Raw genomic sequence first — 57,671 nt, forward strand, 5'->3', positions numbered from 1 at the left:
TTTTGGGGGAGCCGGTAGCGGCGGTCACGCCAGGCCAATCCGCCGTGTTTTATCTCGGTGAAGTGTGCCTCGGCGGCGGCATTATCGAACAACGCCTGCCTCTGGCAGAAGCCTAAGGTCGGCGCTGCCCGACGCGATGACAGGAGTTAAGCGTGGCTAAGAACTATTATGAGATTACGCTGGCGCTGGCGGGTGTCTGCCAGGCAGCCCATGTGGTGCAGCAACTCGCGCAGCAGGGCCAGTGCAATAATGCTGCCCTGAATGTGTCGCTGCGCAGCTTGATCGATCTCAACCCCGGTTCGACGCTGGCGGTGTATGGCAACGACGAAGCCAACCTGCAGCCAGGATTAGAGACCTTGATGGCGGTGCTCAACAGCAGTAATCGTCAAGGCGCCAGCGCAGAACTGACGCGCTATACCCTGAGTATGATGGTGCTGGAGCGTAAGCTGCACGGTAATAAAACCGCGATGAATACGCTGGCACAACGCATTAGCCAGCTTGATCGCCAACTGGCGCATTACGAGCTGGAATCGGACACTATCACCAGCGCCATGGCCGGGATTTACGTGGATGTGATCAGCCCATTAGGCCCACGCATTCAGGTCACCGGTTCGCCGCAGGTATTACAGAATTCACAAGTGCAGAGTAAAGTGCGCGCCGCCCTGCTGGCCGGCATTCGCTCTGCGGTGTTATGGCAGCAGGTTGGCGGTGGCCGTCTGCAGCTGATGTTTTCGCGCCAGCGTCTGCTGAGCGAAGCCAAAACCATTTTATCCCGCCTGGGCCCGGCGTATTAAGCGCCGCCCCGGCATCATTGTTAAACGATTCAGGAGTTGCACTGATGGAATTATCCTCTCTGACCGCCGTTTCACCTGTCGATGGTCGTTACGGCGATAAAGTCAGCCCACTGCGCGCCATTTTCAGCGAATTCGGTCTGCTGAAATTTCGCGTTGAGGTTGAGGTTCGCTGGTTACAAAAACTGGCTACGACTGTAGAGATCAAGGAAGTTCCTGCATTTGATGCCGACGCAAACGCTTTCCTTGATGCGATTGTCGCCAATTTCAGCGAAGAAGACGCTGCACGTATCAAAACCATCGAGCGCACCACCAACCACGACGTAAAAGCCGTGGAGTATTTCCTCAAAGAGAAAGTGGCCGATGTTCCGGCGCTGCATGCGGTGTCTGAGTTTATCCACTTCGCCTGCACCTCTGAAGATATCAATAACCTTTCTCACGCGCTGATGCTGGAAACCGCACGTCGCGAGGTGATCGTGCCGTTCTGGAACCAGCTCATCGATGCCGTAAAAGGGTTGGCGCACGAGTATCGTGACATTCCGCTGCTGTCGCGTACCCACGGCCAGCCGGCCACGCCGTCAACCATGGGCAAAGAGATGGCAAACGTGGCGTACCGTCTGGAGCGCCAGCTGCGTCAGCTCAGCAAGATTGAAGTCCTCGGCAAAATTAACGGCGCGGTTGGCAACTACAATGCCCACATCTCCGCTTATCCGGAAGTGGACTGGCACCAGCTGAGCGAGCAGTTTGTCACCTCACTGGGCATCACCTGGAACCCGTACACCACGCAGATCGAGCCGCACGACTACATCGCCGAGCTGTTTGATTGCATCGCACGTTTCAACACCATTCTGATCGACTTTGATCGTGATATCTGGGGCTATGTAGCGCTCAATCACTTCAAACAGAAAACCATCGCCGGTGAAATTGGTTCTTCAACCATGCCGCATAAAGTGAACCCGATTGACTTCGAAAACTCCGAAGGCAACCTCGGTCTGGCTAACGCGATGATGCAGCATCTGGCCAGCAAACTGCCGGTTTCACGCTGGCAGCGTGACCTCACTGACTCTACCGTGCTGCGTAACCTCGGTGTCGGCATCGGCTATGCGCTGATCGCTTATCAGGCGACGCTGAAAGGCATCTCTAAGCTGGAAGTGAACCGCGATCGTCTGCTGGATGAACTGGATCACAACTGGGAAGTACTGGCCGAGCCAATTCAAACCGTGATGCGCCGTTACGGCATCGAGAAGCCGTACGAGAAGCTGAAAGAGCTGACGCGCGGTAAACGTGTTGATGCAGCTGGCATGCAAGCGTTCATCGATAGCCTTGCGTTGCCGGAAGAGGAAAAAGTGCGTCTGAAGCAGATGACGCCAGCCAACTACCTTGGCCGTGCAATTCAGATGGTTGATGATTTGCAGTAAATCTCAACAACAGGCGTGTTCAATGTTGGGCACGCCTCTATTAACAAACGTTGATCTCTTGTTTAGCTGGCTTCGCATATACTTTTCTCCATCATTATTGAGTCGGAAGCTAAGGAAATACTATGCGTGTTCTGGTTGTGGAAGATAACGCGCTGTTGCGCCATCACCTCGCCGTGCAGCTGCGTGAAATGGGCCATCAGGTCGATGCCGCAGAAGATGCCAAAGAAGCAGATTATTTCCTGCAGGAGCACATGCCCGATATCGCTCTTGTCGATCTGGGATTGCCCGACGAAGATGGCATGTCGTTGATCCGTCGCTGGCGCACCGATGCCGTACGTCAACCGATTCTGGTATTGACCGCCCGCGAAGGCTGGCAGGCAAAAGTCGAAGCGCTGGAAGCCGGTGCCGACGACTACGTCACTAAACCTTTCCATATTGAAGAAGTCGCGGCGCGTCTGCAGGCGCTAATGCGTCGTAACAGCGGCCACGCGTCACAGATTATTTCCATGCCGCCGTTCCAGGTCGATCTGTCACGCCGTGAGCTAACGGTGCAGGATCAACCGGTAAAACTTACCGCTTTCGAGTACACCATCGTTGAAACGCTGATTCGCAACGCGGGTAAAGTGGTGAGCAAAGATTCACTGATGCTGCAGCTCTATCCGGATGCGGAACTGCGCGAGAGTCACACCATTGATGTGTTGATGGGTCGCCTGCGTAAAAAAATTCTCTCGCTCTATCCGACCGAAGTGATTAACACCGTGCGCGGCCAGGGTTATCGCTTTGATCTCTGATTTATGACGTGGTTAAAACGCTTCCGCCCCTTCTCGTTACGCGCCCGTTTCCTGCTGGCAACGGCGGCGATCGTCCTGTTTTTATCGCTCTCCTACGGCATGGTTGCCGTCGTGGGTTACGTAGTTAGCTTCGATAAAAATACCTACCGCGTGATGCGCGGCGAAAGCAATCTGTTCTTCACGCTGGCGCAGTGGCAAGACGACAAGCTCACCATCGCCCAGCCGGAGCGCATGACGCTCAACTTCCCCACGCTGGTGTTTATCTACGATGAACACGGCAAACTGCTGTGGCAGCAGCGTGACGTGCCGGACATCCGCAAAAAGATTCGCCGCGAATGGCTGCTCAAGCCCGATTTTTACGAAATCGACACCAGCAATCGCACCAGCATGGCGGCGATGGGCAACAATCCACAGGCAAAAGAGCGGCTGCATGCGCTGGATAGTGACAGCAACGATACCTTTACTCACTCGGTAGCGGTCAATCGTTACGATGCCACCACTAACCTGCCGGCGCTGACCATCGTGGTTGTCGACTCAATTCCGCAGGAGTTGCAGCATTCCGATGTGGTGTGGTCGTGGTTTAGCTATGTGCTGGCCGCCAACCTGCTGCTGGTGATCCCGCTGTTGTGGCTGGCGGCGCACTGGAGTCTACGACCAATTGGCGATCTCACCGCGCATGTGCGCGAGCTGGAAACCGGCCAACGCGAGAATCTCGATGATAATCCGCCGCAGGAGTTGCGCAGCCTGGTACGCAATCTCAACCTGCTGCTGACCAACGAACGCCAGCGCTATACGCGCTATCGCACCACCCTGTCGGACGTGACGCACAGCCTGAAAACCCCGCTGGCGGTGCTGCAGAGTACGCTACGCTCGTTACGCAGCGGCAAAGAGTTAACCGTGGAACAGGCGGAACCGGTGATGCTGGAGCAGATTAGCCGTATCTCCCAGCAGATTGGCTATTATCTGCATCGCGCCAGCATGCAGGCCGATCACAATCCGCTGCAGCGCGATTTACATTCGGTTTCGGCGCTGCTCGACAGCCTGTGTTCGGCTCTCAACAAGGTTTATCAGCGTAAAGGCGTGGCGATCACCCTGGATATCTCTCCCGAGCTGACCTTTATCGGCGATAAAAATGACTTTATGGAAGTGCTCGGCAACGTGCTGGATAACGCCTGCAAATACTGCCTGGAGTTTATTGAAGTCACCGCACGCCAAACCGACAAAACTCTGCATCTGTTTATTGATGATGATGGCCCGGGCATTCCAGAAAGCAAACGCGATCTGATCTTCGTGCGCGGTCAGCGCGCCGATACGCTACGTCCCGGCCAGGGATTAGGTTTGGCCGTGGTGCGCGATATCCTCGAACAGTACGCCGGTCAGGTCATCGCCACCACCAGCCCGCTCGGCGGCGCGCGGATGGAAGTGATTTTCCAGCGCCAGGAAGTCGAGCATCACCGCGAGTAGAAAGGGACGCGGGCTGTTATACTTGCCATCATTCTTTGCAGCAAACGGACTCCGCATATGGACTATCAGCTCGACATCAACTGGCCCGACTTTATTCAACGCTACTGGCAGAAACGCCCGGTGGTGCTTAAACGGGGTTTTAAAAACTTCGTCGATCCTATTTCTCCTGACGAGCTGGCCGGTCTGGCAATGGAAAATGAGGTGGATAGCCGTCTGGTTAGCCATAACGAAGGCAAATGGCAAGTTAGCCACGGCCCGTTTGAAAGCTACGATCATCTCGGTGAGAGCAACTGGTCGCTGCTGGTGCAGGCGGTCAACCATTGGCATGAGCCTTCGGCTGCACTGATGCGCCCGTTCCGTTTCCTGCCCGACTGGCGCGTTGACGATCTGATGATCTCCTTCGCCGTGCCGGGCGGCGGCGTGGGCCCACATTTCGACCAATATGATGTGTTTATCATTCAGGGCACCGGCCGTCGTCGCTGGCGCGTGGGTGAAAAAGTGCCGTTGAAACAGCACTGCCCGCATCCAGATCTGCTGCAGGTTGAACCGTTTGACGCCATCATTGATGAGGAGATGGAGCCGGGCGATATTCTCTATATTCCGCCTGGATTCCCGCATGAAGGCTATTCGCTTGAAAACGCCATCAACTATTCGGTGGGCTTCCGTGCACCGAACGGTCGCGAGCTGATCAGCGGCTTTGCCGATCACATGCTGGCTAACGAATTGGGCAGCTATCGCTACAGCGATCCGGACGTGCCGTCACGTGATTGCCCATCGCAAATTTTGCCGTCGGAGCTGGAAGGCATCCGCAAAGTGATGATGGATGTGATCAACCAGCCGGAGCAGTTTAACCAATGGTTTGGCGAGTTTATTTCTCAGTCGCGTCATGAGTTGGATGTCGCTCCGCCGGAGCCACCTTATCAGCCGGATGAAATTTACGATGCATTGCAGCAAGGCGATGCGCTGACGCGTCTTGGCGGCCTGCGCGTGTTGACCATCGGTGATGCGGTGTTTGTGAACGGTGAATCAATCAGCTGCAACCATCCGCAGGTGCTGGCGGCATTGGCGCACAATCATGTGCTGACGCTGGAAGATTTTGGCGATGCGCTGGACGATCCGTCAATGCTGGCGCAGCTGGCGGCGCTGGTTAATAGCGGATATTGGTTCTTCGGCGAGTAAATTGGTGTTCCGGTCGCCATGAAAGGCGACCCTACAATGTTATAAGGTGCGCATTCATGCGCACCTGGTTACTGTCACTTTTTCTGCCCTGCCAACTCAGCCAGACGCACAATCACCTCTACTGACTGCGCCATCACGTTGAGTGAGGCGAACTCGTGCTTGCCGTGATAGTTGTAGCCGCCGGTGAACAGGTTCGGACATGGCAACCCTTTCCATGACAGCGCAGATCCATCGGTACCGCCGCGAATCGGTTTAACGTTCGGTTCAATGCCACAATCGCGCATCGCCTGCAGCGCCAGCTCAATAATGTGCGGATGCGGTTCGACTTTCTCACGCATGTTGCGATAGCTATCGCTGATCTCCACCTTCACTGAACATTCGCTTTGCAGCCCCTGGCTCACACGCTGGCCAATCTCTTCCAGCAGCTGCTTGCGCTGGGCATAGCTATCCGCGTCGAAATCACGAATCAGATACATCAGTTCGGCATGCTCAACCGTGCCTTTGATGGTGTGCAGATGGAAAAAACCTTCGTAGCCATCGGTATACTGCGGCTTCTCTTTTGCTGGCAGCTCCGCGTGGAAGCGCATCGCCAGATCCAGCGCATTGACCATCACATTTTTAGCGCTGCCCGGATGGACGTTATTGCCAGTGATCTTGACCATCGCGGTGGCGGCGTTGAAGTTCTCGAATTCGAACTCGCCGAGATCGCTGCCATCCACGGTGTAGGCCCAATCGGCGGCAAAACCTTCCACGTCAAAGTGCGACGCGCCACGGCCAATCTCTTCATCGGGGGTAAATGCCACCCGAATTGCACCGTGCGGAATATCACTGTTCGCCAGACGCGCCATCGCCGTCATGATCTCGGCGATGCCGGCTTTGTCATCGGCGCCGAGCAGGGTTTTACCGTCGGTGGTAATCAGCGTATGGCCAATCAGCTTATGCAGGATTGGGAACATCACCGGCGACAGAACTTCATCGCCGTTGCCCAGCGCAATGTCACCCCCGCGATAGTTTTCAATAATCTGCGGATTAACGTTTTTGGCGGTAAAATCCGGTGACGTGTCCATATGCGAAATAAAGCCGATTACCGGCGTGGCCCAGTCGACATTCGCCGGTAAGGTGCCCATTACGCAGCAATGGTCGCTTAAAGAGACATCAACAAAGCCCAGCGCAATAAGTTCTTCCTGTAACTGACGCGCCAGTGCCCACTGCCCTTCACTGCTTGGCACCTGTCGCGCCTGAGGTTTTGACTGAGTTTCTACTGCGACATAACTGAGAAAACGCTCAAGTAATTGATCCATCTGTCATCCCTCTTAAGAACCTGCGTCATTATCATGGTGGCCTGGAGCCCCCATGTTGCGTCAAATCATTATCCTTCAGGTTAGCTCTCTCAGCGTGAAATGCGCTGAAAATTCACTCACCGTCGCCTGTACGACTTGCCCGTTACGCATACTCCGGCATTTTTCAGAGTTTTCAAGGTAAATCCGTGGCAAAACATGGCATTGACGCTTTTTTGCGGTATCATCGCGCCCTTCATCACAGCAAGCTGGCACCAGCGGCTATGCTGTAACCTGATTCACCATCAGACTGAGTGACTAAAATGACGCAAACACGCGATCTCGCGCTGGTTACGCTTTCTGGCATCAGTAAAGCTTTCGATGGCAAAACCATCATCTCTGACTTCGATCTGACCATCCGTCACGGCGAATTCATCACGCTGCTCGGTCCGTCCGGCTGCGGTAAAACCACCATTTTACGCCTGATTGCCGGACTGGAAGATGCCGATTCCGGACATATCATTCTTGATGATAATGACATCACCGATCTGCCAGCCGAACATCGCCACATCAATACGGTATTTCAGAGTTATGCGCTGTTTCCGCACATGTCGGTATTTGAAAACGTCGCCTTTGGCCTGCGCATGCAGAAAACCCCAGCCGCCGAGATCACGACACGTGTCAACGACGCGCTGGCGATGGTGCAGCTAGAGAGCTTTGCCGATCGGCGTCCGCATCAGCTCTCCGGCGGGCAGCAACAGCGTGTAGCGATTGCGCGTGCGGTGGTGAATCGCCCGAAAGTGTTGCTGCTGGATGAGTCGCTTTCGGCGCTGGATTATAAGCTGCGTCGCCAGATGCAAAACGAGCTGAAAGCGTTGCAGCGCAAGCTTGGCATCACCTTTGTGTTTGTCACCCACGATCAGGAAGAAGCGCTGACCATGTCCGATCGCATCGTCGTGATGCGCGATGGCCGCATCGAGCAGGACGGCACGCCGCGTGAGATTTATGAAGAGCCGGCTAACCTGTTTGTGGCGCGCTTTATTGGCGAGATCAACGTGTTCGATGCCGAAGTGCTGAATAGCGAAAAGGCGCCCACTATCCTTGCGCGCGTTGAAGGGCGTGAATGTGAGCTGCAGTGTGATTTTCCGGTTAACGCCGGCGATAAGCTGCATGTGCTGCTGCGTCCGGAAGATCTGCGCGTGGAAGAGATCGATCATGACAGCCGCAGCGATAACCTGATCGGCTACGTCCGTGAGCGCAACTACAAAGGCATGACGCTGGAATCCACCGTTGAACTGGAGAACGGCAAGCTACTGACGGTGAGCGAGTTCTTTAATGAAGACGATCCCGATTTTGACCACTCGCTGAACCAGAAAATGGCCGTCAGCTGGGTAGCGAACTGGGAGGTGGTGCTGCCGTATGAAACGGATGCGTAACCGTCTACAGAAAGTGATTGTGCTGCTTATCGTCAGTTGGTTGACGCTGTTTGTGCTGCTGCCCAACCTGATGATCTTCGCCACCAGCTTCCTGACGCGCGACGATGCGCATTTTGTCAGCATGGCCTTCACCCTGAATAACTATACGCGACTGCTCGATCCGCTGTACGCCGATGTGCTGCTGCACTCGCTGAACATGGCGTTTATCGCCACGCTCTGCTGCCTGCTGCTCGGTTACCCGTTTGCCTGGTGTCTGACTAAACTGCCGGCGCGCCTGCGTCCGCTGATGCTGTTCCTGCTGATTGTGCCGTTCTGGACCAACTCCTTGATCCGCATCTACGGGCTGAAGATCTTTCTCAGCACGCGCGGCTGGCTCAATGAGTTTTTGCTGTGGCTCGGGGTGATCGATAAACCCTTTCGCATTATGTACACCTCGGAAGCGGTGATATTGGGACTGATCTACATTTTGCTGCCGTTTATGGTGCTGCCGCTCTACTCCAGCCTGGAAAAACTGGATAAATCCTGCCTCGAAGCGGCACGCGATCTCGGTGCCAATAAAGTGAAAACCTTTCTGCGCATTATTTTACCGCTCACCATGCCGGGCATTGTTGCGGGTTGTCTGCTGGTGTTTATTCCGGCGATGGGCCTGTTCTTTGTTGCCGATTTGCTGGGCGGCGCGAAAAACCTGTTGATTGGCAACGTGATCAAAAGTCAGTTCCTGAATATCCGCGACTGGCCGTTTGGCGCGGCCACCAGTATTGTGATGACGCTGCTGATGGGCTTGATGCTGCTGGCCTACTGGCGCGCGGCGCGTATGCTGAACAGCAAGGTGGAGCTGCAATGATGGCGCGCTGGTTACGCGGCGGCTTTATGGCCGTGATTTACGCCTGGTTTTATATCCCGATCATCATTCTGATCGTCAACTCCTTCAACAGCTCGCGCTTTGGCATCAACTGGCAGGGTTTCAGCACCCAGTGGTATCGCCTGTTGATGAATAACGACAGCCTGATTCAGGCGGCGCAGCATTCGCTGATCATGGGCGTGCTGTCGGCCAGTTGTGCCACAATTATCGGCTCGCTGACCGCGGTTGCACTCTATCGCTATCGTTTTCGCGGTAAACCCTTCGTCAGCGGCATGCTGTTTGTGGTGATGATGTCGCCCGATATCGTGATGGCCATTTCGCTGCTGGTGCTGTTTATGCTGTTGGGCATTTCGCTTGGTTTCTGGTCGCTGCTGTTCTCACACATCACCTTTTGTCTACCGTTTGTGGTGATCACCGTCTATTCGCGCCTGAAAGGTTTTGATGTGCGCATGCTGGAAGCCGCTAAAGATCTTGGCGCCAGCGAAGTCACCATTTTGCGCAAAATTCTGCTGCCGCTGGCGCTGCCCGCTGTCGCGGCGGGCTGGTTGCTGAGCTTTACCCTGTCGATGGACGACGTGGTGGTTTCGTCATTTGTCACTGGCCCGAGTTTTGAAATCTTACCGTTAAAAATTTATTCGATGGTCAAAGTTGGCGTGTCACCCGAAGTGAATGCGCTGGCGACGATTTTGCTGCTGCTGTCGCTGCTGTTGGTGGCGCTCAGTCAGCTGTTGCTCCGAGATAAAACTAAATAGAGGATAATCGATGAAAAAGTGGTCTCACTGGCTGGCGGCTGGGGCGCTGGCACTGGGCATGCAGAGCGCGCAGGCGGATGACGGCAAAACGCTCTATTTCTATAACTGGACAGAATACGTGCCGCCGGGGCTGCTGGAGCAGTTCACTAAAGAGACCGGCATCAAGGTGATTTATTCCACTTACGAGTCCAATGAGAGCATGTATGCCAAGCTAAAGACCTGGAAAGATGGCGCCTACGATTTGGTGGTGCCTTCGACTTACTTCGTTGCCAAAATGCGTAATGAAGGCATGTTGCAGAAGATTGATAAATCCCAGCTCAGCAACTTTAAGAATCTCGATCCTAACCTGCTGAACAAACCGTTCGATCCCAACAATGACTATTCGATCCCCTATATCTGGGGCGCGACCGCAATTGGGGTCAACACCGATGAAGTGGATGCCAAAAGCATCACCCGCTGGGCTGATTTATGGCAGCCGCAGTACAAGCAGAGCCTGCTGCTGACCGACGACGCGCGCGAAGTGTTCCAGATGGCGCTGCGTAAGCTCGGCTATTCGGGCAACACCCGCGATCCAAAGCAGATCGAAGCCGCTTATGAAGAGTTAAAAAAGCTGATGCCGAACGTGCTGGCGTTTAACTCAGACAATCCAGGCAATCCGTTTATGGAAGGCGAAGTGAACGTTGGCATGATCTGGAACGGCTCGGCGTACGTGGCGCGCCAGGCCGGCACGCCGCTGCAGATTATCTGGCCGCAGGAAGGCGGAATTTTCTGGATGGATAATCTGGCGATTCCGGCTAACGCGAAAAACCGCGCAGGTGCGCTGAAACTGATTAACTTCCTGTTGCGTCCGGAAGTGGCAGCGCAGGTGGCGGAAACCATTGGTTATCCAACGCCAAACCTGGCGGCGAAGAAGCTACTGCCGCAGGCAGTGGCGAATGATCCTTCGCTTTATCCTTCTGAGGCGGTGATCAAAAACGGCGAGTGGCAGAACGATGTCGGTGATGCCAGCGTGCAGTATGAGACGCTGTTTCAGAAGTTGAAGGCGGGACGTTAGTCCTCTGCGCGTTTTCCCTCACCCTGCCCTCTCCCGCAAGCGGGAGAGGGTTCTAAAAAGTTCCATGTCCGCAAGCGGGAGAGGGTTGTTTTTAGCTCCTTCTCCCGCTTGCGGGAGAAGGTTGGGATGAGGGAAAGCGCGCACAAACTATTTATACAGCCCACGCAAGAACGTGTGCACAAACTCCGGAACCACTTCACTGGCTAAACCGTAATGACGCTCGGCAAACTCATTGCCCACCTGGCTCGGCTCCAGGTTCAGCTCCACGGTATGCGCGCCCTGCAGTTTCGCTTCATGAACAAAACCGGCGGCCGGATAAACATGACCCGAGGTGCCGATGGCAATAAACAGGTTTGCCTGCTCAATCGCCTGGTAAATCTCCTCCATCCCCAGCGGCATTTCGCCAAACCACACGATGTGCGGACGCAACATTGCCGGGAACTGGCAGCAGGTGCAGCGATCGTCCGGGGTTAAATCTTCTGTCCAGTCCAGCACTTGTCCACTGTTCACACAGCGCACTTTCAGCAATTCACCGTGCATATGCAGCACGCGCTGGCTGCCGGCGCGTTCATGCAGATTGTCGATGTTCTGTGTTACCAGCAGGAAGTTATCGCCCAGCACCTGCTCCAGTTCCGCCAGCGCTTTGTGCGCGGCATTAGGCTGAATCTCTGGCTGCTGCAGCTGTTGACGGCGCGCGTTGTAGAACGCCTGCACCAGCGCCGGATCGCGCTGAAAACCTTCCGGCGTAGCCACATCTTCCACCCGGTGCTCTTCCCACAAACCATCGGCGGCACGGAAGGTGCGAATGCCGGACTCGGCGGAGATACCCGCACCGGTGAGTACCACCACGCGCGGTTGCGGATGCGCAGCCAGTTCAGCTTTGCGATCGCGCTCGAAGATGCGCTGGCGAAAGCGCTGATGCACTTTGCGGCGGTTTTTTTTGTCGCGGGCGAGTCGTAGGCGGCGGCGCGGTATGCGCATAAAAGCTCCTTAATCTGCGGCGTTTAACGCCGCGCTTCGGGTATTTTTCAGGCTAATCTGCCCGATAATAGCGGCTGCGTATGACGGCTGCATGCGGCAGACGCTGAAAATGTGCGCAGCCGCTAAAGCGGCTGCGCGGTCAATCTTACTGCCCGCTCAGCACGCGGGCCGGATCGATACGGCTGGCGCGCCGTGCCGGATACCAGCTGGCAATCAGGCTCAGCACAATCGCGGTGCCCAATACCGAAATCACATCAATCCAGTGCAGCTCGGACGGCAGGAAATCAATAAAGTAGATATCACCCGCCAATAGCTGATGCCCGGTAAGATGCTCAAACACCCGCATCACCAGCGTGAGATTGAGCGCCACCAGCACGCCGACCACCACGCCGCTGACACTGCCGAGCAGACCCGCCAGCAAGCCATACCAGATAAAAATGGCGCGAATCAGGCCATCTTTGGCGCCCAACGTGCGCAGCACGGCGATATCGCTGCTCTTGTCTTTCACCGCCATCACCAGCGTTGAGACGATGTTAAAGCAGGCCACGCCAATCACCAGCACCATGGCTAAATACATAATGGCGCGAATCATCTGGATGTCACGGTACATGTAGCCGTACGTACCAATCCAGCTCTTGATGTAGACATATGAATGCGTCACTTCACCGGCGTCGCGCACCAGCTTTTGCGCCTGGAACGGGTCATTCATCTTCAACGCAATGCCGCTGACGCTGTCGCCCATATCCAGATATTTCTGCGCATCGGCCAGCGGCACCAGCGCCAGGCTGTGATCCAGCATACCGCTGAGCTGCAGCACACCGCTGACCTGCAGACGAATGCGTTTCGGCTGCAGCAGCTTATTATCGCCATCGTTATTGGGGATCATGATGGTGATCCAATCGCCCTGTTTGACGTTAAGCGATTTGGCGATACCGCCACCGAGTATGATCTGTTGCTTACCGGCCGCGAACTGTGACCAGGCGTTACCGGCGACGAAGCTCGGCAAGGCGCTCAGCCGTGACTCCTGCTGCGGATCGACGCCTTTCACCTGCAGCGCCTGCAGCTTCGCGCCGCTCTCAATCAGCCCGGTAAAGTTAATATAGGGCGCCGCAGCGGCAATGCCCGAAACCTTTTCAATTGGCGCGATCATCGGCTGCCAGTGACGGAACGGCTGATTAACCGGTTCGATTTCACCGTGCGGCACCACCGCCAGAATGCGGTTGTTCAGCTCACGCTCGAAACCGTTCATGGCGCTTAGTCCGATGATCAGCACCGCCACGCCCAGCGCAATGCCAACGGTGGAGATGATGGAGATCAGCGAGACCATGCCACCACGCCGCCTACCGCGACTAAAACGCAGCCCGAGCAGCAGGGATAAGGATGAACCCATCAGATCACTCCCAGCGTCAGTTGGTCGCTCAGCTCGCCATCGCGCATCTCCATCTGGCGACTCAGGCGTTTCGCCAATTGCAGATCGTGCGTCACCACCAGGAAGGCGGTGCCCTGCTTGACGTTCAACTCGCCCAGCAGTTCAAAAATCGCATCCGCGTTGCGCGCATCAAGATTACCGGTGGGCTCGTCGGCCATCACCAAACGCGGACGATTCACCAGCGCGCGGGCAATCGCCACGCGCTGACGTTCACCGCCCGATAGCTCAGAAGGCCGGTGCGCAGCACGTTTATCCAGCCCCACCGCCGCCAGCATTTCACGCGCGCGGGATTCCGCTTCTGCCTTGCCGATTTTGCCAATCAGCAGCGGCATCGCCACGTTCTCCAGCGCGCTAAAATCCGGCAGCAAATGGTGGAACTGATAGATAAAGCCCAGCTCGCGGTTGCGCAGTTCCGCCTTCGCGGCGGATGACATCGCATTCAGCGATTTGCCATCAAAAATCACATCGCCCGAGGTCGGCGCATCCAAACCACCCAGCAGGTGCAATAAGGTACTTTTGCCTGAACCGGAGCTGCCGACAATCGCCGTCAGTTCACCCGGCTGCAGGCTGAAAGCCACATTGCGCAGCACATCGGTCTGCACGCTGCCTTCCTGATAGCGTTTACACAGGTCACGACACTGCAACAAAGGAGTATTACTCATAACGTAAAGCCTCAGCGGGTTGGACGGCGGCAGCGCGCCACGACGGATAAAGGGTAGAAAGCAGCGCAACGGCCATCGAAACCAGCGCAATGGTGATCACCTGCAACACGTTGATGTCGACCGGCAGCGCCGCGCCATCCAGGAACAGGCCGATCACCGGCATTAAATTATTCAGCTGGCTGGCCAGCAGTACGCCGAGCACGGTGCCAAGCAGCGCGCCAATGATCCCGGCGCTGGCGCCCTGCACCATAAATACCGCCACGATCTGGCGCCGGGTGAGGCCCAGCGTTTGCAGAATCGCCACTTCGCCCTGCTTCTCCATGATCAGCAGGCCCAGCGACGTAATGATATTGAAAGCCGCTACCGCGATGATCAGGCTCAGCAGCAGCCCCATCATGTTTTTCTCCATGCGCACCGCCTGGAACAGATCGCCTTTGCGCTCGCGCCAGTCTTTCCACGTCAAACCTTGCGGCAACGTTTGCTGGCTGAGCGCATCTACGCTCAGCGGTTTATCCAGCCACAGACGCCAGCCGGTAACGTTGCCGAGCGGATAGCGCATCACGCGTGACGCATCCTGCTGATTGACCAGAATCTGGTAGCCGTCAACTTCGCTGTTCGCCGCGTAGGTCCCTGCCACGGTGAAAATACGCTGACTAGGCAAGCGCCCGACCGGCGTGAACTGGCTGACCGACGGCACCATCAAACGCAGCTGATCGCCACGCTTGACACCCAGCTGTGCAGCCAGCTGTTCACCGAGGATGACGTTATATTGCCCCGCTTGCAGCACGCTTTGTTGGGTATTAACGAGGAACGGTGTCAGCGGATCCTGTTCATCGGGATTGATGCCCAGCATCACGCCAACCGAGACGTTGCGTGCGCTCTGCAGCACCACATCAGCGGTGGTGAGCGGCGCCATGCGGGTGACGCCTTGCAGCTTGAGATCCTGCGCCGGAAGTTGTTGCGGATTGATACTGCCTTTCTCGCTGGTAACCAGCGCCTGCGGCATCAGGCCAAGGATATTGCCTTCCAGCTCGCGCTCAAAGCCGTTCATCACCGATAACACGGTGACCAGCGCCAGCACGCCGAGCGTGATACCGATGGTAGAGAGCCAGGAGACGAAGCGACCAAAGCGGTCTGAGGCACGTCCACGCATGTAGCGCAAACCGATGAATAACGCGACTGGTTGATACATGAGATCCGTCTTGGCAGTTGCCTAAAAATAAGTAGTGGGATGATAAAGGAGGTGCCTGCTTTATGAAACCTCTAACCCTCTGAGTCTGCGGCAAAGTTGTGTCAAAAACCGTCCCAGCGGAGGCTTATGCATAAAATTGCGACAAAATAATGATGTTATTTGTACGTTTATTGGTCATAGGCTGGCGTAAACTCAATGATGTAGCACCAGATCAAGCACCGATTGTACCGAAGTAAGCGCCAGGCGCGGGAGTACAGACTATGTTGAAATTTCCTAAAGGCAGCATCGTTAAACATAAATCGGGCGAGATCAGAGGGGAGATTGTGAACGTTTTCGAACAGGGCGATTCGCCCACCGGTTATTACGTGAAGTGGGACGACGGCAACCACAGCTATCATCTGGAAAAAGAGCTGTCATGGGCCAATGTCGATCGACCCCGCATGCACTATACACAGCAATCCACCAAGTAGCAGAACCGACAGAGTGTGAGAAATCGCACCACGACAGATGATCCTCAGGGCGGATTATGGAATGATGACGCCCTGTAATCCAAGGAGAGAATGTCGAGATCCCATGTCGGAACAGAGTCGTTATACCCTGCCAGTCAAAGCCGGCGATCATCGCCAGCTCGGCCAGCTAGTCGGCGCTGCACAAGCGCTTGAATGTGCCAGCATCACCGAACGCCACAGCGGTCCGGTGTTGATGATTACCCCGGATATGCAATCTGCCCTGCGTCTGCAGGAGGAGATTCGCCAGTTCACCGATCTGCCGGTCACCAATCTCGCTGACTGGGAAACGCTGCCCTACGACAGCTTCTCACCGCATCAGGACATTATCTCCGCTCGTCTCTCCACGCTGTATCAACTGCCGAACTTAACGCGCGGCATGCTGATTATGCCGGTCAACACGCTGATGCAGCGCGTCTGTCCGCACAGCTTCCTGCACGGTCATGCGCTGGTGATGCAGCAGGGGCAAAAACTGTCGCGCGATGCGCTGCGCGATCAGCTGGAGCAGGCCGGCTATCGCCATGTCGATCAGGTGATGGAGCATGGCGAATACGCCACGCGCGGCGCGCTGCTCGATCTCTTCCCGATGGGCAGCGATCAGCCCTATCGCATCGACTTCTTTGATGACGAAATTGATAGCCTGCGCCTGTTTGATGTCGATACCCAGCGCACGCTGGAAGCGGTCAACGCCATCAACCTGCTGCCCGCACATGAGTTCCCGACCGATAAAGCCGCCATCGAGCTGTTCCGCAGCCGCTGGCGTGAAACCTTTGACGTGCGCCGCGAGCCGGAACACGTCTATCAGCAGGTGAGCAAAGGCACGCTGCCCGCCGGTATCGAATACTGGCAGCCGCTATTTTTCGAGCAGGAGCTGCCGACGCTGTTCAGCTATCTGCCGGGCAACACGCTGCTGCTCAACAGCGGCGATTTACTGGCGAGCGCCGAGCGCTTCTGGCTTGACGCCAATGCGCGCTTCGAGAATCGCCGCATCGACCCGATGCGCCCGCTGCTGGAGCCGGTCACGCTGTGGCTGCGCCCCGATGCGCTGCTCAGCGAACTGAAAGCCTGGCCGCGCATGCAGTTGAGCAGCGAGACGCTGCCGGAGAAAGCCGCAAACACCAACCTCGGTTATCAACCGCTGCCGGAATTAACCGTGCAGGCGCAGGCCAAGGCACCGCTTGATCTGCTGCGTCAGTTCCTGGAGCAGTTCAGCGGGCAGGTGATTTTTTCGGTTGAGAGCGAAGGCCGCCGTGAAAGCCTGCAAGAGCTGCTGACGCGCATCAAACTACGTCCGCACGCTATCGATCACTTCGATCAAGCCGTCGATCAGCCGTACAGCCTGATGATCGGCGCCAGCGAGCGTGGCTTTATCGATACCCAGCGCCAGCTGGCGTTGATCTGCGAAAGCGACCTGCTCGGCGAGCGCGTCAGTCGCCGCCGCCAGGATAATCGCCGCACCATCAATCCAGACGTATTGATCCGCAACCTCGCCGAACTGCATCCCGGCCAGCCGGTGGTGCATCTGGAGCACGGCGTTGGGCGCTATATCGGCCTGACCACGCTGGAAGCCGGCGGCATTGTGGCGGAATACTTGATGCTCTCCTATGCCGGCGATGCCAAATTGTACGTGCCGGTTTCGTCGCTGCATTTAATCAGTCGCTATGCCGGTGGCGCGGATGAGAATGCGCCGCTGCATAAACTCGGCAGTGATGCCTGGTCACGCGCGCGCCAGAAAGCCGCCGAGAAAGTGCGCGACGTGGCGGCAGAGCTGCTGGATATCTACGCCCAGCGCGCCGCCAAGACCGGCTTCGCCTTTAAGCACGATCGCGATCAGTATCAGCTGTTCTGTGAAGGCTTCCCGTTTGAAACTACGCCGGATCAGGGCCAGGCGATCAATGCCGTACTGAGCGATATGTGCCAGCCGCTGGCGATGGATCGCCTGGTGTGCGGCGACGTAGGCTTTGGTAAAACCGAAGTGGCGATGCGTGCCGCGTTCCTCGCGGTCGAAAATGCTAAACAGGTTGCCGTGCTGGTGCCGACCACGTTGCTGGCGCAGCAACATTACGACAACTTCCGCGATCGTTTCGCCAACTGGCCGGTGCGTATTGAGATGCTGTCGCGTTTCCGTACCGCGAAAGAGCAAAGTCAGGTGCTGGAACAGGCACGCGAAGGCAAAGTCGATATTCTGATAGGTACGCACAAGCTGCTGTCGAACGATCTGAAATGGCACGATCTCGGCCTGCTGATCGTCGATGAAGAGCACCGCTTTGGCGTGCGTCACAAAGAGCGTATCAAGGCGATGCGCGCCGATGTGGATATCCTGACGCTCACCGCTACGCCAATCCCGCGTACGCTGAATATGGCGATGAGCGGCATGCGCGATCTGTCGATTATTGCCACGCCACCGGCACGACGTATGGCGGTGAAAACCTTTGTGCGCGAGTACGACAGCCTGGTGGTGCGCGAGGCGATCCTGCGTGAAGTGCTGCGCGGTGGCCAGGTTTACTATCTCTACAATGACGTGGAGAACATCGAGAAAGCGGCGCAGCGGCTGGCAGAACTGGTGCCGGAAGCGCGTATCGCCATTGGTCACGGCCAGATGCGCGAGCGCGATCTGGAGCGGGTGATGAACGATTTCCACCATCAGCGCTTTAACGTACTGGTGTGTACCACCATCATCGAAACCGGTATCGATGTGCCCAGCGCGAATACCATCATCATTGAGCGCGCCGATCACTTTGGTTTGGCGCAGCTGCATCAGCTGCGCGGCCGCGTGGGCCGTTCGCATCATCAGGCGTATGCGTGGCTGCTGACGCCGCATCCGAAAGCGATGACTACCGATGCACAGAAACGCCTCGAGGCCATCGCTTCGCTGGAAGATTTAGGTGCCGGTTTCGCGCTGGCAACGCACGATCTGGAGATTCGCGGTGCCGGTGAACTGCTTGGCGAAGATCAGAGCGGACAGATGGAAACCATCGGTTTCACGCTGTATATGGAGCTGCTGGAGAACGCGGTTGATGCGTTGAAAGCGGGTCGCGAGCCGTCACTGGAAGATCTCACCAGCAATCAAACTGAAATCGAACTGCGCATGCCCGCCCTGCTGCCGGATGATTTTATCCCCGATGTGAATACCCGTTTGTCGCTGTACAAACGCGTAGCCAGCGCTGCGGATGAGCAGGATTTGGCTGAGTTGAAGGTGGAGATGATCGATCGCTTTGGCAAACTGCCGGATGCGGCGCGTAATTTGCTGGACATCGCCGGGCTGCGTTTAGTGGCGCGCGAGTTGGGGATTCGTAAGATTGAAGCCAGCGATAAAGGCGGCTTCTTCGAGTTCGCGCCGCAGAACCACGTCGATCCAGGCTGGCTGATTGGCCTGCTGCAGAAAGATCCGCAGCAGTGGAAACTGGATGGGCCAACCCGTCTGAAATTCACCCGTGAAATGGCGGACCGGAAAATCCGTATGGAGTGGGTGCAGAGTTTTGTTAGCGAGCTGGCGAAGAACCGGGTTTGATGTTGTGGGGGCGCCCTTTAAGGTGCTCCCCGGCAAACCGCATTGAATCCAATAAAAAAGCGCCTTACGGCGCTTTTTTCGTTACTGCTGCTGTGATGTAGCTTTGCCCAATTAGGCCTGATTCGAATTCAGGATCAGCTGACCGTTGCGGTCGAGCGGAATGCGGGTGCCAGGGTCATTCTCCATGCGGATCTTGCCCTGCTGGTCGCCTATTTTATAGGTCACGTCATAACCCAGCATTTTTTCCTGTTTATCGTATACCGTTTTGCAACGTTGCTCGTTGGTGGTGTAAGTATCACGATCCTGCAGCGCACCCTGCACCTGATTACCGCCGTAACCTCCGGCCAGCGCGCCAGCTACCGTCGCCACATCGCGACCGCGTCCGCCACCAAACTGGTGGCCCAACACGCCACCCGCTACCGCACCCAATACTGAACCGGCGATACGATTCTCATCCTGTACCGCTCGGCGATGGGTTAAGGTCACGTTGCGACACTCCTGTCGCGGCTGTTTGATGCTCTCTTTGATCGGCGTCGCCGACAGAACTTGTGCAAACTGCGGGCCGCGATCGAAAACATCCATGCTGGCGACTGCGGCAACACCTAACGCTGCTGCTACGCCGATACCGATACCCGCTAACATTGATTTATTCACAGGAATGTCCTCCTGAAGGTTGTTACCGCGCATTCCTGCCGCTACGAAATCCTGGTAGCCGAGGCATAACCGGCGTGCGCGCCGCGCCGTGTTTGTTGGTAATAAGTTTTACAGATGGACCGTAATTGCAACATCAGATTAATGGAGGAAACGCAGCGGAAACCCATCAGGGCCAGCTTTTAGGAGAGTTCTGAGAGCGGGTGTAATAGCGCCGCAACCTTAAGCTGAACGGGTGTTTTTCAGCAGGTTACGGCAGCGGGTGTGGCTTGGGGCGGGATTGCACCGCCCGAAAATCATTAGTGCAGCTTGAGGCGCGGACGCAGTACGCGGTTAAGACTGCCAACCAACATCATCAGCCCAGTCTTGAAATATCCGTGGAGCGCAATCTGGTGCATACGATATAGAGAGATGTAGACAAAACGTGCAATACGCCCTTCTACCATCATTGAACCGCGCATCAGGTTACCCATCAAACTTCCCACGGTGCTGAAGCGCGACAGCGATACCAGGGAACCATGATCTTTATACACGTAGGCTTTCAGCGGCTTGTCTTTACGCTGCGCGAGAATGTTTTCCAGCGCGCGGGAAGCCATCTGATGCGCTGACTGCGCGCGCGGCGGTACAAATCCGCCACCCGGCAGCGCGCAGGATGCACAGTCGCCAATGGCGTAGATATCATCATCCAGCGTGGTTTGCAGCGTCTCTTTCACCACCAGCTGATTAATGCGGTTGGTTTCCAGCCCGCCAATCTCCTTCAGGAAATCTGGCGCTTTAATCCCCGCCGCCCACACCATCAGATCGGCATCAATAAATTCGCCGCCTTTGGTATTCAAGCCGTTTTCCGTGGCGCTGGTGACCATGGTTTGCGTCAACACGCGCACGCCAAGCTTGGTCAGCTCCTGATGCGCCGCAGCAGAGATACGCGGTGGCAGCGCAGGCAAAATACGTTCACCGGCTTCCACCAGCGTGACGTTCAACGAAGAGCTGTCCAGACCTTTGTAGCCGTAGCTGTGAAGCTGTTTCACCGCGTTATACAGCTCAGCGGAGAGTTCCACGCCGGTAGCGCCGCCGCCGACGATGGCAATGTTCACTTTTTCCAGGCTGCCTTCGCTGGCCGAGAAACGCAGGAACAAGTTAAGCATTTCGTTGTGGAAACGGCGCGCCTGATGCGGGTTATCGAGGAAGATGCAGTGATCTTTTACGCCCGGCGTACCGAAGTCGTTTGAAGTGCTGCCGAGCGCAATGACCAGGCGATCGTAAGCCAGCTCACGCTGCGGCACTAACAGCGCACCTTCGGCATCGCGGATTTCGGCCAGCTCAAGGGTTTTATTCTCACGGTTGATTTGCGTCAGCGATCCCAGCTGGAACTGGAAGCCGTGATTGCGCGCGTGCGCCAGATAGCTCAGCGCATCAATACCTTCGTCCATCGAACCGGTCGCCACTTCATGCAGCAACGGTTTCCACAGGTGGCTGTGGTTACGATCGACCAGAATGATCTCGGCTTTTTTCTTGCGTCCCAGCTTGTGACCCAGCTGCGTGGCCAGTTCTAAGCCTCCAGCACCACCGCCGATGATAACGATTTTTTCCATAGATGTAGTCAACAAAGACCCCCTCAAAGTTGTAAACCAATAGTTAATTAATGGTTAATAAAAACCTTAATAAACATAGGGTTGGCGACGTTAAATCGCGAGCTAGGGGCAGAATATCACGGCGTCGGAGACATAACATAAGAAAATTGATGTGGATCAATCTTTCAACAGCATTATCAGAATGTTACACATTTTATGCGCCGCATCACACGGCGCACGGGAGGTCAGGCGAGGAGTTTAAAGGCTTTGATGCGCTGTAAATGCGGCGCAATATTTTTAAATTTATGGCTGGCCTCGTCATCCCAGATGATTTCATAGAACGGCTGCAGCTGTGCCGCGCTGCGCTGATTATCCAGCGCTTCATCATTGCGCGACAAAATGGTCAGACAGCGGTTGCGATTCGTTGCGCGGAAATCGCTGACGCATTTGGTGGCAATATCGAGATACTCTTCCGGCCGATCTATTTTGCCTTCCATGTTTTCGAAGGGAAAAAGATTGGGATTGAAAATCGCCTGACGCATGCCGCAAAGAAAACCAATACGCTCGGCCCAATAACCGCCGAGGCCAACCCCGCAAATCAACGGATGCGCATCGTCGCCCTGTTGCAGCAACTTATCGCACTCTTTCAGCAGAAACTGCATATCATGTTTGGGATGACGGGTGCTGTAACTGACTAATCTGACGTCCGGGTCAATGAACTGCAGCTGCAGCACCTTTTCATGGTTGCCCGGACTGTTGGAATCAAAACCGTGCAAATAGATGATCATGATTTTCCTCAGCGTGAAGTGAGATCCGGGCAGCGACGCTTAGCTGACCGAAGCTTTATGCGCCAGCCAGCGCTGTTGCAACGCGCTGAGTTGACGCTGATTCTGCCGCCAGCGCTCGCTTGCCAGCAGGCTTTGACGGGTCATACGGCCCTGATGGTATAACTGCGTCACGCGCTCTGCCCCGATCGGCGTCAAGTTATCCAACACGCTTACTGCGCCTGCTCGCTGATTGCACACCAGGATCATATCGCAACCGGCATTCAGCGACTGCTGCGCGCGTTCAGCATAGCTGCCCATCACCGCCGCGCCTTCCATCGACAAATCATCGGAGAAGATCACGCCGTTGAAGCTGAGCTCTTTACGCAGCACGGTTTGCAGCCAGTATGGCGAACCGCTGGCAGGAAGCGGATCCACCTCAGTATAGATAACGTGCGCCGGCATCACCGCATCGAGGAGCTGTTCGTCAATCAACTGCTTAAAGATTGCCATGTCATGCTGGCGCAGCGTGGCGGCATCGCGCGGATCGCGCGGCGTCTCTTTATGTGAGTCCGCGCTGACCGCGCCGTGACCGGGGAAGTGTTTGCCGGTGGTTTTCATGCCGGCTTCATGCATGCCGTTGATAAAGCGACGCGCGATCTGCAGCGCAATCGCCGGATCTGCATGGAATGAACGATCGCCGATTGCCGCGCTGATGTGGCCAATATCCAGCACCGGGGCGAAGCTGATGTCGATGTCCATGGCGATCATCTCCGCCGCCATCTGCCAGCCAGCCTGCTGCGCCAGTTCACCGGCACTGTTGAGATCGTGCAGCGCAGCAAAAGATTGCATCGCTGGCAATTGGGTAAAGCCGTCGCGGAAGCGCTGCACGCGGCCCCCTTCCTGATCCACGGCGACCACCAGCCGATTACGCGAAGCGGCGCGAATCTGGCGCACCAGCTCTGCCAGTTGCGCAACATCATGGAAGTTACGGGCAAACAGAATCAGCCCGCCCACCAACGGATGCTGCAGAATGTCGCGCTCTTCGGCATCAAGCTCAAAGCTCTCGACGTCAAGCATCAGCGGTCCAGGCGTGTTCATGGTCATGATTAAAATCCTAGGTTAAAGGTCGTGCCAGCTGGCCTGCGCCAGCTGTTGTAATGTTTCATCCTGACTCTGCTCGGCCCGCAGCTGGTACCAGCTGGCCATCAGCAGTTGCAGCCACGGCTGCCAGCGCTGCATCTGACGCGCCAGTGCCCGCTCATCAAGCTGCGCGTGCGCGGCGTAACCGGCAATCCACGCCGGGCGCATATCACCATCAACCGCGCAAACCGCCGCCAGTTCCAGCGCCACATCGCCGTCGGCGGCATATTCCCAGTCGATCAGGCGTAAACCCGTGGGTGTGGCGACCAGGTTGCCGGCATGCACGTCCATATGTAGAGGCGCAAGGCGCAGCGGCTGCGGCTCGCCCTGCTGTAATAAGCGTTGCAGCCGACGCTGCCAGCGCCAGTGACGCTGACGACAGAGCTGCCAGTAACGCTGCAGCAGCGGCGCTAAACGTAAACGGTAGCCGGTGAGCGGCTGTTGATGCAGACGCTGCAGCAGCGCCAGAATGGCCTCGCGCTGCGTATTAAATTGCGCGGGCGTGAGCACCTCGCCCGGTAACCAGCTCTGTAGCAGCCACGGATCGCGCCACGCCAACGGCTGCGGCCCCAGTTGCGCATGACGCAGCTGGCGCAGCACACGGTATTCGCGTTGGCGATCGACAAACGGAATCGGCTGCGGCGGCGCACGACGCGCCAGCAGCTCGCCCTGCTCGGTTTGCACGCGCACGCTTTGTCCGCTCAGTCCCGGCTGCGCGAAAAAATGACCGGCAGCTTGCGCCGTCGGCCATTGTTGCTGAATCATGTTTTGCAGCTGAGGATCAGGGTTGAGCAACACCGTTTCCTGACCAGATGATTTCACCGGTCTGCACCAACATCAGCTGCATTTGCAGCGTGGGTGCTTTCACATCGCCCTGCGCATTGCTGTACAGCACATACTGCGCGTTGACGTTACGTGCCAGGCCAATCGCTTTGCTGCGCGAGTTCAGACTGTCATCCGGCGACAAGCCCAGGGTCTGCTTAGCCTGCGCCAACTGTTCTGGGGTGATCAGGGTGAATTTACCGTTGTTAGCTAAGGCGTTCTGAATCGCGTCGGTGGCCTTGTCGGTCTGCAACGATCCGTTGGTGCTGTTTTTAATGCGGTCCACCAGTAGCACGCTGCCTGGATTCACACCGGATGATTGCACCATCTTGCCGACCAGCGGCTGCACGCTGGCATCCCAGTTAATGGTTTTCAGCTTTGGCGGCTGTGGCACGGTTTGCGGCGGCGGCACTGGCTGCGTCGGCGGTTCTACCGGCTGGGTTGGCGGGGTTGGCTGCGTCGGTTCAACCGGTGCCGGCGTCTGTTGTTGCACCACACAACCGGTGAGCATTAGCGCAAACAACAGCGCGCCCGAACGTTTTACACTGCGAATCACAGCTTACTCCTCAAAGATAAAGATAGAGACGCACCTTACTGGCGGTCGGATTGCCCATTTGCGAGGCCACTTCTACGCTGCCATGCGCCGGTACGATTTGGCTCTGTGCCGGCTCTTCTGGCGTAATTTCCAATCCTTTGTCGTCGTACCAATAGAAACGATAGTGCACTTTTACCGGCGTTTCACGCTGGTTGTACAACACGCTCATGGCACGCTGCTGACCATCTTGTTCAGTCAACGTTGGATCATCGGTAATGATGCCTGCTGACAGCACCGCCGACTCCATCACCAGCGACTGCGAAGTATTAATCATCGGCTTATCGCTGCTGCAACCCGCAAGGGTCAGCAACAGCAAGCCACTCAGCCATTGACGCATCACATTATCCGCCTGAGTTAGATGGCCAACATCGGGCCCAGCGGCTGACCGCCGACCAGGTGCATATGGATGTGATAAACCTCCTGACCGCCATGGCTATTACAGTTCATGATCAGGCGATAGCCATCTTCTGCAATGCCTTCATCACGGGCAATTTTTGCCGCCACGGTGATCATGCGGCCCAGCGCCTGCTCATGTGCAGCCTGCACATCGTTGGCGGTAGGAATCAATACGTTAGGAATGATCAGAATATGGGTAGGCGCTTTGGGCGCGATATCGCGGAAGGCGGTGACCAGTTCGTCCTGATAAACCACGTCGGCGGGAATCTCGCGACGGATGATTTTACTGAAAATGGTTTCTTCAGCCATGGTGCATTTCCTTAAGCCTGAGTTCAGTCAGGCAGTATGCGTGAGGAATTCCATTTCTTTCAACCTCAGGACCACAATTCCTGCATTAAATGGCTGCGTTTACGCCGTTTTGTCATTTTGCCTGCCCTGTGCTGCACCTCGCATTTCTCACATCTGATTAACCACAAAAATGAAACGCTGTTTTATAAATTAGAGATATCACGCCATTTTCTTTGTGATTTTGCCACGACGTTTTAAAGCATTGCGAAATCACGAAGGTTTGCCGGCTTAAGCCGCTCTACTTTCAATCCAATCCGAGCAAGTTGTACGGAGTGATGAGGGATGTGTTTACCGACTAATTCAAGGAGAACCTGCCATGCGCTCTCGTAAGATTGGCCTGGGCCATTATCTGGCCTATGGTTCCGGGGATTTCCTCGGTGCAGGCACCACGGCGCTGACTGCCGCCTGGCTGCTCTACTTCTACACCACCTTTTGCGGGCTCTCGCCGATTCAGGCCACGTTCATTTTTGCCGCCGCCCGCGTGCTGGATGCGGTCGTAAGCCCGCTGATGGGATTCCTGACCGATAACTTCGGTTCAACCTGGCTTGGCAAACGTTTTGGCCGCCGCAAGTTCTTTATCCTGCTCGGCATCCCTTGTGTGTTCAGCTACAGCCTGATGTGGGTTGGCGACATGAGTTTCTGGTGGTATCTGCTGACCTATCTGCTGTTCGATATGGTCTACACCATGATCCTGGTGCCTTATGAAACGCTGGTACCGGAGATGACCGACGATTTCAAACAGAAAACCCGCTTCTCCGGCGCGCGTATTGGCCTGGCGCAACTCTCGGCCATTCTGGCGGCATTCCTGCCGGGCGTATTGATTGGCTGGTTTGGCAAAGAAAATCCTATCTCCTTCTTCTACGCCAGCCTGGTGTTCTCGGTAATTTGTGCGCTGGTGTTAACGCTGGTGTGGCTGTTTACCTGGGAGCGCGATCCAGACGACTTCTCTGCCGAATCACGTCGTGCAGAGCAGGAGAAATCACAGTTGACGCTGATGCAGAGCCTGAAACGCCTCTACACCGAGCTGGCCTCAACGCTGCGCATTCGCATTTTTCGTCAGCATCTTGGGATGTATCTTGGCGGCTATATTGCGCAGGACGTGTTCAACGCGGTATTCACCTGGTATGTGGTGTTTGTGTTGATGCAAAGTGCCCAAATCGCGTCCAATCTGATGGGCACCATGGCGGTGATGCAGTTTATTGCGGTGATGGCGATGATTCCGCTGTGTATCCGCCTTGGACCCGCCCCCGCCTATCGCATGGTGGTCGTACTGTTCGGTCTCAGCGCCCTCTCCTACGCTGGCTTGTGGTACACCGGCATGAACGACAACTTCGCGCTGCTGGTACTGATTTCAGGCCTTGCCGGTCTTGGTCGCGGCGGCATCAATTATGTGCCGTGGAACACCTACACCTATATTGCTGACGTCGATGAAGTGATTACCGGCCAGCGTCGCGAAGGCATTTTCGCCGGCATTATGACGCTGACGCGTAAGGCGTCGCAGGCGGGTGCGGTGATGTTTGTCGGCATCGTATTACAGTTAGCCGGTTTCTCCTCCGGCCAGGCCACCCAAGTGCCTGCCGTCGGCCATACCATTTTGGCGATTCTCAGCGTTGGCACCCTTTGCGTGCTGGCCTGCGGCTTCATTATCTCACTGCGTTTCAAGCTCAACCTGCAAACTCACACCGTGCTGCGTGAAGAGACGCTGAAGATGCGCGCAGCCGGACGCGTGGTGCCTGAACGCATTACGCCACAGGCGCGCGGCATCGTCGAAATGCTGGCGGGCATGCCGTATGAAAATCTGTGGGGCAATAACAACGTCGGTTATCTCAATCGGCATAAAGCGGCTGCGCCGCCGCTGCCGAGCCAGCCGCGATCTTTACCTTCTCTACCTACTACCCTGATTAATGATAGGAATGAACCATGACTGTATTTCCTGTAAAGCACAGCGCATTGCTACGTCAACCTGAGTATCTGTTGCCACGAACCGAACTGGTGCAGTTGATTCATCAGCTCACGCAGAATCTGGTGAATATTACCGACCATAGCGGTGAGTTTTTGCTGCGCCTTGACGATGGGCGGGTGATCGATACCAAAGGCTGGGCCGGTTGGGAGTGGACGCATGGCATCGGTCTATACGGCATGCTGCACTATTATCAACAAACCGGCGATCAGGCGACGTTGAAGATTATTGATGACTGGTTCAGTACGCGGTTGGCGGAAGGTACGCCGACCAAGAACGTCAATACGGTTTGTCCGTTTTTGACGCTGGCCTACCGTTATGAAGAGACGCGAAATGCGGCATGGCGGCCAGTGCTGGAGCGTTGGGCAGAATGGGTAATGTATGAGATGCCACGCACCGAGCAAGACGGCTTGCAGCACATCGTCTATAACAACGAAAATACCCAACAGCTGTGGGACGATACGCTAATGATGAGCGTGATGGCGCTGGCGAAGATTGGTCAGCTGCTCGATCGCCCAGAGTTTGTGGAGGAAGCCAGCTATCAGTTCCTGATTCATACCCAATATTTGATGGATCGCCAAACCGGTTTGTGGTTCCACGGCTGGACGTTTGATGGGCGACACAATTTTGCCAACGCACGTTGGGCGCGCGGCAACAGCTGGCTCACCATCGTGATCCCTGATTTTCTCGAAATGATGAACTGGCCACAACAGCATGCAACGCGCCGTTTCCTGCAGCAGGTGCTGGAGAGTCAGGTGAAGGCACTGAGCAGTTGTCAGCACAGCAGCGGTTTGTGGCATACCTTGCTCGACGATCCCAACAGCTACCCTGAAGCCTCTGCTACCGCCGGTTTCGCCTACGGCATTCTCAAGGCGGTGCGCAAACATTATCTCTCCGCAGAATATCTCCCCATGGCGGAGAAAGCGTTGCGCGGGGTAATCGGCAATATCGACCAGGATGGGGAGTTGAAGCAGGTATCGTTCGGCACGGCAATGGGCAGCGATCTGGAGTATTACCGCCAGATACCGCTTACCTCGATGCCGTATGGCCAGGCAATGGCGCTGCTGTGTTTGACGGAGTATTTGCGGGTCTACTTGTAATAAAAAATGCCCTCATTGGAGGGCATTTTTAGGCACCGAAATTAAAGTGCATTGAAGCGGCGGCAGAGGAGTAAAGCATCCCAAGCCATGGATGGCTTGGGGCGAGCCCCAGGGGATGGTTTATGGCGTCTTTACGATCTGACGCCGCTTCATCGCACCGGCTCTGCCCGCCAACTTAGGTTACATACTGCGGATATAGTCATCCATTTCGGTTTTCAGGTTATCGGACTTAGTACCGAAAATTGCCTGAACGCCTGAACCTGCCACCACGACGCCACGTGCACCCAGCGTTTTCAATTCAGCTTGATCCACTTTACCCACATCCGCCACGCTCACGCGCAGACGGGTAATGCAGGCATCCAGATTAGTGATGTTCTCTTTACCACCAAACGCGGTAACCAGTTTGCCCGCCATTTCGCTGCCGGTTGCGCTGCTCTGCTCCATTGCAGTGTCCTCGCGGCCAGGTGTTTTCAGGTTCAGTTTCACAATCAGGAAACGGAATACGGTGTAGTAAATCAGGCCGTAAATGATGCCGACAATCGGGAACAGCCAGATTTTGCTGCTGTTGCCGCTCAGCACGATAAAGTCGATCAAACCGTGTGAGAAACTGGTGCCGTCACGCATACCGAGCAGAATACAGATTGGGAATGCCAGACCTGCCAGAATCGCGTGGATCACATACAGAATCGGCGCGACGAACATGAAGGCGAACTCGATCGGTTCGGTAATACCGGTCAGGAACGAGGTCAGCGCGGCCGAGATCATGATGCCGCCCACTTTGGCGCGGTTTTCTGGTTTAGCCGAGTGCCAAATCGCGATAGCAGCGGCTGGCAGACCATACATTTTGAACAGGAAGCCGCCAGACAGTTTGCCTGCGGTTGGGTCGCCCGCCATGTAGCGCGGAATATCACCGTGGAATACCTGACCTGCCGCATTGGTGAATTCACCAATCTGCATCTGGAAAGGAACGTTCCAGATGTGATGCAGACCAAACGGCACCAGCGAACGCTCAATCAGACCGTACAGTCCAAAGGCGACCACCGGGTTTTGATAGGCTGCCCACTGCGAGAAGTTCTGAATAGCGGTACCGATTGGTGGCCAGATGAACGACAACACCACACCGGTGAAAATTGCCGCCAGGCCCGAGATGATCGGCACAAAGCGCTTGCCCGCAAAGAAGCCGAGATACTCAGGTAGCTTGATGCGATAGAAGCGATTAAACATATAGGCAGCAATCGAGCCGGCAATAATCCCGCCGAGCACACCGGTATCTGCCAGATGCTTAGCTTCGATTTCCGCAGCCGAGATATGCAGCACCAGTGGCGCGACCACCGCCATGGTTTTCACCATGATGCCGTAAGCAACCACAGCCGCCAGCGCTGAAACGCCGTCGTTATTGGTAAAGCCTAGCGCTACACCAATCGCAAAGATCAGCGGCATATTGGCAAATACCGAACCACCCGCTTCGGCCATTACGTGGGAAACCACTTCCGGCAGCCAGCTAAAGTTTGCAGAACCAACACCTAACAAAATACCGGCAATCGGCAGAACCGATACCGGCAACATCAGCGATTTACCTACTTTCTGCAGGTTCGCAAATGCGTTCTTGAACATAGAAACTCCTGAGTATGAGTGCAATTTTTTTGCGCAGTGCGCATGGCTCAGGGGGAGGATCCTTCGCCGGGGTGACGCTGAGCGTCTTTTGATTTATTACGAAGAGTAAAATAAATCGCTAATTGTTAAATTGACGGCCATCACATTTCGCTAAGGAGAGGGATATCCTTTCAGTCATTTCTTACTGACTTGAGCTAATAAACAGCAATAAAACACTGCCTGCGTCGATGAAGACGCAGTGCAGCTGTATTATTTGTGATTAATTACAGTGTTTGAAATAAAGCCGTTAGCAGCCGAGACGGCTCATTGGGATATGGAACAGGCGGGAGAAATTTTCCGTGGTGGCTGCGGCCAGCGTCTCAATATCGACACCTTTTAACACCGCCATGTAGTCCGCAACATCGCGGGTAAATGCGGGCTGGTTTTCTTTACCACGATGCGGCACCGGCGCCAGATAGGGTGAATCCGTCTCCACCAGCATACGATCCAGCGGCACATAGCGCGCCGCATCGCGGATCTGCTCGGCGTTGCGGAACGTTAAAATGCCGGAGAAAGAGATATAAAAGCCGAGATCCAGCAGCTTGGCCGCGGTTTCCTTATCTTCAGTGAAGCAGTGCAGCACGCCACCACATTTTTCTACCTGCTCTTCACGCAGAATCGCCAGCGTATCCTCACGCGCATCGCGCGTATGCACAATAATCGGTTTATTCAGTGCGATGCCGGTGCGAATGTGCTCGCGGAACGAGGCTTGCTGCTGCGCTTTAGTTTCCTGCTGATAGAAGTAATCCAGCCCGGTTTCACCCAGCGCCACGACGCGATCTTCCGCGGCCAGGCGACGAAACTCTTCAACGTCGTACGGCGCCTCCTGATTCAGAGGATGTACGCCACAGGCCAACGCAATGTTTTCACGGTCGCCAACCAGCTGTTTGATTTTGTAGTAATCCGGCAAGGTGGTGGCGATCGCGAGCATAAACTTCACATCGCGCGCGGCGGCTTTTGCGATGACATCATCCAGATCGCGATGATGTTTTTCGTAATCAAGGCCATCAAGATGGCAGTGTGAATCGACAATAAACATAGAAATCTCTTTTTCGCTTAGCCGACGACTGCTGGTGAGAGTAAACGTCCCCAGGCGAGTAAACGATCGGTGAGAATTAATTCACGGTTGAGCGCGGCTACATGCAGCAGTTGATCGCGGCATTGCATCCACTGCTGCGCGCTGCTGTTCAGCGAGCTGCTATTCATTTGCTGCGCCAGTTGCGTAACCACATCGGGACGATCGCCGTTACTTAGCCAGTGACTCGCGCCCTGCTGCACTTTCATTGCATCAACCAGCAGCGAAATCAACCAACTAAGATGCTCGGCGACATCCTCGCTGTTCAGCGCGGGCAGCAGTTGCAGCACATCGCCGTTAAGCGCTTTGATCAGCGTCTCACACAGCGTTTCACGTGCCTGCCAGCGTTCAGGCTGTAATAGCGTCAACGCGGCCGCAGGTGCGCCATTACTCAGGCGCAAGGCTGCACGCAGTTTAGCTTCCGGCTGCGGCTGCTGTTTTTGCAACCATTGCAAACTCAGAGCCTCTTCCGGCGGCGACAGATGCCACGTCATGCAGCGACTGCGTAGCGTGGCCAGCAATCGCGAAGGCTCGCGCACACTGAGGAAAAACCAACAGTTGACCGGTGGCTCTTCCAGCGTTTTCAATAACGCATTGGCAGCGGCTTCAGTGAGCTGTGACGCGTCGGGCAACCAGACGATCTTCGCGCCGCCCTGCTGGGCGAAATGGTAAAGCTTTTCAGTAACGTCGCGCACCGCGTCAATGCCGAGCGAAGACTTGCCCTTCTCCGCTTCAAGGCGATACCAATCCGGATGCGTGTGCGCCTGCATCAGTTGGCAGCCGTGGCAGTGCCCACAGCTTTTCAGCCCTTCCGGCTGCAAACACATCAACCAACGGCTTACGCCCCATATCAGCGCATCATCGCCCATCCCTTCAATGGCCTGTACCAGCAAGGCGTGATGTGCCTGACCACTTTGATGACGCGCGATGATCTGTCGATAAGGCTGATTCAGCCACGGATACCAGTTCATACCGATTGATCTGCCAGCCAGTGACGTAATGCACCTTTAAGTGACATCGTCACGTCTGCGATGTTTTGTGTGGCGTCAATGGTCAGGATGTTAGGATCCTCAGCCGCCAGTGCTAAATAGCGTTCACGTGTGCGTTCAAAAAAGCGCAGCGACTCTTGCTCGATACGATCCAGCTCACCGCGAGCCCGAGCGCGCTGTAAGCCAATTTCTGGCGTTACGTCGAGATACAGCGTCAGATCGGGACGGAAATCGCCCAGTACCGCATCGCGCAGCGTGGTCATGAGCTGCGCATCCAGGCCGCGTCCGCCGCCCTGATACGCTTGTGATGAGAGATCGTGACGATCGCCGACTACCCAGGCACCGCGTGCCAACGCGGGTTTAATCACGTTTTCGACCAACTGCACGCGGGCTGCGTACAGCATCAGCAGCTCCGCTTTATCGGTAACCTGTTCACCTTCGATGCCCTGCTTCACCAACACCCGCAGCTGTTCCGCCAATGGCGTACCGCCGGGCTCACGCGTGTAGACGACGTCATTAATGCCATGCTCATGCAGCACGGCGACCAACGCATCACGTGCGGTGGTTTTGCCCGCGCCTTCCAGACCTTCGATGACGATAAACTTACTTTTCATTTTTTTCCTTCATGGCCAACCGATAAACCTGCACCGCTTTATTATGGCTGGCCAGATTGGTGGTAAAGGTGTGTCCACCTTTGCCATCTGCGACGAAATAGAGGTAGTTGGTCTTCTCTGGATGCGCCGCCGCTTCGAGTGACGCACGGCCTGGCATCGCAATCGGTCCCGGCGGTAAGCCGCTAATGGTGTAGGTATTGTAATCGGTTGGCGTTTCCAGGTTTTTACGCGTTAGCGTGCCAGCATAGCTATCACCCATGCCATAAATGACAGTGGGATCGGTTTGCAGTTTCATGCCGGTGCGCAGGCGATTGATAAACACTGATGCCACGCGCGCGCGCTCTTCACTTACACCGGTTTCTTTTTCGATGATAGACGCCATGGTGACTAAATCCTGCTCTTTCTTGTAAGGCAGATTATCCATGCGCCCCTGCCAAATCTCATCAACCAGTTTATTCATACGCGCATGCGCACGTTCCAGCAGCGCCACATCGCTGGTATTGGCGGTATAAAGGTAGGTGTCTGGATAGAAGCTGCCTTCCAGTTGGTTAACCTCAAGCTTGAGCGCAGCGGCAACGGTGGTAAATTGATCGTCGGTCAGCGTATGTTTCAAATAGGGTGCTTTACGCAGCTCCGCTAACCACTCGGTTAAGCGTGAACCTTCAATAAAGCGCACCGGGAATTGCGCTTCTTTACCGCTTGCCAGAAGTTGCAGTAGCTGGCGCACCGTCATGCCAGTTTCAAGGCGATAGGTACCCGCTTTAAACTTTGCCAGTTCGGGCTCCAGTTTGAGTAACGGCCCAAACCAGATACTTTGTGGAATAATGTGCTGGCTTTCCAACTGCGCTTCTAACACCACGCGGCCGCTACCGGCGGGCAAGGTGTAAATGGTTTCCTGCTGCAGTGTTAACGGTGTATCGGCTAAGCGTTCAATCTGCCAATAGCTAAAGGCGGCGGCGAGTCCTGCGACAACCACTACGCCTGCGAGAATTTTTTTCATTCGAGTCATGATGCTTCCATCGTCGGGCAACTGGCGCGCAGTTGCTGGTACAGCGAGCGTGCGGTAAACGAAACGTCGTCAATTTGTCGCACGGGTAAAACGGGCATCAGGGCGTTACAAATTACCACTTCATCGGCATTCAACACCTCGTCCCTGCTGCCATCAATCAGCTGACAAGTTTGGCCATTCGCGGCCATCTGTGCCATCAGATAACGACGCATAATGCCATCCACGCCAGCTTGTTCAAGGCGCGGCGTAAAAACGTTGCCGCCTTTGCGCCAGAATAAATTGGCCGCACAGCATTCCACCACCGTCCCTTCAGTGTCAAGCACCAGCGCCTCGTCGCCGCCCGTCTGGTCAAGATGGTGGCGAATCATTACCTGCTCAAGGCGATTCAGATGCTTCACACCGGCCAGCAACGGATTGCGCGCCAGACGTATTGGGCTAGTCTGGAGCACTGCACCCTGCTGTTGCAGGGCGGCGTAGTGCTGCGGCCACGGAGAGAGCGAAACAATACGCGTAGGTGAGGTGCAACCGGTGCGGCTGTAACCGCGGCCACCTGCGCCTGGCGTTAAAATAACTTTGAGTACCGCCTGCATCTCTCCATGAGCAGCCTGGCACATTTCAGCGGAGAGTTGCGGTAGGTCGGGTGCAGCCATGAATAAGCGTTCGCAGCCCTTACGCAGACGTTGCAGATGCGCATCCAGTAAAACAACCTTTCCGTTGATTACGGCGGCGGTGGTAAAACAGCCGTCACCAAATTGCACGCTGCGATCGCGTGCTGAAAGCTCGGTTTGTTGTATGCCGTTGATCCACATGCTGGTCACCTTGAACACCACAATAGCAATATAAAAAAGGCCCGCATTGCGGGCCTCTGTATAGCTCAGGAGCGATTATACCTTACGGAAGATCAGCGAGCCGTTGGTGCCGCCAAACCCGAAGGAGTTACACAACGTGTACTCCAGTCCGCTGATCTGGCGCGCCGTATGTGGCACGAAGTCCAGATCACAACCTTCGTCAGGATTGTCGAGGTTGATGGTCGGTGGAATCGCCTGGTCGCGCAGCGCCAGAATCGAATAAATCGCTTCTACCGCACCAGCAGCGCCCAGCAAATGACCGGTCATCGACTTGGTTGAACTGACCATCACACTGTGAGCTGCAGCACCAAATACCGATTTCACCGCCTGCGCTTCCGCTTTGTCGCCGGCTGGCGTTGAGGTGCCGTGCGCGTTGACATAGCCGATCTGCTCAGCGTTCAGCTGCGCATCACGCAGTGCATTAACCATCGCGGCTGCAGCGCCTGAACCGTCTTCCGGAGGTGACGTCATGTGGTAAGCATCGCTGCTCATGCCGAAACCAATAATTTCAGCATAAATCTTCGCACCACGTTTCTTCGCGTGTTCGTACTCTTCCAGTACGACAATGCCAGCACCGTCACCCAACACGAAACCGTCACGATCTTTATCCCACGGACGGCTTGCCGCCTGCGGATTGTCATTACGGGTAGAGAGCGCACGTGCAGCACCGAAACCACCGACACCTAATGGCGTACTGGCTTTTTCCGCACCACCGGCCAACATCACATCCGCATCGTTATACGCAATAATTCGCGCCGCATGACCAATGTTATGCACGCCGGAGGTACACGCCGTTGCGATTGAGATGCTTGGGCCTTTCAGGCCATACATAATGGTGAGGTGACCTGCCACCATGTTTACGATGGTAGACGGTACAAAGAACGGGCTGATTTTACGCGGACCACCGTTGACCAGCGAGCTGTGGTTATCTTCGATTAAACCCAGTCCGCCAATGCCAGAACCGATTGCCGCACCAATGCGACCCGCATTCTCATCAGTTACGACCAGACCTGAGTCTGCCATAGCCTGAATACCAGCAACGATGCCGTATTGGATGAAGTCATCCATCTTGCGCTGATCTTTGCGCGAGATGAAATCATCGCAATTGAAATCTCTTACTAAGCCTGCAAAACGCGTTGCGTAGGCACTAGTATCAAAATGGTCGATCAGGCTAATGCCGCTCTGACCGGCAAGGAGAGCACTCCAGGTAGACTCTACGGTATTGCCGACAGGAGACAACATGCCAAGACCAGTCACAACTACACGACGCTTAGACACGCACGTCCTCCAGGGAGGGAAAAAATAACGCTATGTGGGGCAAACATAAAACTCAGGCGGTCGAGGTGACCGCCTGAAGATATTCATTAGCCTTGATGGCTATTGATGTAGTCGATCGCTGCCTGAACGGTAGTGATTTTCTCAGCTTCTTCGTCTGGAATTTCAGTATCAAACTCTTCTTCCAGAGCCATTACCAGCTCAACGGTGTCAAGAGAATCTGCACCAAGGTCTTCAACGAAAGAAGCAGTGTTAATCACTTCGTCTTCTTTAACACCCAGCTGCTCAGCTACGATTTTCTTAACGCGTTGTTCGATATCGCTCATACTATTTAATTTCCTATCAAAACTCGCTTTCGCGATGGTTTTCGTAGTGTATAAAATGTTGAAAAAGATGCAACAAAATCCCGGCTGGTCGAACCACGATTTTGCGTTATTCTGCGGTGTTTACCGCAGATAAAGCAAATGTTTTCGTGATTATCAGACCATGTACATGCCGCCGTTGACATGAAGCGTCTCACCCGTGATGTAGGCTGCTTCGTCAGAGGCTAAGAATGCAACAGCATTGGCAATCTCCTGCGGGTCACCTAAACGACCTGCAGGAACTTCTGCCAAAATACCCGAACGTTGATCTTCGTTCAGTGCACGCGTCATGTCCGTCTCAATAAAGCCCGGAGCCACGACGTTTACAGTAATGCCACGTGACGCAATTTCTCGCGCCAGTGATTTGCTAAAGCCAATCAAACCTGCTTTTGCTGCCGCATAGTTTGCCTGACCCGCGTTACCCATGGTCCCAACTACAGAACCGATGGTAATGATACGGCCCACGCGTTTTTTCATCATGGCACGCATAACCGCCTTAGAAAGACGGAAGACCGATGTCAGGTTGGTATCAAGGATATCCGCCCATTCATCGTCTTTCATGCGCATCAACAGATTGTCACGCGTAATGCCTGCATTATTGACTAAAATGTCCACTTCGCCAAATTCGGCGCGAACTTGTTCGAGGACGCTCTCAATTGAGGCTGCATCAGTGACGTTCAGCAGCAGGCCTTTGCCCTTGTCGCCGAGGTAAGCACTGATTGCTTCTGCACCGCTCGCACTGGTGGCGGTTCCCACCACTTTTGCACCGCGCGCAGCCAGCGTTTCCGCAATGGCGCGACCAATACCACGGCTTGCACCGGTAACCAGCGCTACTTTACCTTCAAAGCTCATGTTTTTCCTCTTATTCCTGTGTAAGCGCCGCACTCAGTGAAGCAGAATCGTTCACGGCAGCGGCACTCAGGCTATCCACAATACGTTTGGTCAGACCGGTCAGGACTTTGCCTGGACCGATCTCCAGCAGCTGTTCTACGCCTTGTGTAGCAATAAATTCGACCGCTTCGGTCCAGCGCACTGGGCTATACAGCTGACGTACCAGCGCGCTTCGAATCGCAGCGCCGTCGGTTTCACACTTCACATCAACGTTATTAACCACCGGTACGGCAGGTGCGTTAAAGGTAATAGCTTCCAGCGCAACCGCCAGTTTATCGGCAGCCGGCTTCATCAGCGCGCAATGTGACGGCACGCTCACCGGCAATGGCAGCGCACGTTTGGCGCCAGCAGCTTTACACGCTGCACCTGCACGCTCAACCGCTTCTTTATTACCGGCGATCACGACCTGACCTGGCGAGTTGAAATTGACCGGTGAAACCACCTGGCCTTGCGCACTCTCTTCGCAGGCTTTACGAATGGACGCATCGTCCAGACCAATAATAGCCTGCATTGCGCCCGTGCCTTCTGGCACCGCTTCCTGCATTAATTTGCCACGCAGCTCAACCAGTTTAATGGCATCCGCGAAGTCGAGCACACCAGCACAAACCAGTGCAGAATACTCACCAAGGCTGTGACCAGCCATCAGCGTTGGCTGCGTTGCGTTCTTGCTCTGCAACACACGATAGATAGCAACTGAAGCTGCCAGCAACGCAGGCTGCGTCTGCCAGGTTTTATTCAACTCTTCAGCCGGCCCTTGCTGGACTAACTGCCATAAGTCATAACCCAGCGCGTCAGAAGCTTCACGGAAAGTGGCTTCAACCTGCGGATTTTCGGCAGCCAGCTCGGCTAACATGCCGACAGTCTGCGATCCCTGTCCTGGGAAAACATAAGCAAATTGCGTCATCTTTCGTTCCTGTCAATCAAAAGCGAACCAGTGCAGAACCCCAGGTGAAACCACCACCAAAGGCCTCTAGCAAAATCAGTTGTCCCGGCTTGATACGGCCATCACGCACCGCTTCATCCAGCGCACTTGGCACGGAAGCGGCTGAGGTATTGCCGTGGCGATCCAGCGTGACCACCACTTTCTCCATGCCCATGCCCAGCTTTTTGGCGGTTGCGCTAATTATGCGCAGGTTCGCTTGATGCGGCACCAGCCAGTCGAGCATTTCACGATCGAGATTGTTGGCTTGCAGGGTTTCATCAACAATGTGCGCCAGTTCAGTTACCGCCACTTTGAAGACTTCATTGCCCGCCATTGTTAGATAAGCCGGCTCATCCTGATGGGCACGATCCTGATACGGCAGCGTTAACAGCTTACTGTAACGGCCATCGGCGTGCAGATGAGTGGAAAGGATGCCTGGCTCTTGGCTCTGGCTCAGCACCACAGCGCCCGCACCATCACCGAACAGAATAATGGTGCCGCGATCGTTGGGATCGAGCGTACGTGCTAACACGTCTGCGCCGATCACCAGAGCATGTTTAACGACACCATTTTTGATGTATTGATCGGCAACGCTCAGTGCATAGGTGAAGCCCGCACAGGCAGCGGCCAAATCGAAAGCGGCGCAGTCATTGATCTCCAGCATTTGCTGGATCATGCATGCAGAACTTGGGAAGGCATGGCTGGAAGACGTCGTGGCCACAATGATCAGGCCAACGTCGCTCGCATTCACACCCGCCATTTCCAGCGCGCGTTGTGCTGCGGTGAAGCCCATGGTGGCGACCGTTTCATCCGGTGCTGCAATGCGGCGCTCACGGATGCCGGTACGGGTGACAATCCACTCGTCCGTCGTCTCGACCATTTTTTCCAGATCCGCGTTAGAGCGAATCTGCTCAGGCAAATAGCTGCCCGTACCGATAATTTTGGTAAACATCTACGCTTTGTCACTCCTGGCTAATACAGTGTCAAGGCGCGCCGCAATCCTCTCTGGGACTTGCCTTCGCACCGTCTGCTCTGCCTGCTCTATCGCCACGGCAAATGCACGTTGATTCGCCGCACCGTGGCTTTTGATCACTGTCCCGCGCAATCCTAACAGACAAGCGCCATTGTACTGGTCGGGGTTGAGGTGGCCGAAACGCTTTGCCAGGCGCTTTTGAATCCAGCGCCCCAACAATTTTAGCCACCAGGCCCGTTTTTTTCCTTCCTCTGATGATTTCAGCAGAGAGAGGAACATTCTTACCACGCCTTCCATGGTCTTCAACGTGACGTTACCCACGAAGCCATCACAGACCAGCACATCCGTCTTGCCGGTGAGGAGATCGTTCCCCTCAAGATAACCAATATAGTTGATTTGCGGTGACGCTCGCAGCACCGCAGATGCGGCGCGGATTGCTTCCAATCCTTTAGTCTCTTCCTGACCAATATTCAGCAACGCCACCCGCGGCTGGGCGATCTCCAGCACTTCTTCGGCCATCACTGCGCCCATAATCGCAAACTGCACCAGCATGGCGCTGTCAGATTCGACGTTGGCACCGAGATCCAGCACCACCGTTTTGCCATGTTGCTGATGCGGTAAAACCGTCATCAGCGCCGGACGATCTATGCCATCCAGCGGTTTTAATAACATTTTCGCCAGCCCCATCAACGCGCCGGTATTTCCCGCACTGACACAGGCTTGCGCTTTACCCTCTTTCACCAACTCTAACGCCACACGCATTGAACTGCCGCGGCTGTTACGAATTGCCTGAGAGGGTTTGGCATCACTTGCAATAACCGATTCGGCAGGAATAACCTGCACACGCCTCTGTAACGAGGAATCCGCTTTGGCAAGAAATGACGAGATGATGTCGGGATCACCGACCAGAAGAAGAACCAGCTCCGAATGAGAGGCCAGTGCCTGCAAGGCTGCAGGCACTGTCACGCAGGGACCGAAATCCCCGCCCATGGCATCAACTGCCAGGGTCAAACGTGTCAAGGTATCGCCTTGTGTAATCGCGAGGATTACTTGGTGATAACCTTGCGACCGCGGTAGTAACCATCCGCAGTGATATGGTGACGCAGATGAGTTTCGCCAGAAACTTTATCTACTGACAGAGCAGCAGTGGTCAGAGCATCGTGTGAACGACGCATACCACGCTTAGAACGGGTTGGTTTATTCTGTTGTACGGCCATGGACCTTACTCCTATTACTTACGCTTTAAACTGGCTAATACGGCAAACGGATTTGGTTTTTCTGCCTCTGGAGGCAATTGACCAAATACCATGTCCGCGTCGGACACTTCACAGTGTTCAGAATCATGCACCGGAACCACGGGCAGCGCGAGGATGAGTTCATCTTCGATCACCGCCAGCAAGTCGATCTCACCAAAATCATTGACATCAACTGGCTCGTAGGCTTCCGGTAGTGCTTCGGCCTGTTCATCAGAAGAGACAGGACTGAAGCAATAGCTTACGTGAACATGACGTGGAAACGACTGGTTGCAGCGTTGACATGACAGAGTCACCTGCACTTCGGCTGTTCCTTGCAGAACGGCGAGGCGCTGGTTGTCAACCGCAAACGACATATCGCATTCAACTTCACTGTCCACACTCACGACCGTTTCGGCCAAGCGCGCCACCAATTCAGGTGCATAAACACCATGATAATCAAGGCGTTTTTGCGCGGCGCGGACCGGATCGAGCGTCAGGGGTAATTTTACCTTTTGCATAGGGCGCGCATATTAACTTTGTAACGTCATAGAGTCAAAGAAAAAGGCCGGTTTACGGCATCTTTCACCCGTTAGTCGCATCCAGTGCGGCGCATAGTTTAAAATGACTGTCATCTTTACGCTATCTATTCTGAAAAAAAATGATGACACCTTTGGTATTAGCTTCTACCTCTCCTTTTCGTCAGGCGCTGCTGAACAAATTGGGCCTGCCTTTTATTACCGCTGCGCCCAATTGTGACGAAACACCGCTGATGGATGAATCGGCACCCGAGCTGGTGCAGCGTCTGGCCTTAGCCAAGGCAGAGGCGCTTGCTGGACATCATCCCAATAGCTGGATTGTCGGTTCCGATCAGGTCTGCGTGTTAAATGGCGAGATTACCGGCAAGCCGCATACCGTAGAGAACGCCTGCCGTCAGCTCGCTGCTGCCAGCGGCAATGCCATAACCTTTTATACCGGGCTGGCGCTGATACAACCGCAGAGCGGCAAACGGTGGGTTATTTGCGAACCTTTTACTGTCCATTTCCGTCAGTTAAGTGCAGAAGAGATACGCGGTTATGTGGAGAAGGAGCAGCCGCTGCAATGCGCAGGTAGCTTTAAAAGTGAGGGATTAGGGATTTGTTTGTTCGATAAACTGGAAGGACGCGATCCCAATACCTTAATTGGCTTACCGCTGATTGCTTTGAATGAGATGCTAAGAGCGGCGGGCATCAACGCGCTATGTTGATGCCCGCGTAATCAGGCTTTTTTCTGGCGCAGCTGGGCCAGGCAGTGCTTCAGTGCGCCATCCAGTGGCGCCTCCATCCGCAGCACTTCTCCGGTGTTGGGATGGGTAAAAGTCAAGGCGGCGGCATGCAGGAACAGCCGAGATAAGCCGGTCGAACTAAGCTGCGCGTCAAATTCGCGATCGCCATAACGATCGTCAAAAGCGATGGGATGTCCGCCATGCAGCGTATGGACGCGGATCTGATGCGTACGCCCCGTCACCGGGCTCGCTTTAACCAGGGTCGCAAAGCCGAAGCGCTCTTCAACCTTAAAGCGCGTCTCGGAGGGCTTACCCTCAGCACTCACGCGCACTACGCGCTCACCACTCTGCAAAATATTCTTCAGCAGTGGCGCCTGCACCACTTTCAGATGCGATGGCCAGTCACCGCGCACCAGCGCCAGATAATCTTTCTGCATGCCCTTCTCACGCAGTTGCTCATGCAGCGAACGCAGCGCCGAGCGCTTCTTCGCCACCAGCAAGATGCCAGAAGTATCGCGGTCGAGGCGATGTACTAATTCGAGAAAACGCGCTTCCGGACGCAACGCGCGCAATCCTTCAATCACGCCAAAACTTAATCCGCTGCCGCCGTGCACCGCTGTACCGGAGGGTTTATTCATCACCATCAAATAGTCATCTTCGTACAGAATGGCGTTGGTCAGAGCCGCAACTTTATCCAGCTTCGGTGAAACGGTATTTTCCTCGCGCTCGGCAACCCGAACTGGCGGAATGCGCAGCTCGTCGCCATCCTCCAGCTTATATTCGGGTTTCACGCGTTTTTTGTTCACCCGCACTTCACCTTTACGCAAAATGCGATAAATCATGCTTTTTGGCACGCCCTTGAGCTGGGTGCGCAAAAAGTTATCAATACGTTGTCCGGCATTTTCAGCCGTAATGGCGACATACTGTACGCCGGGATTCTCTGTTTTCATGGCGGCGATTCTAATTAGTGTCCCTGGATAGCGCCACCCCTTTTTCTGTGCTTAACTCTCTCTTTGTCGCGTCACGAAACGTTGAAAATGGCGACATTTTCAACGATGCGATGATTAGCCCTGCAAATGAACAGGTTAAGGATGAATAAACTTCTCAGCTTGGCAAAAGTCGCCTTGCTATATGTTGGTGAGCAATGGAATAATGCAGGTGTTTCTGCCCTGGAAAGATTCAGGCAGGAAAAAGAGCGAAATAAGTCATTTTGCCGGATTGAACGGACACGCAGCAATGGCGTAAGACGTAATGTTAAATCAGGCACTTAGCGGGCTGCGGGTTGCGGCCTGGACGACAGACTAGGATGAGTGGATTTTTGAATACTCTGTAACACTTCCACCTTCAGGCGCTGGATTTCCTTATGAAAAACAGGCCACCGACAAGATTTGCGCCCCTTTAGCCGCCGACAACCGTGAGGTTGACGTCTGTGCATTAAGACACGGGGTCATCGGTTGATTCTCGTCCAGGGTAACGATGCCCGCAGCTACATCACTCATGTGAGAATAACGAGTAAGTCACGATGAAAAGAATGTTAATTAACGCAACTCAGCAGGAGGAGTTGCGCGTTGCCCTGGTTGATGGACAACGTCTGTACGATCTGGATATTGAAAGTCCTGGACACGAACAGAAAAAAGCCAACATATACAAAGGTAAAATCACCCGCGTTGAGCCCAGCCTTGAAGCTGCGTTTGTCGATTACGGTGCTGAACGTCACGGTTTCCTCCCTCTGAAAGAAATTTCCCGCGAATACTTCCCTGCCAACTACAACGCACATGGTCGTCCGAATATTAAAGATGTGCTGCGTGAAGGTCAGGAAGTTATCGTTCAGATTGATAAAGAGGAGCGCGGTAATAAAGGAGCAGCACTGACTACCTTTATTTCGCTGGCCGGTAGCTATTTGGTATTGATGCCGAACAACCCACGTGCTGGCGGTATTTCTCGCCGTATTGAGGGTGACGATCGTACCGAGTTGAAAGAAGCCCTTTCCGCACTGGAACTTCCAGATGGCATGGGTCTGATTGTTCGCACCGCGGGCGTCGGTAAATCTGCCGAATCGCTGCAGTGGGATCTCAGCTTCCGTCTGAAGCACTGGGAAGCGATCAAGAAAGCGGCAGACAGCCGCCCAGCACCTTTCCTGATTCATCAGGAGAGCAACGTTATCGTCCGTGCCTTCCGCGATTATCTGCGTCAGGATATTGGTGAAATCCTCATCGATAACCCGAAAGTTCTGGAAGTGGCGCGTCAGCACATTGCTGCGCTAGGCCGTCCCGACTTTAGCAGCAAAATCAAACTGTACACCGGTGAAATCCCGCTGTTCAGCCATTACCAAATTGAATCGCAGATTGAATCTGCCTTCCAGCGTGAAGTGCGCCTGCCGTCAGGCGGCTCGATTGTTATCGATAGCACCGAAGCGCTGACCGCCATCGATATTAACTCCGCACGTGCTACGCGCGGCGGTGACATTGAAGAGACCGCGTTTAATACCAACCTGGAAGCGGCCGATGAAATCGCTCGCCAGTTGCGTCTACGCGATCTCGGCGGCCTGATTGTTATCGACTTTATCGATATGACGCCAGTGCGTCACCAGCGTGCCGTCGAGAACCGTCTGCGCGAAGCCGTGCGTCAGGATCGTGCACGCATCCAGATTAGCCACATTTCACGCTTCGGTTTGCTGGAAATGTCGCGTCAGCGCCTCAGCCCGTCACTGGGTGAATCCAGTCATCACGTCTGCCCACGCTGTAGCGGTACCGGCACCATCCGTGATAACGAATCGCTGTCGCTGTCTATTCTGCGTCTGATAGAAGAAGAAGCGCTAAAAGACAACACCAAAGAAGTGCATGCGATCGTGCCGGTTCCGGTGGCCTCTTACCTGCTGAACGAAAAACGTGATGCGGTGAGCGCCATTGAGAAACGTCAGGGCGGCGTGCGTGCCATCATCGTGCCAAACGATCAGATGGAAACGCCACATTACTCTGTACTGCGTGTCCGCACCGGTGAAGAGACGCAAACCCTGAGCTACCATCTGCCAAAACTGCACGAAGCGGAAATGGCGCTGCCTTCTGAAGAAGAGCACGCTGAGCGTCGTCGTCCGGAGCAGCCTGCCCTGGCCGCCTTCGCGATGCCAGATGCGCCGCCAGCACCGGTTGAAGTGGTTAAAGAGACACAGCCAGCGCCAGCCGTTGAAGCGAAAGACAAACCTGCTGTTGCCGCACCTGCAGTGACCAGCACCGGCTTCGTTGCCCGCCTGCTGAACGGCTTGAAGAAACTGTTTGCCGGCGATACGCCTGCTGCGGCTCCGGCTGAAATTCAGCAAGAGACGCCAGCGGCTGTTGAAGCGGAAAATACGCAACAGCGTGGCGAACGTCGCAACAATAACAACCGTCGTAATAATCGTCGTGAGCGCACACCGCGTAATGGCGAGAATGGTCAGGTGCGTGAAGGTCGCGAAGCGCGTGAACCACGCGAGCCGCGCGAAGCACGTGAGCCACGTGAAGCCCGCGAACCGCGTGACAATCAGGACAATCGTCGCAACAAGCGTCAGAACGAACCGCGTGAAGCGCGTCCTGTACTGAGCGATGAAGCACTTGAGCAACGTGATGAGCAGCAGCAACAGCGCCGCGAACAGCGTGCCGATCGCCAGCGTCGTCGTCAGGAAGAAAAACGCACTCAGCAGCAGGATCAGAAAGTCGCTGAACCGGTCGTTCAGGCTGACGTCGTAGACGAAAATGTTGCGCAGGAAGAAGAGCGTGTACAGGTTATGCCGCGTCGTAAACAGCGTCAGCTGTCACAACGCGTACGTGTGGGCGATACCGGTGAAGTCACCGCTGAAGCGCCAGCGCCAGTTGTGCATGAAGCCGCCGCTGAAACTGCACCACGTGCTCAGTACATCGAACATCCGGAAGCCAGCAATGACGAGCAAGATGATAGCGAGAACCGGGACAGCGCCAATATGCCGCGTCGTTCACGTCGTTCACCGCGTCACCTGCGCGTAAGCGGCCAGCGTCGTCGTCGTTATCGTGACGAGCGTTACCCAACGCAGTCTGCAATGCCGCTGGAATCTGCTGCAGCTTCGCCAGAAATGGCATCCGGTAAAGTGTGGATTTCTTACCCGGTTGCGCAAGCGCAGGAAGAGTACACCACGCAAGATGCCATGCATGAAGTGTCGGATTACGGCTATCAACAAACCGCCGCCGCCGTGGCTGAAACCGCTACTGTTGAAACCGCTACGGTTGAACCCGCTGCTGTTGAACCGGCCGTTGAGCAGGTTGCCGCTGAAGAAGCCGTGCATCAGGTTGAACCGCAGGCGCACACTGAGGTGCCGGTAGTGAATACTGATGACGTCACGCCGATTGCAGCGCCCGTCAACGAAGAACCATCAGTGATTTCTGCTGCTGATGAACAAGTTGCGCAGGAAACCGCAGCTGAAGCGGAACCGGCGGCCAGCGTTGAAGAAGCGCAGCCTGAAGTTAGCGCAGTGGCTGACGTTGTTGAGCAGGCGCCTGCTGATGTTTCGCCAGCAGTGGAAGCACAGGTTGAAGAAGTACTGGCTGCGCCAGTGGCTGCAGGAGCTGATGTCACACCGGTAACGGAACCGCATGCGCCGGTTGCAGCACGTGACACTGCGGTAACGACCGTTGAAACGCGCTTCAAACATCATGCTACCGCCCCGATGACCAAAGCACCGGCACCGGCATGGGAACCTGAACCAGCTCGTCATAGCGATTGGGTTCGTCCCGCGTTTGGCTTCGAAGGTCGTGGTTCTGCAGGTGGTCACAGCGCAACGCATCAGGCAACCGCTCCGGCAACCCGTCCGGAAAGCGCCTAAGCGTTAGCAAGTCAGTAAAATCGAACCCCGGCCAGTCCGGGGTTTTTTATTGCCTGCGATTGGCGGCGTTAGATTGATGCCATAAATGACACCCCTATGTTTATTTAGCTGGGTTTTTGTGGGGTAAGCATTCATGCGCACCCAATTATTGCCTTCGTGAGCGGCATGACGCCCTTTATGGCTACCCCAACAGCAGGCAAAAAAAATCCCACAGCCCGAAAGGCGGTGGGAGAAACTAAGCGCACCCGGTTAAAGTACGCTCAAAGGTTCAGATCAATTACGAATTAAGCTGGAACAGCGACATCTGCGACATATCGGTGAAGGTTTTATAGGACGCCTGTAATGCTGTTTGCTTCATGGTATAGCTGGAAATGGCTTGGGTGTAATCAACATCGACAAGGTCGCTCATTTGTGAGCTCATAATTAAATCACGGTCATCACCTTGGGTATCTAGTGTGTCAAGTTCGGCCATTTTAGTACCCAGATCAGAACGAACCTTGAGCACGTTGTTTAAGGAATTACTGAGACCGCGGTTAGTTTTAGCCATGACATCACTGAATGCCTCAGTGGTACTTGCATCGGCTCCTTCTTGTGGCACTTTTAATGCAGCTATAGCACTGTCTAACATATTGAAAAGACTTTTTTCACTGTCAGTCCCATCAGGCTCCGCTTTAGCATTGCTTGTTAATGACATAAACACCGCATTACCCGCATCTCCAACTGCGATAGTTCGGCTATCATCTATTTTTTGAGAAATGGCCTCTGCCCCTCCCACATATGTCACTCCGCCAGCAGCATCAGAAAAGGGGGCGACATCTGTTTTATAACCAGCAAAAATATAGCGCCCCGTGCCATCCTTACTGTTAGCTTGCGAGAGAATTTGATCGCGAATTCCCTGTAACTGTGTCGCATAGGAAGCACGATCTTCATCGTTCAGCGTTCCTGTTGAGGCAGCAACAACGATTTGCTGTGCCGCGGTAATACTTGTGGTCACGCTTGTTAAAGAGTTCTCTTCCATTGACAAGCTTTGATTAGCAAAACTTCGCGCCATAGCATACTGACTACTTTTTGATTGAGACTGTGACAAAACTACAGCTCGGGAAGCTGCAATGGGATCGTCTGAAGGATTGTTTACCTGACGCCCCGTCGAGAGCTGCTCACCCACTTTTAACCATGAGGCTTGCGAATCGGTAATGCCGCGCACCTGCTGGTTGAAAATCATATTGGTACTAAGACGCATGGTTTTTATCCTCTATGCTTAGCCGCGGATGCCCATCAGCGCATTAAAAATGGTACTCGCCGTTTGCAGCACTTGCGCATTCGCCATATAGAACTGCTGATACTTCGTCAGGTTGGCGTACTCTTCATCAAGGTTGACACCCGACACTGACTGCTGGCGATCGCTCAACTGCGTGACCACATTTTCCTGGGTGGTACTGGCGGTTTCCAGCGTGCTGGTTTTGTTACCGACGCTGCTAACGAGACTGGCGTATGCCTGGGCAATGGTCGCATTGCCATTCACCAATTTGCTGTCCTGCAGATCCAATAATTTTTGCGCATTGCGGTTATCACTTTCACCGCTGGTCGCGCTGGATGCCGCGGCAATTTGCGACTCATCAGTAATCGCCACTGACATGCCAGCAATGACGTTCTGTACCGGTTTAACCAGGAAACTGTCTTTGGCGTTAGGCGCAGGTGAGGTGCTGACCGTCAGTTTCAGACCATCAAAGTTGAGGGTTCCGTCGTTCACATCTGGCGTAACGCTAAACTTCACGTTGTCAGACATGCGGGTTACCGACCAATTACTGCCGTCGTAACTGACGGTGTAGTTAGAGGCTTTCATCGCGCTGGTGTCTGACCAGGCAGCAGTAATGGTAGCTGCTGAGGTGTTTTTGCTGTTACCCACTACGGTTGGCGAACCGATATTGAAGAAGTTGCCACCCTGATCGCCGTTGCTATCATATCCTTCGCTGTGCACGCTGTTGAAGCTAGTGGTGAACGCCGCAGCGAGTTGGCCGAGCTGATTTTGTGCGCTATCCAGATCCTGCGTACGGAACGCCAACAAACCGCCGAGTGAACCGGTGGTCAGCGTCTTCTCCGGAATTTCAACATTTCCCGCCTGCTTGTCGACATAGCCGACGGTGGTGCGTGTGGAATCGCTACTGGACGGCATCGCCACCAAACTGGTGGAGTTCTTACCATTCACCAGCGTCACGCTACCCATGGAGACGATATAGCTACCATCCTGCTGAGATACGTTAACGCCAACCACATTGTTCAGGCTGTTCACCAACTGATCGCGCTGATCCAACAGATTGTTCGGTGCCGCACCACCGCCGGTAGTGAGCTTGGCGATCTGGCTGTTGAGGTCAGCGATTTGGCTGGTGAAGGTATTGATCTGATCAACGCTTGAAGCAACGTCAGTATTGACGCTGTTCTGCATATTATTGAGATATTGCGCCGTGGTCTGGAACTGGTTTACCAGGCCTTGTGCGTAGCTCAACATTGATTGACGGGCGGACGGATCGTTGGCGTTACTCACCACGTTCTGTACGTTGGTGAAGAAGCTTTGGATTGAGGTCGACAAGCTCGTGGTTGACGTCGACAGCAGATCATCAATGTTAGAAATTTGATTATATTGCGTATTCACGGCGCTGTAGTTGGCGCTGGAACCGCGCAGCTGAGCAGTAATGAATTCATCATATTCACGTTGTACGCCTGAAAGCGTCACACCGTTGCCGTAATAGCTGTTGCCCTGCAAGGTGCTGTTGGACTGCGACAAAATCGCCGTCTGACGCGAATAGCCCGCTACCGTGTAATTGCTGATGTTATTACTGGTGGTGCTTAATGCAGCCTGTGCGGCGCTCAGCCCACTCATCGCTGAGTTAATTATGCTGGACATCTCGGTTCCTTAATTTCCCGTTAACCGGGCTGGCAGTCATCAGTGCGATTGCGCGGGCGAAGAACGCCCGCGGCATGTGATTGTTATCGGCGTGCTTAAGTGAAACTTGAGGGCAAAAATCAGAACAAATCGGTGATATCGTTGCTGTACGCCTTCACCACTTTTTCGCCCATGTTTTTGAATTGTTGGATCATTCCCACCAATTTTTGCGCATACTTCGGATCGGTGGCGTAACCGGCGGCCTGCAGAGCACGGGCGCCCTGCTCGGCGCTTGGCGCATTCGCCACGGCGGCATAACGCGGATTACTGGAAAGCAGTTTGACGTAGTCGCTGAGCGCTTCCATATACGAACCATAGACACGGAAGCTGGCGCGCACTTTTTTCGCTTCGCCGCCTTCATATTCCGTGGTCATGATATCGGTGGTTTGCCCCTTCCAGTCGCCGCTCGCCTTGATACCAAACACGTTGTAACTCGGTTTGCCATCACGCGTCAGAATCTGACGCTGGCCCCAGCCTGATTCCAGCGCGGCCTGCGCCAGAATCAGGTGATGCGGAATACCACTCTTCTGGCTGGCAACCTGAGCAGGCTGCGCCAGCTGCGCGATAAAGTCGCTGCTGTCACTGGGCAAACTGCTCGGTGAAACTGGCAGACGTGGCACCGCTTTACGCACCATCTGCTCGAGCTGACTGGAGGGCAGATTGCTATAAATGAAGCTGTTATCCAGCTTCATCGGCACCGTGCCCGCCATTTCGTCTGGCTCCTGCGCGGGCTGCATCTGTTTAACGATCAGATCCGCCATCCCCAGCCCGCGTTTCCCGATCTCCTGCGCAATCTGCTGATCGTACATTGAGGTGAAAAGCCGCGTCTGGTCATTGCTCAGCATGCCATCCTGCGGCAGCGCTGCGCGCATGCTCTTCATCATCATCTGCACAAACATCCCTTCAACCTGCTTTGCCACCTGCATTGCCTTCCCTTTCGGATCGGCGGCGGCTTCACGTTTTAGGTCGTTCAGTGAGCGGCTGTCATAGGCCGCATTCATCAGCGATTGCGTGTCGGTCATCAGATAATTTCCAGTTTGGCGCGTAAGCAACCTGCGCTTTCCATCGATTGCAGAATCGACATCAGATCAATCGGCGATGCACCGAGCGCATTAAGCGCACGCACCACGTTATTGAGGTTGGCGCTGGAGTTCACACGCTGTAGCGCGCCACCACTCTGACGCAGATCGATCTGGGTATTGTTGGTCGTCACGGTCTGACCACCGGCCAATGGCGTATCAGGCTGACTGACGTTCTGCTGCTGATTGACGGTAACCGACAGATTGCCCTGCGCTACGGCACAGGTGTTCAGCGTCACTTCGCGATTCATCACCACCGAACCGGTACGTGAGTTGATAATCACCTTGGCATCTTCCAGCGGTACCGAAACATCGAGATTCTGAATCTCTGCCAGCAGTCGTACCTGCGAACTGTTATTTGGTGAGACGCGAATCTGCACGGTGCGCGCATCCAGCGGCTGCGCCGAGCCGATACCACGGCTGTTGATCGCGTCAGCGATACGCTGCGCCATGCTGAAGTCTTCATTATTCAGCTGCAGGTTAATGGTGTTCTGGCTACCGAAGTTGCTCTGCAGTTCACGCTCCACCGTAGCGCCGCCGGTAATACGGCCACCGTTGAGCTGGTTAACCTGCACGCTGCTGCCGCCGGCCGATGCACCGGCACCACCGACCAAAATGTTGCCCTGCGCCAGCGCATACACCTGGTTATCGACGCCTTTCATCGGCGTCATCAGTAGCGTACCGCCGCGCAAACTTTTGGCGTTACCCAGCGAGGAAACCACCACGTCGATGTTTTGCCCCTGACGCGCAAACGTAGGCAGCTTGGCGGTGACCATCACCGCCGCCACGTTTTTCAGCTGCATGTTGGTACCCGCAGGTACCGTAATACCGAGCTGCGAGAGCATGTTGCTAACGGTTTGCGTGGTAAATGGGGTTTGCGTAGTCTGGTCACCGGTGCCGTCGAGGCCCACCACCAAACCGTAACCGATCAGCTGGTTATCGCGCACGCCCTGCACCGAGGTGAGATCGCGGATGCGGTCAGCATGTGCCATTACGCTGAAACCGAGCAGCAAGCCCAGGCTCAGGCGGAGCAGAGTCGTCATAGTCATTCTTACTACCTCTTACATCGGCGAGACGTTCAGGAAGAAACGCTGGAACCAGCCCATCGTCTGCGCTTCATTGATATAACCATTTCCGACGTACTCAATACGTGCATCGGCCACCTGTGTAGATAACACAGCGTTGCTGGCGCTAATGGTGCGCGGATTTACCACACCGGAGAACCGGATGAATTCGGTGCCCTGGTTAATTTCGATCTGTTTCTCACCCACTACGCGCAGGTTGCCGTTCGACAACACCTGATTCACGGTGACGGTGATGGTGCCGGTAAAGGTGTTATTCGCGGTCGCGCCGCCTTTACCTGCGAAGTCATTTTTGCCATTGGCATCAAGCGTGGCTTTTTCGCCACTCGCACCCAGCAGGCCACTCAGACCGGTTGGCACGCCCGTGACGCCTAAACTGTTGCTGCCATCGCGGCTGGCGTTGGCGGAGGAGCTTTTGCTGGCGCTGACGTTTTCCTGCAAGGTAATCGTCAATGTGTCGCCAATATTGCGTGGACGGCGATCCTCAAACAGCGGCTGATAGCCGTAGTTCAGCGGTGCGACGCCCTGAAAAATGGAACCGTTCACCACCGGCGGTGCGGATGGCGTCGGCTCAGCCGTTGTCGATCCTTGTACCAGTGGCGTGCGCGGTACCAGCGCACAACCGTTAAGAGTGAGTAGCAGCGTGGCTACCAACCAATGACCAGGCTTGAGAATCACTTGCTTCGCCACGGAGTTCTGACCTTATTCATGTTGCTTAATCAGGCCAGCTAAGCTGGCCCAACGACACCAGCCTTACAGCTGGGTTAATTTCGCCAGCATCTGATCGGAGGTGCTGATCGCCTTGCTGTTAATCTCGTAAGCGCGCTGCGTTTGAATCATGGTAACCAGCTCTTCCGCCACGTTGACGTTCGAGGTTTCCACATAACCCTGATACAGCAAGCCCGCGCCGTTCTGGCCCGGCGTGCTCTGCGTGGCTGCGCCCGATGCCTGGGTTTCCTGATAGAGGTTTTCACCCTGGCTATTCAGACCGGCATCGTTCATGAAGGTGCTCAGCGTCAGCTGACCAACCTGCGCCGGGTTGGTTTGGCCCTGCTGCGTCACGCTCACCACACCATCACGCGAGATGGTGATGCTGGTGGCATTGGCCGGAATGGTAATGCCCGGCTGCACCGGATAACCGGCGTTGGTGACCAGCTGGCCGTTCTGATCCACCTGGAACGAACCATCACGGGTATAGGCTGAGGTGCCATCCGGCATCTGCACTTCGAAATAACCCTGGCCGTTGATCGCCACGTCTTTCGAGTTGCTGGTCTGCGACAGGTTACCCTGCTGATGCAGACGTTCGGTGGTGACGGGACGCACACCGGTACCGATCTGCAGACCTGACGGCAGCGTGGTTTGCTCCGACGACTGCGTGCCCGGCTGACGCAGGGTTTGGTACATCAAATCTTCGAATACCGCGCGCGAACGTTTAAAGCCGTTGGTGCTCACGTTCGCGAGGTTGTTTGAGATGACGTCCATGTTGGTTTGCTGAGCGTCAAGACCGGTTTTGGCGATCCATAAAGAACGAATCATGGTGTTTTCCTTACGCCTTAGCTGCTCATGTTGAGCAAGCTGTTAGCTTTTTGTTCGTTTTCATCAACGTTGGAGATCACTTTCATCTGCATCTCAAAACGTCGGGCGTTGGCGATCATATCGACCATGGTTTCCACCGGCTTGACGTTACTGCCCTCCAGCACGCCAGGCATAACGCTCACCGTGGCGTCGTTGGCCAATGCGGCACCGCGCGTGGCCTGCGCTTGCTGGGTTGGGCGGAACATGCCGTCATCACCGCGCTGTAACTCTTTGGCAGTGGCACGTACCAACTTCAGTTTGCCAATCTGTACCGTGGCGTTAGGCGCATCGCCGGCGTTACGCGAGGTGATGGTGCCGTCTGCCGCAATCGTCAGTTCGGAGCCTTGCGGTATGGCGATTGGACCGCCATCGCCCATCACGGGATTGCCCTGAATGGTCAAAATACCGGTTGAGCTGATCTGCATGTTGCCGTTGCGGGTATAAGCTTCAGAACCGTCAGCGGTACGCACCGCCAGCCAGCCGTCTTGCTGTACGCCCACATCCAGCGCACGGCCGGTGTTGTCCATCGCGCCGGGTGACATATCAGCGCCCGGCGTTGAAGCGGCAACCAGGGTACGCGTCGGCAGCGACCAGCCACTGACCGGCACGGCGCGCAACGCATTGAGCTGAGCACGGAAGCCCGGCGTTGAGGCGTTGGCGAGGTTGCTGGCGGTAACCGATTGCTGATCCAGTGTCTGACTGGCCGCGCCCATCGCGGTATATATTGCGTGATCCATAAAGCAATCCCGTTAGCGAATTAACGTAAGTTAACCAGGGTGTTAAGAATCTGGTCCTGAGTTTTGATGGTCTGGCTATTGGCCTGATAGTTACGCTGCGCAACGATCATATTGACCAGCTCTTTGCTCATATCGACATTGGACGCTTCCAGCGCACCTGAAGTCAGGTTGCCATAAGTACCCGTGCCTGCCAGACCCACAGCTGCCTGACCTGATGAGCTGGTCGCTGACCAGACGTTGTCACCTTCAGACTTCAGACCTTCCGGGTTAGAGAAGCTCGCCAACACGATCTGGCCCAACAATTGGGTTTTCTGGTTGGAGTAAGTGCCGGTAATGGTGCCGTCATCGTTGATGGTGTAGCTGGTCAAATCGCCTGGCTGATAGCCATCCTGCGTTGGGTTACCAAAGGTGGTCGCACCGGTGTTTTGCTGCAAACTACCCAACATGCTTAGGCTGATGTTCATGCCATCCGCACCGTTGGTGCCGCCCACAACCAGGTTTGCTAATGAGGCGCTGGTGTCAGCTACACCGGTAGCGGTGATTTTTCCAACCTGCGTCAGCTTACCGTTAGCATCAAACGACATCTGGTAGCCCAGGTTATCGCCGGCTGCGGTGTTACCAACTTCACTGCCCGTGGTGGAGTCGACCATGTGCACAGTCCAGGTGTTGTCCGCCGTTTTGATGTAGTACATATCCAGCTGATGATCATTACCCTGCGTGTCATACACCGTCATGGTGGTTTTCGCGTTGTAGCTGTCAACGTTAGACTTATCAAACGTGGTCACACTCGGGGTGGTGCTGGTGGAGTTCAGGTTTGCAACCTGGGTGGCTGTCGTCGTTGCACGTGCGCCCATCTGCGTGGTAGGGATACTCAGCGCAACCGGGTTGGCACCGGTCTGAATGGTTGGCGGTGTGCCGCTGGCCGGATAGCCAGAGACGTTCAGGCCCTGAGTGTTTACCAGGTTACGGTTTTCATCCAGAGTGAACTGGCCGTTACGCGAATAGAACACGCCGCCACTGGCGTCGGTCATGCGGAAGAAACCGTTGCCGCTCAGCGCTACATCCAGTCCACGACTGGTTGATGTGGTACTGCCATCACCAAAGTCCTGGATAACGGCGGCAACTTTGGTACCCAGACCCACATTAGAACCGGCAAACATATCGGCAAAAGCAATGGTGCTGGATTTAAAACCGGCTGTGGCGGAGTTGGCAATGTTGTTACCAATCACATCCAGGTTGCTGGAGGCAGCATTCAGGCCGCTCACCGCTTGTGAAAAAGACATGTAATCTCTCCTGCTAAAAGGTTAATCAGAGAATCTGACGAATTTCATCGAGTGTCGCGGAGCCCATGGTGCCGAGATCCAGTTTTGTGGTGTTATCCGTGGTGCTCACGCCATTGACGTAGGCATAGTTCAGCGGCTGCGCCACCAGTTGCGTGCTGCCATTGCTGGCGGCCAGTGAGATAGAATATTTGCCATCCGCGGCGGTAGACCCGTCATCCATCTTGCCGTCCCACGAGAAGGTGTGGACACCCGCACTCTGCTTGCCAAGATCGATGGTCCGAACCGTCGCGCCATTGCTGTCTTTAATGGTGACGCTGGTGGCCGTGGAAGCCGTGGCGAGCTCCACACCAAACGGCGTGGTTGTCCCGCTGCCTACCAGCACCTGCGAACCCTTGACCATCACGCCATGTCCAATCAGTGTTGAACTCTGCAACGACTGGCTGGTGGTGATTTGGCCAGAGATAGATCCCAGCGTGGTATTCAGTTTTTCAATACCGCTCAGGGTGTTGATCTGTGCCAACTGCGTGGTGAGCTGGCTGTTATCCATGGGATTGGTCGGATCCTGGTTTTTTAGCTGTGCCACCAACATGTTCAGGAACTGATTCTGCAGGTCGGCGGAAGAGTTACCGCTCGACGCACTGCTGGAGGTCAGTACCGTTGGGTCCAGACTGTCTTTAATCCCAACTGCTACGCTCATATTCGTTCTCCGTTACTGACCGATGGTGAGGGTTTTCATCATCATTGACTTCACCGTGTTCAGCACTTCCACGTTGGCCTGATAGCTGCGCGACGCTGACATGGTGTTAACGGTCTCAGACACGACGTCAACGTTCGGCATCTTGACGTAGCCTTTCTGATCCGCCATCGGATTGCCTGGGTCATACACCAGTTTTGCCGGTGTCGGATCGTCAACCACGCCGGCGACTTTCACGCCGCCGGTGGCTGCGCCCTGCGCCGCATCGGTCTGGAAAATCACCTGCTTTGCCACGTACGGCTGGCCATCGGGCCCGGTTACGCTGTCGGCGTTCGCCAGGTTACTGGCGCTGACGTTGAGGCGCTGAGATTGCGCTGTCATCGCAGAACCGGCGATATCAAAAATATTCAGCAATGCCATGCTTATTGCCCCTGCAGTACGCTCATCATGCCTTTGATCTGGCTACTGATGAGGGTGAGATCGGTTTGGTATTTCAGGCTGTTATCAGCAAACTGCGTACGCTCGCGATCCATATCCACGGTGTTGCCATCCGCGGCGGGTTGATCGGGAATGCGGTACATCAGATCCAGTGACGGCTGAGAGTTGGTTTGCGCTTCAATGTGGCGTGAGGACGTCACATTCAGCGCCAGGCTGCTGCCTTCGGCGCGACCGTTTTGCATCACCTTGCTCAGTTGGCTGGCAAAGTCGATATCCCGGGCCTGGTAACCCGGGGTATCGGCGTTGGCAATGTTTGACGCCAGGATTTCCTGACGCTGAGCACGTAGGTTTAACGCTTCAGTACCAAATCGCAGCGCGGCATCGAGTTTGTCGAGCATGCTTCCTCCGCGAATGAGAATTTCGAGCTGACAGCTTAAGTGGACAAAAGCAAGGGTGATCGTCTGAATAGCAGCAAAAATGACGGCTATTTTTGACATTGATTTTTTTGCACAAGGCGTAGACTCAGTGCCATCTTCTCGTCAGGAGGCGTTATGCGCAGATATTCCACCTTGCTAACCACACTTTGGCTGGCACTGGCGCTACCCAGTCATGCTGCGGATCTCACCGCACAGTTGACGCAATTTTTTAAAGCGCGCGACCCGCAACATGCCGCCGGTATGACGGTGGTGGTGCGTACACCGCAGGCGCAATGGCCAAGCTGTGAAACCCCGGAGTTGCAGCTGCCGGGCAACAGCCGGCAGTGGGGCAACATCAGCATCGCCGCCAACTGCGATCAAAATCGGCGTTTCTTGCAGGTGCAGGTGCAGGTCACCGGCCAATATCTGGTGGCGAGCCGTCAGGTAGCGCGCGGCAGCAATCTCAGCCCGGCGGACGTGCGTCTGGAAACCGGCCGTCTGGATGAATTGCCGGCACGCGCATTGATGGATAGCAGCGGCGTCATTGATGCAGTAGCGCTGCGCGATATCCCGCCAGGACAACCCGTGACCGCGACCATGGTGCGTCAGCCGTGGCGGGTGAAAGCTGGTCAAAATGTGATGGTGGTGGCGAGCGGAAACGGGTTTAATGCCAGCAGCGAAGGACGTGCGCTGAACAACGCCAGCGCGGCCCAAATGGTGCGCGTGAGGATGGGAAATGGTCAGGTTGTCAGTGGTCGCGTCGACGCGGATGGGAATATTCTGATATCGCTATAAAGCGTTAAAGAACCCTGTTGTTCTGCCGATAGAGATATCAA

The 57,671-nt window shown here is 55.1% G+C and carries 57 protein-coding genes; 18 read left to right on the forward strand and 39 right to left on the reverse strand.

Annotated elements, in window-relative coordinates; translation table 11 throughout:
• The 6 genes from PMI17_RS25290 to PMI17_RS02435 all read left to right on the forward strand — a co-directional run.
• Positions 1-116, forward strand: a 116-nt coding sequence (locus PMI17_RS25290; protein ID WP_157178860.1) for an aminomethyltransferase beta-barrel domain-containing protein, incomplete at its 5' end; no start/stop codon positions are given.
• Between the two features lie 36 nt (positions 117-152).
• On the forward strand, positions 153-794 hold the full coding sequence (hflD, locus tag PMI17_RS02415) for a high frequency lysogenization protein HflD (RefSeq protein WP_007885711.1): 642 nt from the start codon (positions 153-155) through the stop codon (positions 792-794).
• Between the two features lie 44 nt (positions 795-838).
• Positions 839-2,209 carry an adenylosuccinate lyase gene (gene purB / locus PMI17_RS02420; RefSeq protein WP_007885712.1) on the forward strand — a complete coding sequence of 457 codons (1,371 nt, stop codon included), beginning with the start codon at positions 839-841 and terminating at the stop codon, positions 2,207-2,209.
• A gap of 122 nt (positions 2,210-2,331) precedes the next feature.
• Positions 2,332-3,000, forward strand: a complete 669-nt coding sequence (phoP, locus tag PMI17_RS02425) for a two-component system response regulator PhoP (protein WP_007885713.1) — start codon at positions 2,332-2,334, stop codon at positions 2,998-3,000.
• A gap of 3 nt (positions 3,001-3,003) precedes the next feature.
• Positions 3,004-4,464 carry a two-component system sensor histidine kinase PhoQ gene (gene phoQ / locus PMI17_RS02430; protein WP_007885714.1) on the forward strand — a complete coding sequence of 487 codons (1,461 nt, stop codon included), beginning with the start codon at positions 3,004-3,006 and terminating at the stop codon, positions 4,462-4,464.
• A 57-nt stretch (positions 4,465-4,521) separates the two neighbouring features.
• Entirely contained in the window at positions 4,522-5,643 is a 1,122-nt protein-coding gene (locus PMI17_RS02435) for a cupin domain-containing protein (RefSeq protein ID WP_007885716.1), read from the forward strand.
• Between the two features lie 74 nt (positions 5,644-5,717).
• Here PMI17_RS02435 and pepT read toward each other — a convergent pair whose 3' ends face one another.
• Positions 5,718-6,944: a peptidase T gene (gene pepT, locus PMI17_RS02440; protein ID WP_007885720.1), complete on the reverse strand. Its 1,227-nt coding sequence runs from the start codon at positions 6,942-6,944 to the stop codon at positions 5,718-5,720.
• Positions 6,945-7,243: 299 nt separating this feature from the next.
• Between pepT and potA the strand changes: the two genes are divergently transcribed.
• The 4 genes from potA to potD are packed head-to-tail and all read left to right on the forward strand — an operon-like array spanning position 7,244 to position 11,024.
• Positions 7,244-8,356 (forward strand): spermidine/putrescine ABC transporter ATP-binding protein PotA, encoded by a 1,113-nt coding sequence (gene potA, locus PMI17_RS02445; protein WP_007885722.1) that lies wholly within the window; start codon positions 7,244-7,246, stop codon positions 8,354-8,356.
• Positions 8,340-9,200: a spermidine/putrescine ABC transporter permease PotB gene (potB, locus tag PMI17_RS02450; protein WP_007885723.1), complete on the forward strand. Its 861-nt coding sequence runs from the start codon at positions 8,340-8,342 to the stop codon at positions 9,198-9,200. Before potA ends, potB begins: the two co-directional genes overlap by 17 nt.
• A complete protein-coding gene (gene potC / locus PMI17_RS02455; protein ID WP_007885724.1) occupies positions 9,197-9,970 on the forward strand; it encodes a spermidine/putrescine ABC transporter permease PotC in 774 nt (257 codons plus the stop codon). The genes potB and potC overlap by 4 nt, the downstream gene beginning before the upstream one ends.
• Positions 9,971-9,980: 10 nt before the next feature.
• Positions 9,981-11,024, forward strand: coding sequence for a spermidine/putrescine ABC transporter substrate-binding protein PotD (gene potD, locus PMI17_RS02460; RefSeq protein WP_007885725.1), 1,044 nt, complete (start codon positions 9,981-9,983; stop codon positions 11,022-11,024).
• Between the two features lie 147 nt (positions 11,025-11,171).
• Here potD and cobB read toward each other — a convergent pair whose 3' ends face one another.
• From cobB to lolC, 4 genes are all read right to left on the reverse strand, one after another.
• The gene (gene cobB / locus PMI17_RS02465) at positions 11,172-12,005 is read right to left on the reverse strand and encodes a Sir2 family NAD+-dependent deacetylase (RefSeq protein WP_007885726.1); all 834 of its coding nucleotides are present in this window, start codon (positions 12,003-12,005) and stop codon (positions 11,172-11,174) included.
• 145 nt (positions 12,006-12,150) lie between these two features.
• Positions 12,151-13,395 (reverse strand): lipoprotein-releasing ABC transporter permease subunit LolE, encoded by a 1,245-nt coding sequence (gene lolE, locus PMI17_RS02470; protein WP_007885727.1) that lies wholly within the window; start codon positions 13,393-13,395, stop codon positions 12,151-12,153.
• Positions 13,395-14,096, reverse strand: a complete 702-nt coding sequence (gene lolD, locus PMI17_RS02475; RefSeq protein ID WP_007885730.1) for a lipoprotein-releasing ABC transporter ATP-binding protein LolD — start codon at positions 14,094-14,096, stop codon at positions 13,395-13,397. Before lolD ends, lolE begins: the two co-directional genes overlap by 1 nt.
• The gene (gene lolC / locus PMI17_RS02480; RefSeq protein WP_007885731.1) at positions 14,089-15,288 is read right to left on the reverse strand and encodes a lipoprotein-releasing ABC transporter permease subunit LolC; all 1,200 of its coding nucleotides are present in this window, start codon (positions 15,286-15,288) and stop codon (positions 14,089-14,091) included. The genes lolD and lolC overlap by 8 nt, the downstream gene beginning before the upstream one ends.
• 260 nt (positions 15,289-15,548) lie before the next feature.
• On the opposite strand from lolC, the gene PMI17_RS02485 reads away from it, so the two are divergent.
• Both PMI17_RS02485 and mfd read left to right on the forward strand, forming a co-directional pair.
• Positions 15,549-15,758 carry a hypothetical protein gene (locus PMI17_RS02485; RefSeq protein ID WP_007885732.1) on the forward strand — a complete coding sequence of 70 codons (210 nt, stop codon included), beginning with the start codon at positions 15,549-15,551 and terminating at the stop codon, positions 15,756-15,758.
• 103 nt (positions 15,759-15,861) lie between these two features.
• Complete coding sequence (gene mfd / locus PMI17_RS02490; RefSeq protein WP_007885733.1) at positions 15,862-19,305, forward strand: transcription-repair coupling factor; 3,444 nt, start codon at positions 15,862-15,864, stop codon at positions 19,303-19,305.
• Positions 19,306-19,416: 111 nt separating this feature from the next.
• Here the strand turns inward: mfd and PMI17_RS02495 are convergent, their stop codons facing one another.
• The 8 genes from PMI17_RS02495 to hinT form a co-directional block, all read right to left on the reverse strand.
• The gene (locus PMI17_RS02495) at positions 19,417-19,959 is read right to left on the reverse strand and encodes a glycine zipper 2TM domain-containing protein (protein WP_007885735.1); all 543 of its coding nucleotides are present in this window, start codon (positions 19,957-19,959) and stop codon (positions 19,417-19,419) included.
• Between the two features lie 296 nt (positions 19,960-20,255).
• Positions 20,256-21,560: an NAD(P)/FAD-dependent oxidoreductase gene (locus tag PMI17_RS02500; protein ID WP_085982480.1), complete on the reverse strand. Its 1,305-nt coding sequence runs from the start codon at positions 21,558-21,560 to the stop codon at positions 20,256-20,258.
• Between the two features lie 212 nt (positions 21,561-21,772).
• Complete coding sequence (gene ycfP, locus PMI17_RS02505) at positions 21,773-22,315, reverse strand: alpha/beta hydrolase YcfP (RefSeq protein WP_007885741.1); 543 nt, start codon at positions 22,313-22,315, stop codon at positions 21,773-21,775.
• A gap of 39 nt (positions 22,316-22,354) precedes the next feature.
• Complete coding sequence (gene nagZ / locus PMI17_RS02510) at positions 22,355-23,398, reverse strand: beta-N-acetylhexosaminidase (protein WP_007885742.1); 1,044 nt, start codon at positions 23,396-23,398, stop codon at positions 22,355-22,357.
• A 15-nt stretch (positions 23,399-23,413) separates the two neighbouring features.
• Complete coding sequence (gene thiK, locus PMI17_RS02515; protein WP_369751406.1) at positions 23,414-24,199, reverse strand: thiamine kinase; 786 nt, start codon at positions 24,197-24,199, stop codon at positions 23,414-23,416.
• A 16-nt stretch (positions 24,200-24,215) separates the two neighbouring features.
• Positions 24,216-24,812, reverse strand: coding sequence for a penicillin-binding protein activator LpoB (gene lpoB, locus PMI17_RS02520; RefSeq protein WP_007885749.1), 597 nt, complete (start codon positions 24,810-24,812; stop codon positions 24,216-24,218).
• Between the two features lie 10 nt (positions 24,813-24,822).
• A complete protein-coding gene (locus PMI17_RS02525; protein WP_007885751.1) occupies positions 24,823-25,188 on the reverse strand; it encodes a YcfL family protein in 366 nt (121 codons plus the stop codon).
• A gap of 17 nt (positions 25,189-25,205) precedes the next feature.
• On the reverse strand, positions 25,206-25,556 hold the full coding sequence (gene hinT, locus PMI17_RS02530; RefSeq protein ID WP_007885755.1) for a purine nucleoside phosphoramidase: 351 nt from the start codon (positions 25,554-25,556) through the stop codon (positions 25,206-25,208).
• A gap of 355 nt (positions 25,557-25,911) precedes the next feature.
• Between hinT and PMI17_RS02540 the strand changes: the two genes are divergently transcribed.
• Together PMI17_RS02540 and PMI17_RS02545 are read left to right on the forward strand one after the other, a co-directional pair.
• On the forward strand, positions 25,912-27,519 hold the full coding sequence (locus PMI17_RS02540; protein ID WP_007885757.1) for an MFS transporter: 1,608 nt from the start codon (positions 25,912-25,914) through the stop codon (positions 27,517-27,519).
• The gene (locus tag PMI17_RS02545) at positions 27,516-28,655 is read left to right on the forward strand and encodes a glycoside hydrolase family 105 protein (protein WP_007885760.1); all 1,140 of its coding nucleotides are present in this window, start codon (positions 27,516-27,518) and stop codon (positions 28,653-28,655) included. The genes PMI17_RS02540 and PMI17_RS02545 overlap by 4 nt, the downstream gene beginning before the upstream one ends.
• A 180-nt stretch (positions 28,656-28,835) precedes the next feature.
• On the opposite strand, the gene ptsG is transcribed toward PMI17_RS02545, so the two are convergent.
• From ptsG to yceD, 14 genes are all read right to left on the reverse strand, one after another.
• The gene (gene ptsG, locus PMI17_RS02550; protein ID WP_007885765.1) at positions 28,836-30,269 is read right to left on the reverse strand and encodes a PTS glucose transporter subunit IIBC; all 1,434 of its coding nucleotides are present in this window, start codon (positions 30,267-30,269) and stop codon (positions 28,836-28,838) included.
• A 286-nt stretch (positions 30,270-30,555) separates the two neighbouring features.
• Positions 30,556-31,347: a metal-dependent hydrolase gene (locus tag PMI17_RS02555; RefSeq protein ID WP_007885767.1), complete on the reverse strand. Its 792-nt coding sequence runs from the start codon at positions 31,345-31,347 to the stop codon at positions 30,556-30,558.
• A gap of 17 nt (positions 31,348-31,364) precedes the next feature.
• Entirely contained in the window at positions 31,365-32,354 is a 990-nt protein-coding gene (gene holB, locus PMI17_RS02560; protein WP_007885768.1) for a DNA polymerase III subunit delta', read from the reverse strand.
• Complete coding sequence (gene tmk, locus PMI17_RS02565) at positions 32,351-32,986, reverse strand: dTMP kinase (protein WP_007885769.1); 636 nt, start codon at positions 32,984-32,986, stop codon at positions 32,351-32,353. Before tmk ends, holB begins: the two co-directional genes overlap by 4 nt.
• Positions 32,976-33,995, reverse strand: coding sequence for an endolytic transglycosylase MltG (gene mltG / locus PMI17_RS02570; RefSeq protein WP_007885770.1), 1,020 nt, complete (start codon positions 33,993-33,995; stop codon positions 32,976-32,978). The genes tmk and mltG overlap by 11 nt, the downstream gene beginning before the upstream one ends.
• A complete protein-coding gene (gene pabC / locus PMI17_RS02575) occupies positions 33,992-34,804 on the reverse strand; it encodes an aminodeoxychorismate lyase (RefSeq protein ID WP_007885771.1) in 813 nt (270 codons plus the stop codon). Before pabC ends, mltG begins: the two co-directional genes overlap by 4 nt.
• Before the next feature lie 75 nt (positions 34,805-34,879).
• Positions 34,880-36,121, reverse strand: a complete 1,242-nt coding sequence (gene fabF / locus PMI17_RS02580) for a beta-ketoacyl-ACP synthase II (protein WP_007885772.1) — start codon at positions 36,119-36,121, stop codon at positions 34,880-34,882.
• 86 nt (positions 36,122-36,207) lie between these two features.
• Positions 36,208-36,444: an acyl carrier protein gene (gene acpP / locus PMI17_RS02585; RefSeq protein ID WP_007885774.1), complete on the reverse strand. Its 237-nt coding sequence runs from the start codon at positions 36,442-36,444 to the stop codon at positions 36,208-36,210.
• A gap of 153 nt (positions 36,445-36,597) precedes the next feature.
• The gene (gene fabG, locus PMI17_RS02590; protein ID WP_007885776.1) at positions 36,598-37,332 is read right to left on the reverse strand and encodes a 3-oxoacyl-ACP reductase FabG; all 735 of its coding nucleotides are present in this window, start codon (positions 37,330-37,332) and stop codon (positions 36,598-36,600) included.
• 10 nt (positions 37,333-37,342) lie between these two features.
• Positions 37,343-38,275 (reverse strand): ACP S-malonyltransferase, encoded by a 933-nt coding sequence (gene fabD / locus PMI17_RS02595; RefSeq protein WP_007885777.1) that lies wholly within the window; start codon positions 38,273-38,275, stop codon positions 37,343-37,345.
• Between the two features lie 16 nt (positions 38,276-38,291).
• Positions 38,292-39,245, reverse strand: coding sequence for a beta-ketoacyl-ACP synthase III (locus PMI17_RS02600; RefSeq protein WP_007885779.1), 954 nt, complete (start codon positions 39,243-39,245; stop codon positions 38,292-38,294).
• A complete protein-coding gene (plsX, locus tag PMI17_RS02605) occupies positions 39,246-40,286 on the reverse strand; it encodes a phosphate acyltransferase PlsX (RefSeq protein WP_007885781.1) in 1,041 nt (346 codons plus the stop codon).
• Positions 40,287-40,312: 26 nt separating this feature from the next.
• Complete coding sequence (gene rpmF, locus PMI17_RS02610; RefSeq protein ID WP_007885783.1) at positions 40,313-40,483, reverse strand: 50S ribosomal protein L32; 171 nt, start codon at positions 40,481-40,483, stop codon at positions 40,313-40,315.
• Positions 40,484-40,497: 14 nt separating this feature from the next.
• Entirely contained in the window at positions 40,498-41,019 is a 522-nt protein-coding gene (gene yceD, locus PMI17_RS02615) for a 23S rRNA accumulation protein YceD (RefSeq protein WP_007885785.1), read from the reverse strand.
• Positions 41,020-41,162: 143 nt separating this feature from the next.
• On the opposite strand from yceD, the gene PMI17_RS02620 reads away from it, so the two are divergent.
• Positions 41,163-41,744, forward strand: a complete 582-nt coding sequence (locus PMI17_RS02620) for a nucleoside triphosphate pyrophosphatase (RefSeq protein WP_193372770.1) — start codon at positions 41,163-41,165, stop codon at positions 41,742-41,744.
• Between the two features lie 11 nt (positions 41,745-41,755).
• On the opposite strand, the gene rluC is transcribed toward PMI17_RS02620, so the two are convergent.
• Complete coding sequence (gene rluC, locus PMI17_RS02625) at positions 41,756-42,712, reverse strand: 23S rRNA pseudouridine(955/2504/2580) synthase RluC (protein ID WP_007885787.1); 957 nt, start codon at positions 42,710-42,712, stop codon at positions 41,756-41,758.
• 141 nt (positions 42,713-42,853) lie between these two features.
• On the opposite strand from rluC, the gene PMI17_RS25295 reads away from it, so the two are divergent.
• Positions 42,854-43,033: a hypothetical protein gene (locus PMI17_RS25295; protein ID WP_152929112.1), complete on the forward strand. Its 180-nt coding sequence runs from the start codon at positions 42,854-42,856 to the stop codon at positions 43,031-43,033.
• A gap of 251 nt (positions 43,034-43,284) precedes the next feature.
• Entirely contained in the window at positions 43,285-46,590 is a 3,306-nt protein-coding gene (rne, locus tag PMI17_RS02630) for a ribonuclease E (protein WP_007885788.1), read from the forward strand.
• 277 nt (positions 46,591-46,867) lie between these two features.
• On the opposite strand, the gene flgL is transcribed toward rne, so the two are convergent.
• From flgL to flgB, 11 genes are all read right to left on the reverse strand, one after another.
• Positions 46,868-47,830, reverse strand: coding sequence for a flagellar hook-associated protein FlgL (gene flgL, locus PMI17_RS02635; protein ID WP_007885789.1), 963 nt, complete (start codon positions 47,828-47,830; stop codon positions 46,868-46,870).
• A gap of 18 nt (positions 47,831-47,848) precedes the next feature.
• Positions 47,849-49,492 (reverse strand): flagellar hook-associated protein FlgK, encoded by a 1,644-nt coding sequence (gene flgK, locus PMI17_RS02640; RefSeq protein ID WP_007885790.1) that lies wholly within the window; start codon positions 49,490-49,492, stop codon positions 47,849-47,851.
• Between the two features lie 119 nt (positions 49,493-49,611).
• On the reverse strand, positions 49,612-50,553 hold the full coding sequence (gene flgJ / locus PMI17_RS02645) for a flagellar assembly peptidoglycan hydrolase FlgJ (protein ID WP_007885794.1): 942 nt from the start codon (positions 50,551-50,553) through the stop codon (positions 49,612-49,614).
• The gene (locus tag PMI17_RS02650) at positions 50,553-51,659 is read right to left on the reverse strand and encodes a flagellar basal body P-ring protein FlgI (protein ID WP_007885796.1); all 1,107 of its coding nucleotides are present in this window, start codon (positions 51,657-51,659) and stop codon (positions 50,553-50,555) included. The genes flgJ and PMI17_RS02650 overlap by 1 nt, the downstream gene beginning before the upstream one ends.
• Before the next feature lie 12 nt (positions 51,660-51,671).
• On the reverse strand, positions 51,672-52,382 hold the full coding sequence (locus PMI17_RS02655; protein ID WP_007885798.1) for a flagellar basal body L-ring protein FlgH: 711 nt from the start codon (positions 52,380-52,382) through the stop codon (positions 51,672-51,674).
• A 63-nt stretch (positions 52,383-52,445) separates the two neighbouring features.
• Positions 52,446-53,228: a flagellar basal-body rod protein FlgG gene (flgG, locus tag PMI17_RS02660; RefSeq protein WP_007885801.1), complete on the reverse strand. Its 783-nt coding sequence runs from the start codon at positions 53,226-53,228 to the stop codon at positions 52,446-52,448.
• A gap of 17 nt (positions 53,229-53,245) precedes the next feature.
• A complete protein-coding gene (locus PMI17_RS02665; RefSeq protein ID WP_007885802.1) occupies positions 53,246-54,004 on the reverse strand; it encodes a flagellar basal body rod protein FlgF in 759 nt (252 codons plus the stop codon).
• Positions 54,005-54,024: 20 nt separating this feature from the next.
• Positions 54,025-55,287, reverse strand: coding sequence for a flagellar hook protein FlgE (flgE, locus tag PMI17_RS02670; RefSeq protein ID WP_007885806.1), 1,263 nt, complete (start codon positions 55,285-55,287; stop codon positions 54,025-54,027).
• A gap of 25 nt (positions 55,288-55,312) precedes the next feature.
• The gene (flgD, locus tag PMI17_RS02675; protein ID WP_007885808.1) at positions 55,313-55,984 is read right to left on the reverse strand and encodes a flagellar hook assembly protein FlgD; all 672 of its coding nucleotides are present in this window, start codon (positions 55,982-55,984) and stop codon (positions 55,313-55,315) included.
• 12 nt (positions 55,985-55,996) lie between these two features.
• A complete protein-coding gene (gene flgC / locus PMI17_RS02680) occupies positions 55,997-56,401 on the reverse strand; it encodes a flagellar basal body rod protein FlgC (protein WP_007885810.1) in 405 nt (134 codons plus the stop codon).
• Positions 56,402-56,403: 2 nt separating this feature from the next.
• Positions 56,404-56,817: a flagellar basal body rod protein FlgB gene (gene flgB, locus PMI17_RS02685; RefSeq protein WP_007885812.1), complete on the reverse strand. Its 414-nt coding sequence runs from the start codon at positions 56,815-56,817 to the stop codon at positions 56,404-56,406.
• A gap of 153 nt (positions 56,818-56,970) precedes the next feature.
• On the opposite strand from flgB, the gene flgA reads away from it, so the two are divergent.
• Positions 56,971-57,630, forward strand: a complete 660-nt coding sequence (gene flgA, locus PMI17_RS02690) for a flagellar basal body P-ring formation chaperone FlgA (RefSeq protein WP_007885817.1) — start codon at positions 56,971-56,973, stop codon at positions 57,628-57,630.
• Positions 57,631-57,671 lie beyond the last annotated feature (41 nt).

It is taken from the genome of Pantoea sp. GM01 (assembly GCF_000282675.1).
In the GTDB taxonomy this organism is placed as follows: Bacteria; Pseudomonadota; Gammaproteobacteria; order Enterobacterales; family Enterobacteriaceae; genus Pantoea; species Pantoea nemavictus.

Coding starts and splice junctions, on each gene's coding strand:
- ycfP (WP_007885741.1), bottom strand. CDS start 22,315: ATGATCATCTATTTGCACGGTTTTGATTCCAACAGTCCGGGCAACCAT.
- PMI17_RS02665 (WP_007885802.1), bottom strand. CDS start 54,004: ATGGATCACGCAATATATACCGCGATGGGCGCGGCCAGTCAGACACTG.
- flgD (WP_007885808.1), bottom strand. CDS start 55,984: ATGAGCGTAGCAGTTGGGATTAAAGACAGTCTGGACCCAACGGTACTG.
- potA (WP_007885722.1), top strand. CDS start 7,244: ATGACGCAAACACGCGATCTCGCGCTGGTTACGCTTTCTGGCATCAGT.
- rpmF (WP_007885783.1), bottom strand. CDS start 40,483: ATGGCCGTACAACAGAATAAACCAACCCGTTCTAAGCGTGGTATGCGT.
- holB (WP_007885768.1), bottom strand. CDS start 32,354: ATGAACTGGTATCCGTGGCTGAATCAGCCTTATCGACAGATCATCGCG.
- PMI17_RS25295 (WP_152929112.1), top strand. CDS start 42,854: ATGAATAAACTTCTCAGCTTGGCAAAAGTCGCCTTGCTATATGTTGGT.
- flgK (WP_007885790.1), bottom strand. CDS start 49,492: ATGTCCAGCATAATTAACTCAGCGATGAGTGGGCTGAGCGCCGCACAG.
- PMI17_RS02650 (WP_007885796.1), bottom strand. CDS start 51,659: ATGACTATGACGACTCTGCTCCGCCTGAGCCTGGGCTTGCTGCTCGGT.
- mltG (WP_007885770.1), bottom strand. CDS start 33,995: ATGACTCGAATGAAAAAAATTCTCGCAGGCGTAGTGGTTGTCGCAGGA.
- potD (WP_007885725.1), top strand. CDS start 9,981: ATGAAAAAGTGGTCTCACTGGCTGGCGGCTGGGGCGCTGGCACTGGGC.
- yceD (WP_007885785.1), bottom strand. CDS start 41,019: ATGCAAAAGGTAAAATTACCCCTGACGCTCGATCCGGTCCGCGCCGCG.
- lolD (WP_007885730.1), bottom strand. CDS start 14,096: ATGAGTAATACTCCTTTGTTGCAGTGTCGTGACCTGTGTAAACGCTAT.
- PMI17_RS02555 (WP_007885767.1), bottom strand. CDS start 31,347: ATGTTTATTGTCGATTCACACTGCCATCTTGATGGCCTTGATTACGAA.
- PMI17_RS02620 (WP_193372770.1), top strand. CDS start 41,163: ATGACACCTTTGGTATTAGCTTCTACCTCTCCTTTTCGTCAGGCGCTG.
- PMI17_RS02435 (WP_007885716.1), top strand. CDS start 4,522: ATGGACTATCAGCTCGACATCAACTGGCCCGACTTTATTCAACGCTAC.
- PMI17_RS02540 (WP_007885757.1), top strand. CDS start 25,912: ATGCGCTCTCGTAAGATTGGCCTGGGCCATTATCTGGCCTATGGTTCC.
- purB (WP_007885712.1), top strand. CDS start 839: ATGGAATTATCCTCTCTGACCGCCGTTTCACCTGTCGATGGTCGTTAC.
- lolE (WP_007885727.1), bottom strand. CDS start 13,395: ATGGGTTCATCCTTATCCCTGCTGCTCGGGCTGCGTTTTAGTCGCGGT.
- rluC (WP_007885787.1), bottom strand. CDS start 42,712: ATGAAAACAGAGAATCCCGGCGTACAGTATGTCGCCATTACGGCTGAA.
- PMI17_RS02600 (WP_007885779.1), bottom strand. CDS start 39,245: ATGTTTACCAAAATTATCGGTACGGGCAGCTATTTGCCTGAGCAGATT.
- phoQ (WP_007885714.1), top strand. CDS start 3,004: ATGACGTGGTTAAAACGCTTCCGCCCCTTCTCGTTACGCGCCCGTTTC.
- lolC (WP_007885731.1), bottom strand. CDS start 15,288: ATGTATCAACCAGTCGCGTTATTCATCGGTTTGCGCTACATGCGTGGA.
- nagZ (WP_007885742.1), bottom strand. CDS start 23,398: ATGACCATGAACACGCCTGGACCGCTGATGCTTGACGTCGAGAGCTTT.
- cobB (WP_007885726.1), bottom strand. CDS start 12,005: ATGCGCATACCGCGCCGCCGCCTACGACTCGCCCGCGACAAAAAAAAC.
- ptsG (WP_007885765.1), bottom strand. CDS start 30,269: ATGTTCAAGAACGCATTTGCGAACCTGCAGAAAGTAGGTAAATCGCTG.
- tmk (WP_007885769.1), bottom strand. CDS start 32,986: ATGAAAAGTAAGTTTATCGTCATCGAAGGTCTGGAAGGCGCGGGCAAA.
- flgJ (WP_007885794.1), bottom strand. CDS start 50,553: ATGACCGACACGCAATCGCTGATGAATGCGGCCTATGACAGCCGCTCA.
- fabG (WP_007885776.1), bottom strand. CDS start 37,332: ATGAGCTTTGAAGGTAAAGTAGCGCTGGTTACCGGTGCAAGCCGTGGT.
- PMI17_RS02485 (WP_007885732.1), top strand. CDS start 15,549: ATGTTGAAATTTCCTAAAGGCAGCATCGTTAAACATAAATCGGGCGAG.
- pabC (WP_007885771.1), bottom strand. CDS start 34,804: ATGTGGATCAACGGCATACAACAAACCGAGCTTTCAGCACGCGATCGC.
- acpP (WP_007885774.1), bottom strand. CDS start 36,444: ATGAGCGATATCGAACAACGCGTTAAGAAAATCGTAGCTGAGCAGCTG.
- flgC (WP_007885810.1), bottom strand. CDS start 56,401: ATGGCATTGCTGAATATTTTTGATATCGCCGGTTCTGCGATGACAGCG.
- PMI17_RS02545 (WP_007885760.1), top strand. CDS start 27,516: ATGACTGTATTTCCTGTAAAGCACAGCGCATTGCTACGTCAACCTGAG.
- flgB (WP_007885812.1), bottom strand. CDS start 56,817: ATGCTCGACAAACTCGATGCCGCGCTGCGATTTGGTACTGAAGCGTTA.
- hinT (WP_007885755.1), bottom strand. CDS start 25,556: ATGGCTGAAGAAACCATTTTCAGTAAAATCATCCGTCGCGAGATTCCC.
- flgL (WP_007885789.1), bottom strand. CDS start 47,830: ATGCGTCTTAGTACCAATATGATTTTCAACCAGCAGGTGCGCGGCATT.
- rne (WP_007885788.1), top strand. CDS start 43,285: ATGAAAAGAATGTTAATTAACGCAACTCAGCAGGAGGAGTTGCGCGTT.
- thiK (WP_369751406.1), bottom strand. CDS start 24,199: ATGATTCAGCAACAATGGCCGACGGCGCAAGCTGCCGGTCATTTTTTC.
- pepT (WP_007885720.1), bottom strand. CDS start 6,944: ATGGATCAATTACTTGAGCGTTTTCTCAGTTATGTCGCAGTAGAAACT.
- potB (WP_007885723.1), top strand. CDS start 8,340: ATGAAACGGATGCGTAACCGTCTACAGAAAGTGATTGTGCTGCTTATC.
- phoP (WP_007885713.1), top strand. CDS start 2,332: ATGCGTGTTCTGGTTGTGGAAGATAACGCGCTGTTGCGCCATCACCTC.
- mfd (WP_007885733.1), top strand. CDS start 15,862: ATGTCGGAACAGAGTCGTTATACCCTGCCAGTCAAAGCCGGCGATCAT.
- PMI17_RS02525 (WP_007885751.1), bottom strand. CDS start 25,188: ATGCGTCAATGGCTGAGTGGCTTGCTGTTGCTGACCCTTGCGGGTTGC.
- flgE (WP_007885806.1), bottom strand. CDS start 55,287: ATGTCTTTTTCACAAGCGGTGAGCGGCCTGAATGCTGCCTCCAGCAAC.
- potC (WP_007885724.1), top strand. CDS start 9,197: ATGATGGCGCGCTGGTTACGCGGCGGCTTTATGGCCGTGATTTACGCC.
- flgG (WP_007885801.1), bottom strand. CDS start 53,228: ATGATTCGTTCTTTATGGATCGCCAAAACCGGTCTTGACGCTCAGCAA.
- fabD (WP_007885777.1), bottom strand. CDS start 38,275: ATGACGCAATTTGCTTATGTTTTCCCAGGACAGGGATCGCAGACTGTC.
- flgA (WP_007885817.1), top strand. CDS start 56,971: ATGCGCAGATATTCCACCTTGCTAACCACACTTTGGCTGGCACTGGCG.